At 71.2% G+C, this 57,671-nt stretch carries 39 protein-coding genes and 2 tRNA genes (2 of these 41 cut by a window edge); 26 read left to right on the forward strand and 15 right to left on the reverse strand.

Annotation, left to right across the window (positions count from 1 at the left end; all coding sequences use genetic code 11):
• Together FHT37_RS02040 and FHT37_RS02045 are read left to right on the forward strand one after the other, a co-directional pair.
• Positions 1 to 410, forward strand: the end of a protein-coding gene (locus FHT37_RS02040) for a histone deacetylase family protein (RefSeq protein ID WP_183478622.1). 544 nt of this gene lie to the left of the window's left edge; only the last 410 of its 954 coding nucleotides appear in the window; its start codon lies beyond the left edge, outside the window; its stop codon occupies positions 408 to 410.
• A gap of 88 nt (positions 411 to 498) precedes the next feature.
• On the forward strand, positions 499 to 1,887 hold the full coding sequence (locus FHT37_RS02045) for a mechanosensitive ion channel family protein (RefSeq protein ID WP_255489469.1): 1,389 nt from the start codon (positions 499 to 501) through the stop codon (positions 1,885 to 1,887).
• A gap of 322 nt (positions 1,888 to 2,209) precedes the next feature.
• On the opposite strand, the gene FHT37_RS02050 is transcribed toward FHT37_RS02045, so the two are convergent.
• A complete protein-coding gene (locus FHT37_RS02050) occupies positions 2,210 to 3,751 on the reverse strand; it encodes a fumarate hydratase (protein WP_147241178.1) in 1,542 nt (513 codons plus the stop codon).
• 149 nt (positions 3,752 to 3,900) lie between these two features.
• On the reverse strand, positions 3,901 to 4,164 hold the full coding sequence (locus tag FHT37_RS02055; RefSeq protein ID WP_141225239.1) for a hypothetical protein: 264 nt from the start codon (positions 4,162 to 4,164) through the stop codon (positions 3,901 to 3,903).
• Positions 4,165 to 4,423: 259 nt separating this feature from the next.
• Between FHT37_RS02055 and nhaA the strand changes: the two genes are divergently transcribed.
• Positions 4,424 to 5,587 carry a Na+/H+ antiporter NhaA gene (gene nhaA / locus FHT37_RS02060; RefSeq protein ID WP_221210948.1) on the forward strand — a complete coding sequence of 388 codons (1,164 nt, stop codon included), beginning with the start codon at positions 4,424 to 4,426 and terminating at the stop codon, positions 5,585 to 5,587.
• 99 nt (positions 5,588 to 5,686) lie between these two features.
• On the opposite strand, the gene FHT37_RS02065 is transcribed toward nhaA, so the two are convergent.
• Positions 5,687 to 6,301 carry a TIGR00645 family protein gene (locus FHT37_RS02065; protein ID WP_091723376.1) on the reverse strand — a complete coding sequence of 205 codons (615 nt, stop codon included), beginning with the start codon at positions 6,299 to 6,301 and terminating at the stop codon, positions 5,687 to 5,689.
• Between the two features lie 182 nt (positions 6,302 to 6,483).
• Between FHT37_RS02065 and acs the strand changes: the two genes are divergently transcribed.
• Together acs and FHT37_RS02075 are read left to right on the forward strand one after the other, a co-directional pair.
• Positions 6,484 to 8,454 (forward strand): acetate--CoA ligase, encoded by a 1,971-nt coding sequence (acs, locus tag FHT37_RS02070; RefSeq protein WP_183478624.1) that lies wholly within the window; start codon positions 6,484 to 6,486, stop codon positions 8,452 to 8,454.
• A 331-nt stretch (positions 8,455 to 8,785) separates the two neighbouring features.
• Positions 8,786 to 8,971 carry a hypothetical protein gene (locus tag FHT37_RS02075; RefSeq protein WP_091723381.1) on the forward strand — a complete coding sequence of 62 codons (186 nt, stop codon included), beginning with the start codon at positions 8,786 to 8,788 and terminating at the stop codon, positions 8,969 to 8,971.
• A gap of 64 nt (positions 8,972 to 9,035) precedes the next feature.
• Here FHT37_RS02075 and FHT37_RS02080 read toward each other — a convergent pair whose 3' ends face one another.
• Positions 9,036 to 9,347: a c-type cytochrome gene (locus tag FHT37_RS02080; RefSeq protein WP_147241032.1), complete on the reverse strand. Its 312-nt coding sequence runs from the start codon at positions 9,345 to 9,347 to the stop codon at positions 9,036 to 9,038.
• A gap of 177 nt (positions 9,348 to 9,524) precedes the next feature.
• Here FHT37_RS02080 and FHT37_RS02085 point away from each other — a divergent pair, with 177 nt between their 5' ends.
• Positions 9,525 to 9,773: a TIGR04438 family Trp-rich protein gene (locus tag FHT37_RS02085; RefSeq protein WP_091723387.1), complete on the forward strand. Its 249-nt coding sequence runs from the start codon at positions 9,525 to 9,527 to the stop codon at positions 9,771 to 9,773.
• 100 nt (positions 9,774 to 9,873) lie between these two features.
• On the opposite strand, the gene ilvD is transcribed toward FHT37_RS02085, so the two are convergent.
• Positions 9,874 to 11,583 (reverse strand): dihydroxy-acid dehydratase, encoded by a 1,710-nt coding sequence (gene ilvD / locus FHT37_RS02090; RefSeq protein ID WP_091723390.1) that lies wholly within the window; start codon positions 11,581 to 11,583, stop codon positions 9,874 to 9,876.
• A gap of 104 nt (positions 11,584 to 11,687) precedes the next feature.
• Between ilvD and FHT37_RS02095 the strand changes: the two genes are divergently transcribed.
• From FHT37_RS02095 to FHT37_RS02120, 6 genes are all read left to right on the forward strand, one after another.
• Positions 11,688 to 12,593 (forward strand): LysR substrate-binding domain-containing protein, encoded by a 906-nt coding sequence (locus tag FHT37_RS02095; protein ID WP_183478625.1) that lies wholly within the window; start codon positions 11,688 to 11,690, stop codon positions 12,591 to 12,593.
• Positions 12,594 to 12,727: 134 nt separating this feature from the next.
• Positions 12,728 to 13,780: a tetratricopeptide repeat protein gene (locus tag FHT37_RS25605; RefSeq protein ID WP_183478626.1), complete on the forward strand. Its 1,053-nt coding sequence runs from the start codon at positions 12,728 to 12,730 to the stop codon at positions 13,778 to 13,780.
• A 60-nt stretch (positions 13,781 to 13,840) separates the two neighbouring features.
• Positions 13,841 to 14,665 (forward strand): prolipoprotein diacylglyceryl transferase, encoded by an 825-nt coding sequence (gene lgt / locus FHT37_RS02105; RefSeq protein ID WP_091723397.1) that lies wholly within the window; start codon positions 13,841 to 13,843, stop codon positions 14,663 to 14,665.
• A 51-nt stretch (positions 14,666 to 14,716) separates the two neighbouring features.
• Complete coding sequence (gene dnaQ, locus FHT37_RS02110; RefSeq protein ID WP_183478627.1) at positions 14,717 to 15,436, forward strand: DNA polymerase III subunit epsilon; 720 nt, start codon at positions 14,717 to 14,719, stop codon at positions 15,434 to 15,436.
• A gap of 136 nt (positions 15,437 to 15,572) precedes the next feature.
• Positions 15,573 to 15,647 (forward strand) — tRNA-Val (locus FHT37_RS02115).
• Positions 15,648 to 15,701: 54 nt separating this feature from the next.
• Positions 15,702 to 15,776, forward strand: a tRNA-Val gene (locus FHT37_RS02120).
• 115 nt (positions 15,777 to 15,891) lie between these two features.
• Here the strand turns inward: FHT37_RS02120 and FHT37_RS02125 are convergent.
• Entirely contained in the window at positions 15,892 to 16,410 is a 519-nt protein-coding gene (locus FHT37_RS02125; protein WP_183478628.1) for a coiled-coil domain-containing protein, read from the reverse strand.
• A gap of 130 nt (positions 16,411 to 16,540) precedes the next feature.
• Here FHT37_RS02125 and FHT37_RS02130 point away from each other — a divergent pair, with 130 nt between their 5' ends.
• Positions 16,541 to 17,389 carry an NUDIX hydrolase family protein gene (locus FHT37_RS02130; RefSeq protein ID WP_183478629.1) on the forward strand — a complete coding sequence of 283 codons (849 nt, stop codon included), beginning with the start codon at positions 16,541 to 16,543 and terminating at the stop codon, positions 17,387 to 17,389.
• A gap of 76 nt (positions 17,390 to 17,465) precedes the next feature.
• Positions 17,466 to 18,566, forward strand: coding sequence for an NAD(P)/FAD-dependent oxidoreductase (locus tag FHT37_RS02135; protein WP_183478630.1), 1,101 nt, complete (start codon positions 17,466 to 17,468; stop codon positions 18,564 to 18,566).
• Between the two features lie 23 nt (positions 18,567 to 18,589).
• Here the strand turns inward: FHT37_RS02135 and FHT37_RS02140 are convergent, their stop codons facing one another.
• The gene (locus FHT37_RS02140) at positions 18,590 to 19,594 is read right to left on the reverse strand and encodes a tripartite tricarboxylate transporter substrate binding protein (RefSeq protein ID WP_183478631.1); all 1,005 of its coding nucleotides are present in this window, start codon (positions 19,592 to 19,594) and stop codon (positions 18,590 to 18,592) included.
• Positions 19,587 to 20,507: a LysR family transcriptional regulator gene (locus tag FHT37_RS02145; protein WP_091723411.1), complete on the reverse strand. Its 921-nt coding sequence runs from the start codon at positions 20,505 to 20,507 to the stop codon at positions 19,587 to 19,589. The genes FHT37_RS02140 and FHT37_RS02145 overlap by 8 nt, the downstream gene beginning before the upstream one ends.
• A gap of 249 nt (positions 20,508 to 20,756) precedes the next feature.
• Here FHT37_RS02145 and FHT37_RS02150 point away from each other — a divergent pair, with 249 nt between their 5' ends.
• The 3 genes from FHT37_RS02150 to FHT37_RS02160 all read left to right on the forward strand — a co-directional run bounded on the left by FHT37_RS02150 (position 20,757) and on the right by FHT37_RS02160 (position 26,642).
• Positions 20,757 to 21,872, forward strand: a complete 1,116-nt coding sequence (locus tag FHT37_RS02150) for a porin (protein ID WP_183478632.1) — start codon at positions 20,757 to 20,759, stop codon at positions 21,870 to 21,872.
• Positions 21,873 to 21,921: 49 nt separating this feature from the next.
• Complete coding sequence (locus FHT37_RS25765; RefSeq protein ID WP_183478633.1) at positions 21,922 to 24,525, forward strand: PEP-CTERM sorting domain-containing protein; 2,604 nt, start codon at positions 21,922 to 21,924, stop codon at positions 24,523 to 24,525.
• Positions 24,526 to 24,731: 206 nt separating this feature from the next.
• On the forward strand, positions 24,732 to 26,642 hold the full coding sequence (locus tag FHT37_RS02160; protein ID WP_217648430.1) for an amidohydrolase: 1,911 nt from the start codon (positions 24,732 to 24,734) through the stop codon (positions 26,640 to 26,642).
• A gap of 78 nt (positions 26,643 to 26,720) precedes the next feature.
• On the opposite strand, the gene FHT37_RS02165 is transcribed toward FHT37_RS02160, so the two are convergent.
• On the reverse strand, positions 26,721 to 27,623 hold the full coding sequence (locus tag FHT37_RS02165; RefSeq protein ID WP_183478634.1) for an amidohydrolase family protein: 903 nt from the start codon (positions 27,621 to 27,623) through the stop codon (positions 26,721 to 26,723).
• A gap of 52 nt (positions 27,624 to 27,675) precedes the next feature.
• A complete protein-coding gene (locus FHT37_RS02170; protein WP_183478635.1) occupies positions 27,676 to 28,317 on the reverse strand; it encodes a hypothetical protein in 642 nt (213 codons plus the stop codon).
• Positions 28,318 to 28,492: 175 nt separating this feature from the next.
• Between FHT37_RS02170 and FHT37_RS02175 the strand changes: the two genes are divergently transcribed.
• The gene (locus FHT37_RS02175; RefSeq protein ID WP_147242034.1) at positions 28,493 to 28,978 is read left to right on the forward strand and encodes a hypothetical protein; all 486 of its coding nucleotides are present in this window, start codon (positions 28,493 to 28,495) and stop codon (positions 28,976 to 28,978) included.
• Between the two features lie 47 nt (positions 28,979 to 29,025).
• Here FHT37_RS02175 and FHT37_RS02180 read toward each other — a convergent pair whose 3' ends face one another.
• Both FHT37_RS02180 and FHT37_RS02185 read right to left on the reverse strand, forming a co-directional pair.
• The gene (locus FHT37_RS02180) at positions 29,026 to 30,885 is read right to left on the reverse strand and encodes a glycoside hydrolase family 13 protein (RefSeq protein ID WP_183478636.1); all 1,860 of its coding nucleotides are present in this window, start codon (positions 30,883 to 30,885) and stop codon (positions 29,026 to 29,028) included.
• 105 nt (positions 30,886 to 30,990) lie between these two features.
• The gene (locus tag FHT37_RS02185; RefSeq protein ID WP_255489470.1) at positions 30,991 to 32,724 is read right to left on the reverse strand and encodes an alpha-amylase family glycosyl hydrolase; all 1,734 of its coding nucleotides are present in this window, start codon (positions 32,722 to 32,724) and stop codon (positions 30,991 to 30,993) included.
• Positions 32,725 to 33,085: 361 nt separating this feature from the next.
• Here FHT37_RS02185 and FHT37_RS02190 point away from each other — a divergent pair, with 361 nt between their 5' ends.
• The 8 genes from FHT37_RS02190 (at position 33,086) to FHT37_RS02225 (ending at position 55,182) form a co-directional block, all read left to right on the forward strand.
• Complete coding sequence (locus tag FHT37_RS02190) at positions 33,086 to 35,773, forward strand: alpha-1,6-glucosidase domain-containing protein (RefSeq protein ID WP_255489471.1); 2,688 nt, start codon at positions 33,086 to 33,088, stop codon at positions 35,771 to 35,773.
• Positions 35,774 to 35,886: 113 nt separating this feature from the next.
• Positions 35,887 to 37,233, forward strand: coding sequence for a tetratricopeptide repeat protein (locus tag FHT37_RS02195; RefSeq protein WP_255489472.1), 1,347 nt, complete (start codon positions 35,887 to 35,889; stop codon positions 37,231 to 37,233).
• A 169-nt stretch (positions 37,234 to 37,402) separates the two neighbouring features.
• Positions 37,403 to 38,173, forward strand: coding sequence for a response regulator transcription factor (locus FHT37_RS02200; protein WP_183478639.1), 771 nt, complete (start codon positions 37,403 to 37,405; stop codon positions 38,171 to 38,173).
• Positions 38,170 to 39,810, forward strand: coding sequence for a FecR domain-containing protein (locus FHT37_RS02205; protein WP_183478640.1), 1,641 nt, complete (start codon positions 38,170 to 38,172; stop codon positions 39,808 to 39,810). The genes FHT37_RS02200 and FHT37_RS02205 overlap by 4 nt, the downstream gene beginning before the upstream one ends.
• Positions 39,810 to 41,828, forward strand: coding sequence for a CHASE2 domain-containing protein (locus FHT37_RS02210; RefSeq protein ID WP_183478641.1), 2,019 nt, complete (start codon positions 39,810 to 39,812; stop codon positions 41,826 to 41,828). Before FHT37_RS02205 ends, FHT37_RS02210 begins: the two co-directional genes overlap by 1 nt.
• Positions 41,829 to 41,930: 102 nt before the next feature.
• Entirely contained in the window at positions 41,931 to 42,644 is a 714-nt protein-coding gene (aqpZ, locus tag FHT37_RS02215; protein ID WP_183478642.1) for an aquaporin Z, read from the forward strand.
• Between the two features lie 268 nt (positions 42,645 to 42,912).
• Positions 42,913 to 50,862 (forward strand): SdrD B-like domain-containing protein, encoded by a 7,950-nt coding sequence (locus FHT37_RS02220; RefSeq protein ID WP_183478643.1) that lies wholly within the window; start codon positions 42,913 to 42,915, stop codon positions 50,860 to 50,862.
• Between the two features lie 54 nt (positions 50,863 to 50,916).
• Positions 50,917 to 55,182 (forward strand): OmpA family protein, encoded by a 4,266-nt coding sequence (locus FHT37_RS02225; protein WP_183478644.1) that lies wholly within the window; start codon positions 50,917 to 50,919, stop codon positions 55,180 to 55,182.
• Here FHT37_RS02225 and FHT37_RS02230 read toward each other — a convergent pair.
• The 3 genes in view from FHT37_RS02230 to FHT37_RS02240 are tightly spaced (at most 54 nt apart) and all read right to left on the reverse strand, a layout consistent with a single transcriptional unit that may run on beyond the window.
• A complete protein-coding gene (locus tag FHT37_RS02230; protein WP_183478645.1) occupies positions 55,179 to 55,520 on the reverse strand; it encodes a YkgJ family cysteine cluster protein in 342 nt (113 codons plus the stop codon). The two genes, FHT37_RS02225 and FHT37_RS02230, sit on opposite strands and share 4 nt — an antisense overlap.
• Before the next feature lie 54 nt (positions 55,521 to 55,574).
• Complete coding sequence (locus FHT37_RS02235; protein WP_091725102.1) at positions 55,575 to 57,113, reverse strand: bifunctional serine/threonine-protein kinase/universal stress protein; 1,539 nt, start codon at positions 57,111 to 57,113, stop codon at positions 55,575 to 55,577.
• A 4-nt stretch (positions 57,114 to 57,117) separates the two neighbouring features.
• Positions 57,118 to 57,671, reverse strand: the 3' portion of a protein-coding gene (locus FHT37_RS02240; protein WP_091723454.1) for a metallophosphoesterase. Its footprint extends 205 nt past the window's final position; only the last 554 of its 759 coding nucleotides appear in the window; its start codon lies beyond the right edge, outside the window — the gene reads right to left on this strand; its stop codon occupies positions 57,118 to 57,120.

Raw genomic sequence — 57,671 nt, forward strand, 5'->3', positions numbered from 1 at the left:
ACATCCTCGCCGGCGACGAGCGGGTGCTGATGGTCAGCATCTTCCAGGACCCGCTCTACCCGTATTCGGGCAGCGAGCCCAAGGGCGCCAACATGCTCAACGTGCCGGTGCCGCCGTACACCCGCGGCGCCGAGGTGCGCGAGATGATCGAGTCGCTCTGGATGCCGGCGCTGGAGCGCTTCCGGCCGCAGATGGTGTTCGTCTCGGCCGGCTTCGACGCGCACCGCGACGACGACCTGGCGCAGCTCGGCCTGGTCGAGGCCGACTACGAATGGATCACGCTGCGCATCATGGACGTGGCCCGGCGCCACGCGAAGGGCCGCATCGTGTCCTGCCTGGAAGGCGGCTACGACCTGGGCGCGCTGGCGCGCAGCGTCGGCGTCCACCTGAGAACGCTGGCCGGGATCTGAGCGGGATCCCGCGCGCCCGCTGTCCCGATTTCCATTTCCCATTGACCGATAGACCCGGCCCCGGCCGGTTGCCGAATTGATCTCCTCCTTGAGCTCCACCCTGGGTACGACCGCACCCCTGAACCACACCCTGAGCCTGCGTGAGCTGGAATCACTGCTCACCATGCTGTCGCGACCGCGCGCGCTGATCGAGGTCGGCCTGGTGCTGGCCTGCCTGGCGATGTCCTGGCTGATCGTCTACCGCATCAGCAAGCATGTGACGGCGGCGCCGGGTCACCAGTCGGTGCTGCTGGGCCACCGCGTGTACGACGGCGTGCTGTTCCCGGTCATCGCGCTGCTGCTGGCGCTGGGCGCGCGGCGGCTGATGCCGCTGCTGGGCGAGCCGGTCGCGCTGTTCCGCGTCGTCATCCCGGTGCTGCTGTCGCTGGTGGTGATCCGGCTGGTGGCGCGCGTGCTGCGGGCGACGATGCCCGATTCGATCGGCATCAAGCTGCTGGAGCGCAGCGTCTCCTGGGTCGCCTGGCTGGGATCGATCCTGTGGATCGTGGGCCTGCTGCCCATCCTCATCGACGAACTCGACGAGTACAAGCTGGGTTTCCTGCCGAAGAACGCCAGAGGCGAGTCGACGACGGTCTATGACCTCCTGGTCGGGGTGCTGCAGGTCGGCGCCATCATGCTGGTGGTGCTGTGGCTGTCCTCGGCGATCGAGTCGCGGCTGCTGCGCGGCAAGTCGGTGATGGACCTGTCGATGCGCAAGATCGCGGTCAACCTGACGCGCACGGCGCTGCTGGTGGTCGGCGCGATGGTGGCGCTGAACATGGTGGGCCTGAACCTGAGCGCCTTGTCCTGGCTGGGTGGCGCGGTCGGCGTGGGCCTGGGCTTCGGCCTGCAGAAGATCGCGGCGAACTATGTGTCGGGATTCATGATCCTGGCCGAGCGCTCGCTGCGCATCGGCGACATGGTCAAGGTCGACAACTTCGAGGGCCGCATCAGCGACATCAAGACCCGCTACACGGTGATCCGCGCGCTCAACGGGCGCGAGGCGATCGTGCCGAACGAATCGCTGATCACGACGCGGGTCGAGAACCTTTCCCTCGCCGATCCGCAGGTCAACGTGACGACCGTCGTCCAGGTGGCCTATGGCACCGATGTCGACGCCTTGTTCCCGCAGCTGATCGAGGAGATCCGGCGCGTGCCGCGGGTGCTGTCCGAGCCGTCGCCGTCGGTGTCGCTGAGCAACTTCGCCGCCGATGGGCTGGAGCTGACGATCGGCTTCTGGATCTCGGATCCGCACAACGGGCAGGGCGGGGTGCGCTCCGACGTGAACCTGGCGGTGCTGCGCCTGCTCAACCGGCTGGGCATCGACATTCCGTTCCCGCAGCGCGTGGTGCGGACGGTGGCGGAAGCGCCTGTGGCGGAAGGCCCGGTCGTGGAAGCGCCGGTCGCGGGAGCGTCCGTCGCGCCCGCGGAGAAGTGAACCGCTCGGCGGCCCGCGCTTCGGCGGGCCGATGCCTGGTCGTCGGTCGTCGGCGGCCTAGGACGCTCGTAGCGGACATGCCGACGGTCGGCCAGCGTCAGCACGACGTGGTTGCCCGGTGCGTCGAAACGGAGCCATCACCAGCGCCAGGGCGGCACCGGTGAAGGATCGGCGGGGAGGTGGGTCGGGCCCATCGGGGGAGGGGGTCGTTCATGCCGCGGTGATACGCGGGAAGCCAGCGCGACGTGAAGTGCTGGAAGGCACCGCCAGAAATGAAAAAGACCACCCGAGGGTGGTCTTGTCATGGGCGCGAGGAGCGTGCTCAGCCGGCGGCGACCGGGATCTTGATTGCCTTGCCGGAGGCGATGCGCTGCTGCCATTCGGCCGGGCCGGTGATGTGCGCGCTGGTGCCGCCGGCGTCCACCGCCACCGTCACCGGCATGTCGACCACGTCGAACTCGTAGATCGCTTCCATGCCAAGGTCCTCGAAGCCGACGACCTTGGCGTGCTTGATCGCCTTGGACACCAGGTAGGCGGACCCGCCCACCGCCATCAGATAGGCGGACTTGTGGTTCTTGATCGACTCGATCGCGACCGGGCCGCGCTCGGCCTTGCCGATCATCGCGATCAGGCCGGTCTTCTCCAGCATCATGTCGGTGAACTTGTCCATCCGCGTCGCGGTGGTGGGGCCCGCCGGGCCGACCACCTCGTCACGCACCGGGTCCACCGGGCCGACGTAATAGATCACGCGGTTGGTGAAGTCCACCGGCAGCGATTCGCCCTTGGCCAGCATGTCCTGGATGCGCTTGTGCGCGGCGTCGCGGCCGGTCAGCATCTTGCCGTTGAGCAGCAGCGTGTCGCCCGGCTTCCAGCTCGCGACCTCGTCCTTGGTCAACGTGTTCAGGTCGACGCGTTTGCTCTTGTTGTAGTCCGGCGCCCACTTCACGTCGGGCCACAGGTCCAGGCTGGGCGGCTCCAGATAGCTCGGGCCGGAGCCATCCAGCACGAAGTGCGCGTGACGCGTGGCGGCGCAGTTCGGGATCATCGCGATCGGCTTGGAGGCCGCATGTGTCGGGTAGGTCTTGATCTTGACGTCCAGCACCGTGGTCAGGCCGCCCAGGCCCTGCGCGCCGATGCCCAGCGCGTTGACCTTCTCGTACAGCTCGATGCGCAGTTCCTCCAGCTTGTTCTGGGGGCCGCGCTCCAGCAGCTCGTACATGTCGATGTCGTCCATCAGGGCTTCCTTCGCCAGCAGCGCCGCCTTCTCGGCCGTGCCGCCGACGCCGATGCCCAGCATCCCCGGCGGACACCAGCCCGCGCCCATGGTCGGCACGGTCTTGAGCACCCAGTCGACGATGTTCTCGCTTGGGTTGAGCATGTAGACCTTGCTCTTGTTCTCCGAGCCGCCGCCCTTGGCCGCGACGATCACGTCGACGGTGTTGCCGGGCACGACCTCCATGAAGATCACCGCCGGCGTGTTGTCCTTGGTGTTCTTGCGCTCGAAGATCGGATCGCTGAGCACCGAGGCGCGCAGCTTGTTGTCCGGGTGGTTGTAGGCGCGGCGCACGCCCTCGTTGACGGCGTCCTGGATGGAGCCGGGGAAATCGGCCCAGCGCACGTCCATGCCGATCTTCAGGAAGACGTTGACGATGCCGGTGTCCTGGCAGATCGGCCGGCGGCCTTCGGCGCACATCTTCGAGTTGGTCAGGATCTGCGCGATGGCGTCCTTGGCGGCCGGGCTCTGTTCGCGCTCATAGGCGCGGGCCAGGTGCTGGATGTAGTCGGCCGGGTGGTAGTAGCTGATGTACTGCAGCGCGGCGGCGACGCTTTCGACGAGGTCGGCGTAACGGATCGTGGTGGTCATGGTGGGGCTCGGGGATCCAGGGACGCGGCGGATTATCCTCCACCGCCCCATTGCCCCGCCGCCGGCAGCGGCTTCCGAGCGGCATGCGCACGGTGCGGTCCGCACGCCGGGCCGTCGACCGCCGGTCCGGCGCCCCGAGCCGGGGAGCCTCAGCTGCCCGGTGCCGTCGTCCCGCGCGGCTTGACCATGTTGCCGACCTCGCTGGACAGGCGGCGCTTCTCGTCCTCGCTGAGCGCCGGCGCGCATTCGCGCTTGCCCAGCATCGAGCCGGTGCGCTGTTCGCGCTCGCAGACCATCTTCTGGCCGGTCTCGCCTTGCGCCGAGGCGGTCGGCGTGCCGGTGGCGGTGACGCCGTCGCTGGCGCAGGCGGCGAGCGCCAGCAGCGGCGCGGCGACGAACAACAATCGGATCATGTCGTGCTTCCCTCGAGAGTCCGGGATCCGTGTCCCGGGGGGCTGATGAAGCGCGGGATGCTAGCAACGCGCGCCCGGCCGCATCCTCGGGAGAACGCGACACTCCCTCTTCAGAGGGACGGGCCGCGCACCGGCGATGATGCGGTCTTCACGCGCGCGTTAACTCTTTCACTGGGATGGGTCATCGACGCGTCCCCCTCGCTCTGATTTACTGCCTGGGGCCGCCGATCCGGTGGCTCGTTTTTCGGGAGGAACTTTCTTGACACCGGGACTCAAACGCTTCTTCGCCAGCGAATCGGCCGGCGGCATCGTGCTCGCGATCGCGGCGGTGGCCGCGCTGATCCTGTCCAACTCGCCCTGGCGGGAGCTCTATGCCGCCTTCACCCGCATCGAGGGCGAGGTCCGCATCGGCGGCGACTGGCTGGTGCTCGCCAAGCCGCTGCTGGTCTGGGTGAACGACCTGTGGATGGCGGTGTTCTTCTTCCTCGTCGGCCTGGAGATCAAGCGCGAGTTCGTCAGCGGCGAGCTGGCCGAGCGCTCCCAGGCGGTGCTGCCGATGGTGGCCGCGCTGGGCGGCATGGTCGTGCCGGCGCTGATCTATGCCGTCATCAACCGCGGCGATCCGGTCGCGCTGCACGGCTGGGCGATCCCCGCCGCCACCGACATCGCCTTCGCGATCGGCATCGTCATGCTGCTGGGCAGCCGGGTGCCGGCCTCGCTGAAGGTCTTCCTGACGGCGGTCGCGATCATTGACGACCTCGGCGCCATCGTCGTCATCGCGCTCTTCTACACGAGCCAGCTGTCGCTGGTCATGCTGGGGGCCGCCGCGGCCTGCCTGGCGATCCTCTTCGCGCTCAACCGGGCCCGGGTGACGCGCGCGGACCTCTACATCGTCGTCGGCCTGGTGCTGTGGACCTGCGTGCTCAAGTCAGGCGTGCATGCGACGCTCGCGGGCGTCGCGACCGCGCTGTTCATCCCGTCGGACGACGGCCGCGGCCGCTCGCCGGCCGAGGACCTCGAGCACGGCCTGCATCCGTGGGTCGCCTTCCTGATCCTGCCGATGTTCGCGTTCTCCAACGCGGGCGTGTCGCTGCTGGGCCTGCATGCGGGCGACCTGCTGCATCCGGTGTCGCTGGGCATTGCGCTGGGGCTGCTGCTCGGCAAGGCGGTGGGCGTGTTCGGCAGTTCCTGGCTGATGATCCGCTTCGGCCTGGCGCAGCGGCCGGGCGGCGCCGACTGGGTCCAGTTCTTCGGCGTCTGCGTGCTCTGCGGCATCGGCTTCACGATGAGCCTGTTCATCGGCGGCCTGGCCTTCGAAGGCCACGGGCCCGACTATGAGACGCGGGTGAAGCTCGGCGTGCTGGGCGGCTCGATCCTGTCCGGCGTGGTGGGCACGCTGATCCTGCTGCGCAGACGCGCCTGAGCGGGCGCCCCGCCCAAAAAAGAAGGGAGCCCGCGGGCTCCCTCGTCGCTGATGCCGATCCAGTGCCGATCCGGCGCCGACCCGGCGCCGCGGTGGCGCTCAGTGCTTGTCGCCCGGCGGATGGGTGAGCAGCCGGTCGGTCATCGCGATGGCCAGCGCCGAGAGCAGGAAGGCCAGGTGGATGGCCGTCTGCCAGATCAGCGTCTGCTCGGTCAGGTTCTGCACATTGATGAAGGTCTTGAGCAGGTGGATCGAGGAGATGCCGATGATGGCCGTCGCCAGCTTGACCTTCAGCACCGACGCATTGACGTGGTCCAGCCATTCGGGCTGGTCCGGATGGCCCTCCAGATGCAGCCGCGACACGAAGGTCTCGTAGCCGCCCACGATCACCATGATCAGCAGGTTGGAGATCATCACCACGTCGATCAGTGCCAGCACGGCCAGCATGATGATGGTCTCGTTGAGCTTGGTGGGCGCGGTGCCGGCCTTGTAGCCCACGCTGTCCACCAGCAGTCTGAGGGCTTCCTGGTTGCCGAAGGCCGCCTCCACGAGATGGATCAGCTCGGTCCAGAACTGGTAGACGTAGACCGCCTGCGCCAGGATCAGCCCCAGGTACAGCGGCAACTGCAGCCAGCGGCTCCCGAACATCAGGTGGGCGAGCGGGTGCATGCGCTTGGGCGCGGTGTCGGCCGGGGCCTTCGGTCGATCGGTCATCGGGGCAATCCTTCAGGTCGTAACGGGCGGGAACCGCCAAACCGGGCGATTTTAGTGAGAGCATGCCGCTGGTTTCGCGGCCGCGCGCCCGCCGCTCTTCTACAAGAGTAAGCAGATCGTCAGTGTGAAAGCGGAGAGTTCGGCCGAGTTCGAAGATCCCTGCCTGTACGGAGACATAGGCCATGAGCGACAAGATCAGCGACAAGATCTACAACCCCCCCCAAGCCGCCGTCCAGGGCGCGCACGTGTCCGGCATGGCCGCCTACGAGGCGCTGTGCCAGGAAGCCGAGACCGACTACGCCGGCTACTGGGCGCGCCAGGCGCGCGAGCTGCTCAGCTGGAAGCAGCCCTTCACCAAGGTGCTGAACGAGTCGGACGCCCCCTTCTTCAAGTGGTTCGAGGACGGCCGGCTCAACGTGTCCTACAACTGCCTGGACCGCCACGTCGAGGCCGGCCGGGGCGAGCGCGTCGCGATCATCTTCGAGGCCGACGACGGCAGCGTCACCCGCGTCACCTATGCCGAGCTGCTGGCCCGGACGGCGCAGCTGGCCAACGCGCTCAAGGCGCGCGGCGTGAAGAAGGGCGATCGCGTCGTCATCTACATGCCGATGTCGGTCGAGGGCGTGGTGGCGATGCAGGCCTGCGCGCGCATCGGCGCGACGCACTCGGTGGTGTTCGGCGGCTTCTCGGCGCAGTCGCTGCGCGACCGGGTGCAGGACGCCGGCGCGGTGATGGTGCTGACCGCCGACGAGCAGGCCCGTGGCGGCAAGTCGCTGCCGCTCAAGGCCATCGTCGATGACGCGCTGGCCGACAACAGCTGCCCGACCATCCAGTCGGTCCTCGTCTACAAGCGCACCGGCGGCCAGATCGCCTGGGTCGACGGCCGCGACGAATGGCTGCATGACGCGGTGGCCGGCCAGGCCTCGAGCTGCGAACCCGAATGGGTCGAGGCCGAGCATCCGCTGTTCCTGCTCTACACCTCGGGCTCGACCGGCAAGCCCAAGGGCGTGCAGCACAGCACCGGCGGCTACCTGCTGCATGCGGCGCTGACCACCAAGTGGACCTTCGACCTGAAGGACTCCGACATCTTCTGGTGTACCGCCGACATCGGCTGGGTGACCGGCCACACCTACATCACCTACGGGCCGCTGGCGCTGGGCGGCACCGAGATCGTCTTCGAAGGGATCCCGACCTTCCCGGACGCGGGCCGCTTCTGGCAGATGATCCAGAAGCACAAGGTCACGATCTTCTACACGGCGCCGACGGCGATCCGCTCGCTGATCAAGGCGGCCGAGACCAACGAGGCGGTCCATCCGAAGAACTACGACCTGAGCTCGCTGCGGCTGCTGGGCTCGGTGGGCGAGCCGATCAACCCGGCCGCCTGGGAGTGGTACCACCAGCATGTGGGCGGCGGCCGCTGCCCGATCGTGGACACCTTCTGGCAGACGGAAACCGGCGGCCACATGATCACGCCGCTGCCGGGCGCCACGCCGCTGGTGCCGGGCTCCTGCACGCTGCCGTTCCCCGGCATCACCGCGGCCATCGTCGACGAGACCGGCAACGACGTGCCCAACGGGCAGGGCGGCATCCTGGTCGTCAAGAAGCCGTGGCCCTCGATGATCCGCACGATCTGGGGCGATCCGGAACGCTTCAAGAAGAGCTACTACCCGCCCGAGCTCAAGGGCTACTACCTCGCCGGCGACGGCGCCATCCGCGACGCGGACACCGGCTACTTCACCATCACCGGCCGCATCGACGACGTGCTGAACGTTTCGGGCCACCGCATGGGGACGATGGAGATCGAGTCCGCGCTGGTCAGCTGCACCGAGCTGGTGGCGGAGGCGGCGGTCGTGGGCCGGCCCGACGACACGACCGGCGAGGCGATCTGCGCCTTCGTCGTGCTCAAGCGCCCGCGTCCGAGCGGCGACGAGGCCAAGGCCATCGCCAAGCAGTTGCGCGACTGGGTCGCCAAGGAGATCGGCCCGATCGCCAAGCCCAAGGACATCCGCTTCGGCGACAACCTGCCCAAGACGCGCAGCGGCAAGATCATGCGCCGGCTGCTGCGCTCGGTCGCCAAGGGGGAGAGCGTCACGCAGGACACCTCGACGCTGGAGAATCCGGCGATCCTGGAGCAACTGGGCCAGGCCTACTGAGATCGCTCCGCAGCAGCTCGTGAAGCCCCGCCTCGGCGGGGTTTTTTCATGGGCTCGCGCAGACACCTGCATCCCGGCACCCGCATGAACGCCCGCCGCGCGGCCCGCGTGCGCGGGGCGGTGCGGCAGCGGGGCGCTGGTCTCCGGCAGCGCTTGGCCTTCATGTGGCAGCCAAGGCCGCAGCCACACTGGCTCGGGTCGTGGTGTCCGCGCGGTTCATGGACCAAGAATCGTCGCACCGCCCCATCGGGGCGGGCCGCGATCCGGCCCGCGATCAGGGCGGCGCTCGCGCGGCATCCCCCGGATGCCGATCTCACAGAAGGAGTCGCTTGTGGAGTCTTCGTTCCCGCAGAGGTCCCCGAAACCAATCCGGCGCTGTGCCGCCGCGCTGGCGCAGTTGCTGCTGCTGGCCATCGGCGGCCGGGAGATCCTGATCTCCGTCGGCCTGCGCGGCCGGGTGCGGCTGAACTTCCTGAGAAGACTTCCCGAGAAGAGGGCGGCTGACGGCAGGCGCTGAATGAGACAAGGCCCCGGAAGGGGCCTTGTTCATGGCGAGCCGGCCAGGCTCGGCGCGTCGACCTTCACTTCGTCGACATCACCCACTTGGCGAGCTGCTCGGCCTCCGCCGGGCTGACCTGCGCATTGGCCGGCATCGGGACCGGGCCCCAGACGCCGGAGCCGCCCTTGATGATCTTCTCGGACAGCTTCTTCACCGCGTCCTTGTCCTTGGCGTACTTGGCCGCGACGTCCTTGTAGGCGGGGCCGACCAGCTTCTTGTCGACGGCATGGCAGGCCATGCAGTTCTTCTTCTGGGCCAGTTCCTGGCTGGCGAAGGCGCTGGGGGCGGACAGGGCGGCGATCAGGGCCGCGGAGACGAACAAGGCGTTTTTCATGGCATCCTTTCAGATCCTGCCGGGAAGATGCGGAACACCCTCAAGAGAACCCTGCGAGAAGCTCGCGACGTGGGGACCGCTTCCCGGGGGAGCGGCGAATGGCTGGGGGTGTCCGGGCTCGGGCGATTGTAGTGTTGGGAGCCGTGCCGACCTGGCGCGTGTACGAGGAGAAATGCGATGTGGTTGATCGTGATCGGCGTCTTGTTGATCGCCTTGAAGCTGGCCGAGTTCGGGCCGATCGGTGCCTTGAGCTGGTGGTGGGTGCTGTCGCCCTTCGTGCTGGCGGTGCTGTGGTGGGAGTTCGCCGACAAGTCGGGCTACACCAAGCGCAAGGAGATGGACAAGCTCGATGAGCGCCGGGAGGCGCGCCGCCAGCGCTCGCTTGAGGCGCTCGGCCAGGCGGACAAGCAGCGCAAGCGGCGTTGATCCGGACCGCGACCGACCGCCGCGACCGGCAACGACAGCGGGGCCCTCGGGCCCCGCTGTCGCATTCATCGCGCCGACCGATGGGCCGGCGCCGGATCGTTCACTCGAACTTGTCGAGCACCGCGCCCGAGCTGGCGCTCGAGGCGCTCTTGGCGAACTTGGCCAGCACGCCGCGCGTGTAGCGCGGTGCCGGTTTCGTCCATGCAGCCTTGCGGCGCGCCAGTTCGGCATCGTCCACATGCAGCTGCAGCAGCAGCTGGTGCGCGTCGATGGTGATCGAATCGCCTTCGTGAACGAGGGCGATCGTCCCGCCTTCATAGGCTTCCGGCGCGACGTGGCCGACCACCATGCCCCAGGTGCCGCCGGAGAAGCGCCCATCGGTGATCAGGCCGACGCTCTCGCCCAGGCCCTGGCCGATCAGCGCGCCGGTGGGCGCCAGCATCTCCGGCATGCCGGGGCCGCCCTTGGGGCCGAGGTAGCGCAGCACCATCACGTCGCCGGCCTTGATCTGGCCGGCCATGATCGCGGCCAGCGCCGACTGCTCGTCGTCGAACACGCGCGCCGGGCCAGTGATGACCGGGTTCTTCAGGCCGGTGATCTTGGCGACGCAGCCCTCGGGCGACAGGTTGCCCTTGAGGATCGCCAGGTGGCCTTCGGCGTAGATCGGGTCCGAGACGGCGCGGATCACCTCCTGCTCCGGCGAGAGATCCGGCACGTCGGCCAGGTTCTCGGCGACGGTCTTGCCGGTGATGGTGATGCAGTCGCCGTGCAGCAGGCCGGCCTTGAGCAGCTGCTTCATGACCGCGGGGATGCCGCCGGCCTTGTGCAGGTCCACCGCCAGGAAGCGGCCGCTGGGCTTGAGGTCGCACAGCACCGGGATCTTCTTGCGCATGCGCTCGAAGTCGTCGATGGTCCAGTCCACCTCGGCGGCATGCGCGATGGCCAGGAAGTGCAGCACCGCGTTGGTCGAGCCGCCGGTGGCCATGATCACCGCCACCGCGTTCTCGATCGCCTTTTTCGTGACGATGTCGCGCGGCTTGAGGTTGGCCTTCACCGCCCGGACCAGGTAGTCGGCGGCGCGCTTGGTGTTCTCGACGACCTCGTCCTCGACGTTGGACATGCTCGACGAGTAGGGCAGCGACATGCCCAGCGCCTCGAAGGCCGAGCTCATCGTGTTGGCCGTGTACATGCCGCCGCAGGAGCCGCTGCCGGGGATGGCGCGCTTCTCGATCTGGCAGAAGTCTTCCTCGCTCATCTTGCCGGCGCTGAACTGGCCGACCGCCTCGAAGACGCTGACGATGTTGAGGTCCTGGCCCTTGTAGTGGCCGGGCTTGATGGTGCCGCCGTAGATGTAGATCGCCGGCACGTTGGCGCGCAGCATGCCCATCATCCCGCCGGGCATGTTCTTGTCGCAGCCGCCGATCACCATCACGCCATCCAGCCACTGGCCGCCGACGCAGGTCTCGACGCAGTCGGAGATGACCTCGCGCGACACCAGCGAATACTTCATGCCCTCGGTGCCCATGGCCATGCCGTCGGAGATCGTCGGCGTGCCGAAGAGCTGGGCGTTGGCGCCGGCGGCCTTCAGGCCGACGACGGCGGCGTCGGCCAGCTTCTGCAGGCCGGAGTTGCAGGGCGTGATCGTCGAGTGGCCGTTGGCCACGCCGATCATCGGCTTGCCGAAGTCGCTCTCCTGGTAGCCCATGCCGTAATACATCGAGCGGTTGGGCGCGCGCGCGACGCCTTCGGTGATGTTCCGGGAGCGACGATTCGGGGCGTCGTCGGGCGTGGCGTTCTTGGCGTCGGTCATGGCGGACATCCTGGCGGGCAGTGCTTGGAGCGCGCCAGTATGCGCCGCCGGCCTATGCGGGTCCAATATATAGTGGACGCCGAATTGATTTGCCGGACATATCGATGATCGAACTCCGTCCGATCCGCCAGTTCCTCGTGCTCGCGGAGGAACTGCACTTCGGTCGCGCCGCCGAGCGGCTGCACATGACCCAGCCGCCGCTGAGCCTGGCGGTGCAGAAGCTGGAGGCGCAGCTGGGCGTGCAGCTGCTCGAGCGCGGGCGGCGGACCGTCGCGCTGACGGCGGCCGGGCAGGCGCTGGTCGAGGCGGGGACGCGGCTGGTGGAGCAGGCCGACCAGGTGCCGGTGCGGGTTCGGGCGGCGGCCAGCGGCGAGGCCGGACGGCTGAGCCTGGGTTTCGTGTCGACCGTCGGGTACGGCGACATGCCGCGCTGGCTGCGGCTGTTCCGCGAGGCGCTGCCCCAGGTGCAGCTCGCGCTGCGCGAGGCGACGCTGGATGTCCAGCTGCGGGGCTTCGAGTCCGGTGAACTCGATGCCGGCTTCGTGATCCACGCGCCGGGGGCCGAGCCGGCCGGGTTCGAGCGCCTGATCGTGTCGACGGAGCCGCTGGTCCTGGCCCATGCGCAGGACTGGGGGCTGGCCGGCCGGCGCAAGGCGCCCCCCGCGCTGGAGGAGGTCCTGCGCGAGCCGCTGGTGGTGTTCCCGCGCGAGATCGCGCCCTCGCTGTTCGATGCGCTGCTGGGCTTCTACCGCGCCCACGGCGCCACGCCGCAGATCGCCCAGGAGGCCATCCAGATGCAGACCATCGTCAACCTGGTGTCCGCCGGCATGGGCGTGGCCTGGGTGCCGCGATCGGTGTGCGCGCTGCAGCGGCCGGGCGTGCGCTACCGGCCGTGGCCGTCGGCCCGCGTGCCGGCCTGCGACACCAGCCTCATCTGGCGGCCGGACGCCTCGCCGGTGGTGCGGCGCTTCGTCGACCATGTCCGGCGTCAGGTGAAAGTCAAGGCATGACCCTGCCTGCGGCCGCCAGCCAGAAGCAGGTACGGCCTGGCGGGGCCGGCGGCGAAGGCGAAGCGGCCGTTCGGCACGGGGCATGCACGTCCGGCCGAGTTCTGCGACCATGCGCCGATGAAAGGATCTCCCCCGTGAAAGCTCCCCGCAAGAATGACGATGGCGACCGCCGCGGCCTGCTGCGCCGGGTGGTCGGTGCGATCTGCCTCATCACCGGCTTCTCGATGCTGATGAGCGTGGCCTTCGCGACGCCGGCCCAGGCGGCCGTCTTCAAGGACCATGAACTGCAGACGCTGCTCGACGCCGGGCGGGCGGACGACCTGGAGAAACTCGCCGCGCAGCGGGGGAAGGCCGATCCGGACGATCCGCAGGCGGTGGCCGCTCTGGCGCTCGCGCAACTGGACCTGGTCGACGGCAGCGTGCTGAAGCAGAACATCCAGCGGCTGGAGCAATGCGTGCAGCGCACCCCCAACGAGGGCGCCTGCCATTACGCACTGGCACTCGCGCTGGTGATGCAGGCGCGCGGCGGCAGCAAGTTCAAGGCGCTGGGCTCGCTGGGACGCGTCAGCGAGCTGGCGCAGCGCGCGATGGCCTTGATGCCGGACGCGCCCGAGCCGCGCAGCGCGCTGCAGCAGTACTACCTGGCGCTGCCCGGCTTCATCGGCGGCGGCGAGTCCAAGGCGCGCGCGCTGGAGCAGGACGTGAAGGACCCGGCGCAGCTGAACCTGATGCGAGCGCGGGTGGCGGCGTCGAAGAAGGACTGGCCGGCGATGGAGAAGGCGCTGCGCGCGGTGCGCACGCAGCGACCCGAGCTGCTGCTCGAGCTGCGCGTGCTGTGGAGCGACTACGGCCGCAACCTGATGTTCAGCGAGCAGAAGGACAGGGCGGTGCCCTGGTTCGAGGAGCTGCTCAAGAACCAGCCCAACCAGGCGATGGGCGCCTACGGCCTGGGCCGGGCCTATGACGCGCTGGGGCAGTACGACAAGGCGGTGGCCGCGTTCGAACGCGCCCGCGGCCTGCAGGGCGCCGAGCAACTGGGGCTGGATCGCCGGCTGGGGGCGACGCTGGCGGCCAAGGGCGACAAGGCGGCCGCGCGCACGGCCTTGCAGCGCTGCGTCGACAACCGCCGCGGCAGCAATGGCGACATCGAGGACTGCCGCAAGCAGCTCGCCGCGCTGGGCGGCTGAGCGGGCCGTCGCTGCCCGGCCCTTATGATTCGCGCCTTTGCGGCGCAGTAGAGCTCTTTCATGTTGGTGCATCCCCAGTTCGACGCGGTGGCCTTCCATCTCTGGAAGTGGCCCATCCACTGGTACGGCCTGATGTACCTGGCGGCGTTCGGCCTGTTCCTGTGGCTGGGCAACCGCGTGGTCGCCCGCCCCTGGAACGCCGCTCGCGGCTGGACCCGCCGCGACGTCGACGACCTGCTGTTCTACGGCGTGCTGGGCGTGGTGCTGGGCGGCCGGCTGGGCTACGTGTTCTTCTACAAGCCCGCCTACTACCTGAGCCATCCGGGCGAGATCCTGGCGGTGTGGCAGGGCGGCATGTCCTTCCACGGTGGACTGCTGGGCGTGCTGATCGCGCTGGCGCTCTTCGCGTGGCGGCGCGGGTTCCATTTCCTCGAGGTCGGGGACGTCGTCGCGCCCTGCGTGCCGACGGGGCTGGCCGCGGGACGGCTGGGCAACTTCATCAACGGCGAGCTGTGGGGCCGCGCGGCCGATCCCGGCCTGCCCTGGGCAATGGTCTTCCCGCAGGCCAACGACGGTGGCATTCCACGCCACCCGTCGCAGATCTACCAGTTCCTGGGCGAGGGCGTGCTGCTGTTCATCGTGCTGTGGCTGTTCGCGCGCAAGCCGCGGCCGATGGCGGCGGTGTCCGGCCTGTTCCTGCTCGGTTATGGCATCGCGCGCTTCACGGCCGAGTACTTCCGCGAACCGGATGCCTTCCTGGGCCTGCGCGCCTTCGGCTGGAGCCAGGGCCAGTGGCTGAGCGTGCCGATGATCGTCGGCGGTGCGCTGATGATGGTCTGGGCCTACCGCCGGCAGGCGCGGCGGGGCGCGGCCCCGGCGCACTGAGCGCCGCGCGGACCCAGTGCCGCCGGCGATCCGCACACGAGACTTCGAGACATGCGTCAGATCTTCTTCGATACCGAAACCACCGGCCTGAATCCCGAATCGGGCGACCGCGTCGTCGACATCGGCCTGGTGGAGATGGTGAACCGTCAGCTGACGGGACGTCATCTGCACTTCTACCTGAACCCCGAGCGCGACATGCCCGAGGAGGCGTTCCGCGTCCACGGGCTGAGCAGCGAATTCCTCGCCGACAAGCCCAAGTTCGCGCAGATCGTCGATGAATTCCTCGCGTTCATCGAGGGCGCGGAGCTGGTCGCCCACAACGCGGCCTTCGACGTGGGCTTCATCAACGCCGAACTCAAGCGCTGCGGCCGGGCGCCGCTGCACGAGTGCGTCGACAACGTGCTGGACACGCTGCTGATGGCGCGGGACATGTTCCCGGGCAAGGCCAACTCGCTGGATGCCTTGTGCCGGCGGCTGGAGGTCGATAACAGCAACCGCGGCCTGCACGGCGCGGTGAAGGACGCGGAGCTGCTGGCGGAGGTCTACATCCGGCTGACGCGCGGCCAGGATTCGCTGGTCATCGACGACAGCGCCTCGTCGTCGCCGGGCCAGGGCGGCGAGCTGGTGGTCGCGGCGATCGACTTCAGCGCGTTCGATCTGCCCGTCATCGTGCCGACGCCGGAAGAACTGGCGCTGCACGACAAGGTGCTGGTCGATCTGGACAAGGCCAGCGGCGGCAAGCGCATCTGGCAGGTGCCGGCAACGGCCTGACCGCGACTGCGGCTCGTGCCGCCTGGCAGAATTTCCTGGCGAGTTCTTGAATCGGGTCAAAAACTCATGGCATAATCTTCGACTTTCCCGGACATCCCCGGCAGCGGCGCAAGCAGCGGTCGAGGACGGCAAGACCGGGCGGTTAGCTCAGCGGTAGAGCACTGCCTTCACACGGCAGGGGTCGCAGGTTCGAACCCTGCACCGCCCACCACGTCTTGATGTCCAGCGAAATCCGGCACCCAGCCGGCAACCCGGTCCGAATACCGGGCGGTTAGCTCAGCGGTAGAGCACTGCCTTCACACGGCAGGGGTCGCAGGTTCGAACCCTGCACCGCCCACCAGAACAACCCCGTCAGCGTCAACTGGCGGGGTTTTTTTCTTGGCCGACGATCGACGTCATCGGGCGTCATCGCGTGCGCTGGCGCTCCACCCCGCGCCACCGGACGCCATTGAGCGTCACCGCATCAAGTAGCGCATCACGCCGAAGATCAGCGAGCCCAGCACCGTCACCGTGGTCAGCTGGCCCGCGACCATCCACCGGATCAACTCGGTCCTGGTGCTGGCCAGCTCGTGCTTGACCTCGCCTCGCAGCTGCGACATGTCGCCCCGCACCGCGGCGATCTCCTGCCGCATCTCCGCACGCACGGCGGTGATCTCCTGCTTCATTTCGGCGCGCAGGACGGACACCTCTCCGCGTACCGTGGCGATCTCCTGCTTCATCTCCCCGCGCAGAACGGCCACTTCGCCGCGGACCGCGGCGATGTCCTGCTTCATCTCCCCGCGCAAGACGGAGAACTGCGATTTCAGGTCGGCCATGTCGACCTTCACCGTCTGCAGGTCGGTGAGCTTGGCGTATGGGGTCTGCTGATCGGTCATGCGTTTCTCCAGAGCGCCGGCGATGGCTTCGGCGGCGTGGGTGGCGGCGTGGTCGGTGGCACCGACCTGGCGGAAAGCTTTATGCAAGGCGAGCTTCATCGAGCGGCTCCTGGGTGTCGTGGACTGCGGGTTCATCGCTGAACAAGGCCGCGATGATCCTGCGTCCGCGAGGGCGTGTCTCTTGCACATTCCAGTGATTCTTGGGGGAGAGAGCCCGGACAATCGCGCGATGCCTGCGCTGCTGCCCCCCTCGCTCGTTGCCGTCCTACCGCGCTGCCTGCAACTCGCGCGGCAGCCGCTGCCTGCCGGACTGTTGCCGCTGCGGATGAACGGCCTGACCCTGGGTCATGTGCATCCGATGAGACGAGCGCTGCTGGGCGAGGTCTGGCCCGAACTGCGCGTCCGCGACGACGGGCTCGACTGGGACGCTAATGCCCTCGACGTCGAGGCTCGCTCCGCGCGCATCGAGGCCGTCGCGCTCGCGCTGCGGGCCCGCGGCGCGATCACCGGCTGGCGCGGCGAGCGCTACGCCTGCGAGCATCCGGTCGACGATCCCTGCACCGCGCGCGGCGAGCCGCTGTTCCGCCTGGAGCGCGCCGCCTTCCGCTTCTTCGGCCTGATGAGCCGCGCGGTGCATGTCAACGGCTTCCTGCCGGGCGCGCGGCTCGTGTGCGGGCGCCGCGCGATGACGAAGGCGACGGACCCCGGCCGGCTCGACAACCTCGCGGCCGGCGGCCTGACCGCCGACGAGGACCTGGTCGCCTGTGCCCGACGCGAGCTGATGGAGGAGGCCGGCGTGCCGGCGGCGTTTGGCGCCGGGGTGCAGCCGCGCGGTGCGCTGCGCAGCACCCGCATGGAAGCCGAAGGCCTGCATGACGAGGTGCTGCACGTGTTCAGCCTTGCGCTGCCGGCCGGCTTCACGCCGCGCAACCGCGATGGCGAAGTCAGCGAGTTCCTGACCCTGGACCTGGAGACGCTCGCCCAGCGCCTGGCCGGCGGCGAGTTCAGCCATGACGCCGCCGCCGTGTGCGCCTTCGGCCTGCAGCACGCGCAGGCGCTGGCCGACCTGCGCGCCTGATCGCTGATCGTTGATCGCCCGCGCGCTGCGGATTCCCCGTACCGGCCGGCGAGGACCGCTCGGCACAATCGCCGCCATGGATCAAGTCGATGCGGTGGTGATCGGGGCCGGCGTGGTCGGCCTCGCGGTGGGGCGGGCGCTGGCGATGCGCGGCCTGGAGACGCTGGTGCTCGAGCGCGAGCTCGCCATCGGCACCGGCGTCAGCTCGCGCAGCAGCGAGGTCATCCACGCGGGCCTCTACTACCCCGCCGGCTCGCTGAAGGCCAGGCTGTGCGTGCGCGGCAAGCAGCTGCTGTATGCGCACTGCGCCTCGCACGGCGTCGCGCATCGGCGCTGCGGCAAGCTGGTGGTCGCGACCGCGCCGGAGCAGTTGCCCGGACTGCGCGCGCTGCGGGCCAAGGCCGCGGTCAACGGCGTCGACGACCTACGGTGGTTGACGCGGGAGGAGGCCCAGGCGCTCGAGCCGCAGCTGCGCTGCGAGGCCGCGTTGCTGTCGCCCTCGACCGGCATCGTCGACAGCCACGGGCTGATGCTGTCGCTGCAGGGGGACCTCGAACGGCACGGCGGTGCCGTCGCGTTCGGCGCCGCGGTGACCGCGGTGGATCGCGGCGGGCCGGGACATGTCGTGCGCACGAGCGAGCTGTCACTGGGCGCGCGCCTCGTCGTCAATGCGGCGGGCCTGCACGCGCCGCTGCTCGCCTGGGCCATCGAGGGACTTCCGCCGCCGCCCGTCGCCCGCTTCAGCAAGGGCTGCTACTTCGCGCTGCAGGGCCGCGCGCCGTTCTCGCGGCTGGTCTATCCGCTGCCGCAGGACGCCTGGCTCGGCGTGCACCTGACGCTGGACCTGGGCGGCCAGGCGCGCTTCGGACCGGATGCGCAGTGGCTCGATGCCGATCGCCCCGAGGACATCGACTACGCCGTCGATCCGGCGCGCGCCGAGGTCTTCTACGAGGACGTGCGGCGCTACTGGCCGGCGCTGCCCGACGGAGCACTGCAGCCGGCCTACAGCGGCGTGCGGCCCAAGATCCATGCGCCGCACGAACCCGCGCCGGACTTCCGCATCGACGGCCCCGCGCAGCACGGCGTGCCGGGCTTGGTGAACCTGATGGGCATCGAGTCGCCGGGACTCACCAGTGCGCTCGCGATCGCGGAGGAGGTCCTCGCGCGGCTGGACTGAACGCCGCGGCGCGCCGCGCTCAATCAATCGGGCGGCACGCGCAGCGCCCGCTCGCGTTCCTTGGCGATGCGCGCGGCGAAGTCGGCGGCGCTGCCGCCGGTGGGCAGGTTGCTGACCTCCAGCATCCGCGCGCGCAGCTCGGGCTGGCGCAGGGCGTCGTTGACCAGCGCGTTGAGGCGGCGTAGCCGCTCCTCGGGCACGCCGCGCGGCGCGAACAGGCCGAAGGTCGAGACCAGGTTGGCGTCCGGGAAGCCGAGTTCCGCCAGCGTCGGCACCTCGGGCAGCACCGGCAGCCGCACCGGCGAGCCGATGGCCAGCGCCTTCAACCGGCCCTGGCGCACCAGCTGCAGTTGCTGCGCGGCGACGTTGGAGGACAGCAGCTCGAACTGGCCGCCGATCGCATCGGTCAGCTGCTGGCCGCCGCCTTTGTAGGGCACGTGGATGATGTCGACGCCGGCCGCGGCGCGCACCTGCGCGAGCACCATGTGGCCCACCGTCGCGTGACCCGAAGTGGCCCAGCGCAGTCGCCCCGGCGCGGCCCGCGCGGCGGCGAGCATCGCGGGGAAATCCCGGGGCTTGAACGACGGATGCGCGAGCACCAGCACCGGCGTGTCCATGAGGCTGACGACCGGCACGACGTCCCGCGGCGGGGCGTCGCCGCGGCCGGTGGCGGCGGAGGCCGGGTCCGGCGGCCCGAAGACCAGTGGCGAGATCGCGCAGTAGGCCAGCGTGTGGCCGTCGGGCGCGGCGCGGGCCAGTGACTCCAGCGCAGTCAGGCCGCCGGCGCCGGCGCGGTTCTCGACGATCACCGGCACCTTCAGGCGTGCGCCCATGAACTGGGCGAGCGCGCGCGCGGTCTCGTCGCTGATGCCGCCGGGTGGGTAAGCCACGATCAGGTGCAGGGCGCGCGACGGCCACGGCTCGGCGGCGGTCGAGGTTTGCGCGCGTACGCCCGCGATGAATGCAGGCAGTCCGGCCGCACCCGCGAGCGCCGCGCCGTGCCCGATCACCCACGCGCGCCTACGCATCGCGGTGCTCCATCGCGATGCGCCGCGCCAGCGCGAGGAAGGTCGCCATCGGGCCGTCCTGGTCGTGGGTCCGGTAGGCCAGCGTCAGCGGGGCCTCGAGCCGCGCCTGCTTCTCCATCGGCCGGTACACGATGGAATGCGCATGCACGCCCCGCATCGAGGCCGGCACCACCGTGATCCCGGCGCCTGCGGCGACCAGGTTGAGGTTCATCATCATCCGGTCGACCTCGACGAAGCTGCGCGGCCGCACGCCGTCGCGCTCGCACAGCGCCAGCAGATTGGCGTACAGGCCGGGCGCGCCGGGGCGCCGCACCAGGATCAGGTCCTCGTCCTCCAACTCGGCCAGCGGCACCGGCGTCGTGGCCGCGCGCGGCACCGCCGCGAGCCGGTGGTCCAGCGGCACGGCCAGCAACGCGGGCTCGGTCAGCAGCGTCTCGAAGCTGACGCCCTCCGGCCGCGCCACCGGCACACGCAGGAAGCCGCCATGCAGCCGCGTCTTCACGATCGCGTCGATCAGGCCGGCGGCATTGTTCTCGGTCATCGACAGCGCGATGCCGGGATGCTCGCCCCGGCAGGCGCGCAGCACCGCCGGGGTGTAGGCATGCGCCGCGGCCGAGCTGGTGAAGCCGATCGCCAGCAGCCCGTGCTGGCCGCTGGCCAGGCGCTCCATGCGGTCGCGCATGTCGTGGTAGTCGCGCAGCAGTCGCCGGGCCTCGTCGAGGAACTGCCGGCCGCCATCGGTCAGGCTCACGCCCTTGGGATGGCGATGGAGCAGGGCGATGCCCAGTTCCTGCTCCAGCGTCTTGATCTGCTGGCTCAGCGGCGGCTGCTGCATCCCGAGCAGCGCCGCGGCGCGCGTCATGTGGCCGGTCTCGGCGACCGTCACGAAATAGCGCAGGTGTCGGAGGTCCATGGCTGCATGTCTCCGGGGCTGCGGGCGCTACGTAGGCTTCATATTAAAAACGTCTCGGATCTCGCGAATCAGTGTATTTGACGCTATGGAGCACCGTCACTAAGGTCCGCCCCGGATACCGACGCAGCGACAGCGAGACAGCGATCCAAGCACCGTCCGAGGACGGTCCGGCGGTCAGTACGACGAACGGTCCCGACGAGGACACGACCACAACAACACGAGACGGAGACAACGTTGAAGGCAACGACCATGCATTCGAGGGGCGCGCGCGCCCGGTCCCTCGCCACCACCGCCACCACCACCATCGCCCAGGCCGCCGCGATCGGCCTGGGCCTGCTGGCCGCCGCCGGCGCGCAGGCGCAGGCCGGCTCCAGCGTGCAGCTGTTCGGCTTGATGGACATCGGCGTGCAGGCGCTGAAGGCCAGCGGGACCGACACGCGCCATCTGGTCAACAGCGACGGCAACACCTCCAGCCGCTTCGGCGTGCGCGGCACCGAGGACCTGGGCGGCGGGCTCAAGGTGGGCTTCTGGCTGGAGTCGGCGGTGTCCGTCGACGACGGCACCAGCGGCGCCACCAGCACCAACAACAAGGACTCGGTCAGCGGCGGCCTGACCTGGGGGCGACGCGCCACGGTGCAGGTCTCGGGCCCGTGGGGCGAGCTGCGGCTGGGCCGCGACTACGTGCCGTCGTTCGGCAACCTGACCACCTCGATGCATCCGTTCGGCACGAACGGCGTGGGCAGCTCGGGGATCCTGTTCTATCCGGTGCCCGCCAACGGCACGACGGCCCGCACCAATGTGCGCGCCTCCAATTCGATCGGCTACTTCACGCCCTCGGGCATCAACGGCTTCTACGGCCACGCGATGCTGGCGCTGGGCGAGCAGGGCGCCGGGCCCACGCGCAAGGATGGCCAGTTGACCGGCATCCGCATCGGCTGGCGCAACGAGACCTTCAACACCTCGGCGGCGATCTCCAAGACCCGCTACGCCACCGGCGACTACACGCAGAGCAACGTCGGCCTGTCCTACCAGTGGGGGCCGGCCAGGCTGATGGCGCTGTGGGGCCGCAACGAGGTCGGCATCTCCCGCACCACGGCGACGATGCTGGGCACGCAGTGGCAGCTGTGGCCGCAGGGCGAGCTCCGCTTCGCCTACACCTGGCTCAAGGCGAGGAATGTCGCGAGCGACGCCACGCACATCGCCATCGGCTACGTGCACGACCTGTCCAAGCGCACCGCGCTGTACACCAACCTGGCGAAGGTCGACAACAAGGGCCGCGGCACGCGCTTCAACGTCGGCCTGGCGACGACCCAGCCCGGCGGCGACAGCGGCGGCTTCGAGGCCGGCGTCCGCCACAACTTCTGACACGCGCTTCAATCCCCAGCAACGAAGGAGCACGACCATGCCGTCCACCATGACGAAGTTTTCCTGGCGCCTGGCCGGCGCGGTCGCGCTCGCGGCCGCCACGCTGGCGCCGTCCGGCGCACGCGCCGAGGCCACGAAGATCCTTTTCGTTGGCAACAGCTACACCTTCGGGCGCGTCGACCCGGTGATGAGCTACAACGCCGCCCAGGTGCACGACCTCACCGCGTCGATGTACGCGACCAACCCGAGCGGCGCCAACAGCTTCGAGCCCCATCCCTGGGGCGGCGTGGCCGGCATCTTCAAGCAGTTCACGGTGCAGGTCGGGCTGGACTACGACGTGTCGATCTCGGCGCGAAACGCGGCCTCGCTGCGCGGGCAGTTCCTCAACACCAACAGCGCCGGCTGGGACCTGCGGGGCAACATCGGCTCGCAGGCCTGGGACAAGGTCGTGCTGCAGGAGCAGAGCGACGAGCCGCTGACGAAGCAGCCGGGACTGGCGTCCAACCCGGCCTACTTCAACACCTACGCCAACCTGATCGAGAACTGGGTCCACCAGGGCAATGCGCTGAGCTACCGCGAGCGCGACCTCATCGGCGGCACCAACGCGAAGTGCGCCGAGATCACCGGCGCGTCGACCGGGACCTGCTCGCTGCTGCGCACGGTCGGCGCGAACGCGCACGCGAACGCGGACGCCGATGTCTACCTGTACCAGACCTGGGCACGGCCCAACCTGGTCAACGCGCCCAGCACCACGGTGACCGACGAGATCACCGGCGCGGTGACGCCGACCGGGCAGCCGGCGTCGTCGTTCTATCCGTCGCTGCAGGCGATGACCGAGGATCTGCGACAGGCCTACGCCGCGGCGGCGCTGATGGCGGGCGCCGATGGCTCGGGCGGCATCGCCGGCGTCGCGCCGGTGGGCGAGGCCTTCATGCGCGCGATCGCCGCCGGCATCGCGACGCCCGACATGTATGCCTCGACCGCGGCGAGCGACGGCCTGCTCGACCTGTGGTTCGACGACGGCACCCATGCGAGCAAGTACGGCTCCTACCTGAGCGCGCTGACGCTGTTCGGCACGATCACCGGTGTCGATCCGTCGGTGCTGGGCCTGGGCGAGATCGCGGCCCGCGACCTGGGCATCAGCGCGCGCGACGCGGTGCTGCTGCAGCGCGTGGCGAGCGAGCAGCTCGGCTTCGTCGCCGCGGTGCCGGAGCCCGGCTCCTTCGCGCTGGCCGCGCTGGGCGTGGCGCTGGTGGGGATGTTGCGGTGGCGCCGGCGCTGGTCGAGCGCGCCGATGATGACGGCGGTCGTGCTCGGCCTGGCGGCCGCGGCGCCGGTGGCCGTAGCGAAGGACGCCAGGGAGGCGCAGGATGCGCAAGACCCGGCCTTCGACATGGCGGCCGAGTCCGCGCCGGCGCCGGCGACCTGTCCGTCGGGCGTGGGCGAGGGCGCGCGTTGCCTGGCGGGCCAGGACAGCGCGGGCGCGTTCTACATGATCGTGATGCCCAAGGCCTGGAACGGCGACCTGGTGGTGCACGCGCACGGTGGGCCCTTCCTCGGCGCGCCGACGGCCAGGCGCGTGGTCGAGGACATCGAGCGCTGGTCGATCATGCCGAGGCTGGGCTACGCGCTCGCGGCGTCGAGCTACCGGCAGGGCGGCGTCGCGGTGACGGCCGCGGCGCAGGACAACGAACGGCTGCGACGCCTGTTCATCAACAAGGTGGCCAAGCCGAAACACGTCTACCTGCATGGCCAGTCCTGGGGCGCCAGCGTCGCGGCCAAGGGCGCAGAGCGCTTCGTCGACGGCAAGCCCTACGACGCGGTGCTGCTGAGCTCGGGCGTGCTGGGTGGCGGCACCCGCAGCTACGATTTCCGGCTCGACCTGCGTGTCGTCTACCAATACCTCTGCCGCAACCATCCGCTGCCGAGCGAGCCGCAGTACCCGCTGAACATCGGGCTGCCGCTCGCCTCGACGATGAAGCAGGCCGACCTCGCCAGTCGCGTGAACGACTGCCTGGGCCTGAACAAGCCCGCGGCGGAGCGCTCGCCCGAGCAGGCCGCGAAGATCAAGACCCTCGTGGACGTGGTCCACATCCCGGAGCGCAGCATCCTGTCGCACCTGAACTGGGCCACCTGGCACTTCCAGGACATCACGTTCAAGCGCACCGGCGGTGCCAGTCCCTTCGGCAACGTGGGCGCGGTGTACGCCGGATCGAGCGACGACGCGGCGCTCAACGCGGGCGTGCAGCGCTACGCGGCGAATCCGAAGGCCGTGGCGATGCTGGCGGCGGACGCGGACCTCGACGGGAAGATCCCGGTGCCGGTTCTGACGGTGCATGCGATCCACGACCCGACCGCGATGGTCGAGCTGCAGGAGAGTTTCGGCCGCACGATGGCGGCGGCGGGGCGCGGCGATGCGCTGGTGCAGACCTTCACCGGCGACAAGGACCACAGCTACCTGAGCGACGCGACCTATGCGGCGCTGATGGAGGCGCTGTCGAGCTGGGCGACGCAAGGCCGAAAGCCGACGCCCGCATCGATCGCCGCCGGTTGCGAGAAGGCACGCGTGACGCTGGGATCGACCTGCCGCTTCGAGCCGGACTACCAGGTCCGGCCGCTGGAGACGCGGGTGGTGGGGCGCGACCGGCCCTGATACCCGGACGGCAGCGACGACACCGGCCACAGTCCGGTGTCCCCACTTTGGGAGAAGCCGGATCCGGCATTCGGGCGAAGAATCGGCGGGTTCATTCGACAGGAGCCGCCATGTTCACCGACCTGATCCGCACCGGCCGCGAGGACGCGCCGCAGGGCAATCGCCGCGACTTCATGGAGGCCGCCGCCGCGCTGGGCCTGAGCGTGATGGCCGGGCCGGTGCTCGCGCAATCCGCCGCGGGCGGAGCGCCGGAGCTGATCCTGCGCAACGGTCGCATCACGACGATGGACCCGGCGCGGCCCGAGGCGAGCGCGATCGCGCTGCGCGACGGCGTGGTGATGGCGGTGGGCGGCGACGCGGAGATCGCCAAGCTCGCCGGCCCCAGGACCCGGGTGGTCGACGTGGAGAAGCGCCGCGTGATCCCGGGGCTGACCGACTCGCACATGCACATCATCCGCGGCGGCCTCAACTTCAACATGGAGCTGCGCTGGGACGGCGTGCGCTCGCTGGGCGCGGCGCTGCAGATGCTCAAGGACCAGGCGGCGCGCACGCCCGCGCCGCAGTGGGTGCGGGTGGTCGGCGGCTGGAACGAATTCCAGTTCGACGAGAAGCGCATGCCGACGCTGGCGGAGCTCAATGCCGCGGCGCCGGACACGCCGGTGTTCGTGCTCAACCTCTACAACATGGCCCTCCTGAACCGCGCGGCGCTGCGCGCGGTCGGCTACACCAAGGACACGCCGCAGCCCGCGGGCGCGATCATCGAGCGCGACGCGCGCGGCGAGCCCACCGGGCTGCTGCTGGCCGAGCCCAACGCCTTCATCCTCTACAACACGCTGAACCTCGGGCCCAAGCTCGATCCGGAGCAGCAGCTCAACTCGACGCTGCACTTCATGCGCGAGGAGAACCGGCTGGGCGTGACCTCGGTGGGCGACGCTGGCGGCGGCTTCCAGAACTATCCCGATGACTACGGGATCATCGACCGGCTCGCCAAAGAGGGCCGGCTGACGGTGCGCATCGCCTACAACCTGTTCCCGCAGAAGGCGAAGCAGGAGCTGGCCGACTTCCAGCGCTGGGCGAAGACCGGCCGGCCCGGCGACGGCAGCGACTTCTACAAGCTCAATGGCGCGGGCGAGATGCTGGCCTTCAGCGCGGCGGATTTCGAGGACTTCCTCGTGCCGCGGCCCGAGATGCCGGCGGCGATGGAAAGCGACCTCGAGGGCGTGGTGCGTTTCCTGGCGGGAAATGGCTGGCCCTGGCGCATGCATGCGACCTACGACGAGACGGTGTCGCGCGCGCTGGATGTCTTCGAGAAGGTCCATCGCGATCATCCGATCGACCAGCTCGGCTGGTTCTTCGACCACTGCGAGACGGTGACGCCGCGCAACCTGGAGCGGATCCGCAAGCTGGGCGGCGGAATCGCGGTGCAGAACCGGATGTCCATGCAGGGCGAGTACTTCATCCGCCGTTACGGGCTGAAGGCGACGGCGGAGACGCCGCCGGTCAAGCGCATGCTGGAGATGGGCCTGCCGGTGTCGCTGGGCACCGATGCGACGCGGGTGAACAGCTACAACCCCTGGCAGGCGCTGTACTGGCTGGTGTCGGGCCGCACCATCGGCGGCACGGTGCTCTATCCGGAGGAACGGCGGCTGGAGCGCATCGCCGCGCTGCGGTTGATGACGGCGGACGGGGCGTGGTTCTCGCGCGAGACGGGGAAGAAGGGCGTGCTGAAGGCGGGCGCCTTCGGCGACCTGGCGGTGCTGGACCGCGATTTCCTCACCGTGCCGGAGGACCAGATCCAGGACATCACCTCGGTGCTGACGGTGGTGGCGGGCAAGCCGGTGCATGGCAGCGGCGCTTACGCGTCGCTCGCGCCGCCCTTGCCGCCGGCGATGCCGGACTGGTCCCCGGTGCGTCGCTACGGCGGCTACCAGGCGCGCAAGTCGTCGACGTCCGCGATGAGCGATGCCGAGCGCCGCTACCAGTACGCCGCGATGTGCGGCTGCGCCAGCCAGTGCGGCGTGCATGGCCACGACCACACGGCGGTCGCGAGCGCGGCGAGCGATGCCTCGGCGGCGCAGGCGTTCTGGGGCGCGCTGGGCTGCAGCTGCTACGTGTGACGGAGCGGCAAGGGAGGCGAGGGCGGTGAGGGCGCGCTGAAGCGACGATGACGCGGCGCCGGGGCGCTGGAGCGCCGCTCAGGGCGGCAACCCGAACAGCCTGGCCGCGTTGCCCCAGGCGATGCGCCGGGCGATGTCGGTGGGCAGCTCGCCGAGCCAGGCGCGGTAGCCCTGCATGGTGGCGTCGTAGTGCTGCCAGCGCTGGTTGACCCAGGTGTCGGAGCCGACCAGGAAGCGATCGGGATGGCGCTCGATCAGCGCGCGCCAGTCGGGGCAGAGCTTGCCGTCGTCGCAGGTGAGGCCGGGGCGGTAGGACAGCTCGCCCATCAGCCGCGGGTACTTCGCGAGCAGGGCCTGGACGCGCTCGATCGGGGTGCCGTTGATGCCGGTGTGGGCCCAGATCAGGCGGAGCTCGCGTCCCTGGCTCGGCGTGGCGGCCATCAGCAGGTCGATTGCCTCGTCGTCCACATGGGCGAGCACCACGAGCGACTTCTCTTCGGCCAGCGCCATCAACTGGCGCGCGACGGGACCGCGCGCGTTGGCGCTGTCGTAAAGGTGGAACTCGCCGAGGCCGCGATACGGCCCGGCCGCGGTGCCGCGCGCGAGTTCCTCCTGGACCATGCGGTAGATGCTGGGATCGCGGAACCAGTTGTCGTAGTCAGCGCGCGTGCGATAGAGCCGGATGAAGGGCACGACGGTCACGCCGGCGGCGCGGGTCTCCGGCAACCCGGCGAGGGCGCGCGTGCCGTCGTTCGGACGCGAGTTGGAGAGGATGGCCTTCACGCCGTTGCGCTGCATCCGCGCGAGCACGTCGGCCGGCGGATGCGGACCGTCGCGGCCGTTCCAGGCTTCCTCGTTGTAGTGGAGGTGCGCGTCGAAGAGCGGGCCGGTGTAGTCGGCCGCGAGGGCGCCGCCGGACCACGCCGGCGACAGCGCCAGCACGACGAGCAAGGACAGCAGGGCAGGCAGCACACGGCGCATGGGCAGGCTCCAGGGCGATGAGGTCGCGGTGGATTCTGCGCCTGCGAGGCGCCTATCGACGATCGGGGAAGGTCCCGGGCAGCGGCGCCAGCGAAGAGGCGCCGGGTCCGATGGGCGCGAGCGGGAGGCAGCGATCCGGTGACGGATCGCAGAAGCTGACATCGATGAGGTCGGTGGATGGGCGCCGTGGGCGCAGGATCAACTGCGGCACGCGCGGCCAGCGTGCCAGGAGCACGCGCTCGATGACGGCGCGAGGCACGGTGGGCAGCCGGACGGACAGCCACTCGACGTCCTTGAAGCGGGTCATCTCCAGGCCTTCCCAGTCGATGAACGCGGGCGGATCCTGAAGGATCAGCGTCGCCTGCGGGTGAAGGCCGGTCGACCGCGCCGTGAGCGCGAGGTGGGCGCAGGCCGCCTCGCAGAGGCCATGCACCTCCACGCGCCTGAACACGAATGCCGCATGCAGGGCGAGCCGGGTCCTGATGGGCCGGCCGCCGCGCAGGTCCTTCAGATGGATCGCGTCGACACCGGGGCGGCGCAAGGCGTTGTCGATCCGCTCGACGGCCGCGTCGTCAAGCACGCCGTCACGTATCCAGAGGTCGGAGCCATCCCGGTCAATGCTGATCGCCAGCGCATCCGACGCGGCACCGATCGCCGCGGCGAATCCCAGCCGCCTTATGAGGTTCATCCACATGGGCGCGTCGGTCACGCTCGCGGCCGCATCGGTTCGAAGACGTCCCGCAGCGCCCGTTCGGGCGCGCGCCGGATGCAATTCTGACCACCCGGCATGCCGCCAGGGCCGCTCGGCGCGGGAGCCCCCCTTGCCCGCCCAGGGCCACACCCGTCCCTGCCGCTTGCCGGAGAGCCTCATGCACCATTTCTCGCCTCGCAGCCTTCGCACCACCGATCTCATCCGCGAATCGCTGATCGCCGGACTCGCTTCCGGCTTGCTCTCCGCCGCGGCCGTGGCCTGGGGCAGCCGCGCCGGCGGCCATCGCGCGGTGGCGGGCCTCAACGCGCCCAGCCATTGGCTCTGGGGCGACGAGGCGCTCGAGTCCGACGCCTGCAACCTGCGCCATACCGGCGTTGGCGTCGCGACGCACGTGGCCTCGGCCTTGTTCTGGGGCGGGATCTACGCGCTGATGCGCGGCTGGCATCGGCGGCCGACACCGCTCAATGCGGCGACCGATGCGGTCATCCTGACCGGCGCCGCGGTGGTCACCGACTACCTGCTCGTGCCCCGGCGCCTGACGCCGGGCTTCGAGGCCCGGCTCACGCCGCGCCGGCTGGGCATCGTCTACCTGGCGCTTGCCGGTGGACTGGTGCTCGGCGCGCTGTGCAGCGAGCGGGACTGAACCCGCGCTGGCGATGATCGGGCGCGGCGTGCCGCGCCCGGCCCCGGTCACTCGATCGACAGCAGCGTCACCGACCGCGCCGGCAGGCTGAGCGACGCGCCCAGCGTCGCCTTCTGCCCGGTCATGACGTCGGTGGCGGTCTCGCCGCCGCGCAGCATCTCGGTGAAGCGCGTCAGGTCCAGCTCCCGCGCCTCGCGCGCCTTGTTCAGCACCAGCATCAGCCGCTTGCCGCCCAGGCCCTTCGCCGCGTCGTAGCGGAACAGCACATAGGCCTCGTTCAGCGGCGCGTACTGCATCAGCGCGCCCTCGTGGACCAGCCGCTCCGACTTGCGCCAGTTCAGCAGCCGCTTCAGCCAGGCCTGCGCGCCGGCCTGGCGCTCGCTCAGGCCCGCGCCGGTGAAGGCGTTGACCGCGTCGCCGGCCCAGCCGCCGGGGAAATCCGCCCGGGCCGCGCCGTCGTCGCGGTGGCGCGGGCTGGTCATCAGGATCTCGGTGCCGTAATAGAACTGCGGAATGCGGCGCACCACGCTCAGGAAGGCCCAGGCCATCTTCGTCAGGTCCAGGTCCTCGTGCAGCATGCTGTACAGGCGCGGCGTGTCGTGGTTGCCCTCGAAGAGCACCAGGTTGGCCGGGTCCGGATAGACGAAGTCGTGCGCCAGGCCCTCGTACAGCCGCGTGAAGCCGCCATCGTGCGAGTCGGCCTGGTTCAGGCCGGCCAGGATGGCCTCCTGCATCGGGAAGTCCATCAGGCTCGGCAGCGACGACACGTAGCCATCGTGGTTGCGCTTGCCCGCCTGCCAGTACGACACCACCGCGGGATGCGGGCTCCATTCCTCGCCGACGATGTTGAGCTTCGGATACTCGTCCTTCAGGCGGCGCGACCAGGCGGCCAGGAAGTCCTTGTCCGAATAGCTGTAGGTGTCGGTGCGCACGCCCGCCAGCCCCGCGCTCTCGATCCACCACAGGCTCATCTGCGTGAGGTAGGTCGCCACCAGCGGCTGGCGCTGGTTGAGGTCGGGCATGTCCGGCGTGAACCAGCCGTCGCTGAAGCGCTTGCGGTCGCTCGGCGCCGCGTAGGGATCCTGCAGCGACATGCGCGCGTGATGCGTCTCGGTGTAGCGGGGCCAGACGTTGACCCAGTCCGCCGTCGGCAGGTCGGCCATCCACCAGTGGTGCACGCCGATGTGGTTCAGCACGATGTCCTGGATCAGCCCCAGGCCGTGGCGCTTCGCTTCCGTCGCCAGGCGCATGAAGTCGGCATTGGTGCCGAAGCGCGGATCCACCTTGTAGAAGTCGGTCGCCGCATAACCGTGGTAGCTCCACTTCGGGCTGTTGTTCTCGGACAGCGGCGTCGGCCACAGCATCGTGAAGCCCATGCCCGCGATGTAGTCGAGGTGCGCGGTCAGCCCGGCGAGGTCCCCGCCGTGGCGGCCGCCCGGATCGTCGCGCCGCAGGCCTTCGGCCATGCCGGGCACCTCGTCGTTGCGCGGGTCGCCGTTGGCGAAGCGGTCCGGCACCACCAGGTAGATCGCGTCCTTCGGGCCGAAGCTCTCGCGCTGCGCCGAACCGGGCGCGCGGGCGCGCAGCGGGTAGCGGTGCTCCAGGACGGTCCGACCCTCCTGCTGGAGCTGCAGCGTCAGCGTGCCCGGCTGCGCGGTGGGCGCGATGCGCAGGTCGACGAACAGGTAGTTGGGGCTGTCGCCCCGCCGCGTGCCGACCAGCGTCACGCCGGGCGCCGGCACGAGCGCGACCTGCAGCGCGCCGATGCCGGCGCCGTGCAGCATCACCTGCAGCTCGGGGGACTTCATGCCGACCCACCAGTTCGGCGGCTCGACGCGGTCGAGCGTGACGGTGGCGGGGAGGGAGACGGAAGCGGCCGTCGCGGCGGCGGCGGGAGTGTGCGTCATGGCAAGCAGGCTCAAGGCGAGGGGGAGGAGGGGGGCGAGGAATGAAGCGAGGGACGTGGCAAGCGGCGCCGCGGGACGGGTCGGAGCGATCATCGTGCCCGTCCTTCAGCGCAGGCGGAAGACCTGCACCGACAGCGGTGCCGCGGTCAGGGTCAAGCGGCCGGTGGCGTCGACGCGGGGCGCCGGCATCGGCGGCCGCTCCGGCGTGGAGGCGGTCGGATGGAGTCGGCGCAGCGGGCGTTTCGCGCTCAGGCCGGCGAGCGCGACCTGTGCTGCCTCCTGGCCGTAGTTGATGACCACGAGCACGCGCTCGCCCCGGTACGCACGCTGGAAGCTCAGCACGCGGCCCTGCGCCAGCGGCGCTTCGTAGCTGCCGCGTGCCAGCGCCGGTTGCGTGTTGCGCAGCGCCAGCATCGCCTTGTAGAAATTCAGCAGCGAGCCCGGATCGGCCGCCTGCGCCTGCGCGTTGTGCGTGGCGATGTTGGGCGCCGCCGGCCGGAAGGGCGCGCCGGAGCTGAAGCCGCGCACGTCGCCGGTCCAGCTCATCGGCGCGCGCAGCGGCGCGTCGCCCGGCAGGCCCGCGACACCGGCCTGGCCGATCTCCTCGCCGTAGTAGAGGAAGGGCGTGCCGGGCAGCAGCAGGTAGGTGGCGGCGGCGAGCTTGTAGCGCGCCTCGTCGCCCTGGAACTGGTCCCAGGGGCGACGGCCCGCGAAGATGTCGTGGTTGCTCAGCATCGTCGCCATCGACAGCGGTGACTCGGTGAAGAAACGCGCGATCCGGGCGACCGCCTCGTCGGCGCCATCGCCGCCCTTGGCCGCATCGATCACCGCGCGCTCCAGCCCGAAGGCGAAGGCGCTACCGCAGATCTCGGGCCGGGTGTAGACCTTGGGCTCGGCCGTCGCCTCGCAGACGACGAAGCGATGCGGATAGCGCTTGATCAGCCGCGCGAAGTCGCCGGTGAGCGCGCGGCTCTCCGGCTGGTCGTTCCAGTCCCTGGCGTTGTTCTCGATCAGGTGCGGCACCGCGTCGAGGCGGTAGCCGTCCAGGCCGCGGTTGAGCCAGAAGCGCAGGCTGTCCGCGTGGTACTTCACCACCGCCGGATTGCGCATGTTGAAGTCGGGCATGTCGGGACCGAAGGTCGCGAAGTAGCGCGGCGAGCCGGCCGGCGCCAGGGGCGTCGAGGTCGGCTTGGGGGGCTTGGCCGTCTTTGGGGCGCTGGCGCCTTCGGGCGGGTCGGGCAGCTCGGGCACCTGCTCGCCGGGCAGGTACCACGGCGTGTGGCCCCAGATGTCCCAGTCCGCCAGCTCCGCCAGCGGCTGGGGGCTCCACACGAACCAGTCGCGCCACGGACTGGCCGGATCGGCGGCCGCGGCCTGGAACAGCGGATGCTCCCGCGCGCCGTGGTTGATCACGTAGTCCATGACCACGCCGATGCCGCGCCGGTGGGCCTCGCGGATCAGCTCGTCGAAGTCGGCCAGCGTGCCGTACTGCGGCTCGATCGCGCGGTAGTCCGTCGTGGCGTAGCCGTGGTCGTGGTCGGCGCTGGCGGTGATCGGCATCAGCCACAGGCCCTTGACCCCCAGGTCCTTCAGGTAGTCCAAGCGCTGCGTCACGCCGCGCAGGTCACCGATGCCATCGCCGTCGCTGTCCTGGAAGCCCCGCACGAAGATCTCGATGAACGGCCCGTGCTGCCAGCCCTCCGGCAACGCGCTGCGGCCCAGCCGCTCCGGCACCGGCGACAGGTCCACCGGCGCGGCGGGCGCGGCGCCGGCGCCTGTCGCCGTGAGCAAGGCCAGCGTCGCCAGGGCGGCGGCGAAGGCGAGGGGGCGAGGCGTCATCTCGCGGTCTCCTGATCTTTGGGTTTGTAGCAAAAGTACAAATCTCGATGAGGCGGTTGTGAGTTCTTTGAATACCGCCGCGGCGCAGCATAGAAGGATTGAGTAGTGATGGGAAGTCCTGATCCTCCTGATATGTAGTTTTGCTACCATCCAAAACCGAACCCGCTGCCAGCCCTCGGGATGGCCTCGGATCAAAAAACAACAGTTCGATGGAGATCCGATGGGCGTTCGTCCGACCCCGTGCCTGTCCTGGCGCCGTCCCTGGTTCCGTCTCCGGCCCGGTTTTCGGTCCGGTCTCCGGTCGCGTGCGGCGGCGGTGATGCTGAGCGGCCTGGCGACGCTTCCTGCTTGGGCGTCTTCGATGGGATCTCCCGACGCGGCGCCGGGTTCGGCGCTCGCCGCCTGCGATGCCGGGCCGGTGACCCTGCTGCGCGCGCAAGCGCCCGCGCTCAAGGCGACGACGGACGCGCCGCAGCCGGTCTGGCTCGATGACCGCCGGCTGCGTTGGCCGGGGCTCGCGCTGGGCGCGGGGCAGGTCGTGCGCTTTCATCATTCGGCCGCAGGCGCGCTCGATGTGGTCGATGGGAGCCTCGCTGGCAGCGATCTCAGCGGCGCCCTCGAACTGGCGAAGGACGCGCCAGGCGCCGAGATCGCCGCGCAGGGCGCCTACCTGGGCGCGGGCCTGGACTTCACCATCGATCCCGCCGTCGACCGGCGCGCGCTGCATCGCGGCCAGACGCTGATCACCGTGGAGGACGACCAGGGCCGCGTGCTGCGCTGGAGCCCGGCGCAGACGGCCCGGGCGCTCGACGTGCTCCATGCCGCCGCGGAGGAGGAGCGCGCGCTCGGTGTCTCGCTGACGCCGGCCGGCGCCAGCTTCAAGCTGTGGGCGCCGACCGCCGATCGCGTCGAGCTGTGCCTCCACGACGGCCCCGACAGCGCCGCCCGCGCCCGCCTGCCGATGACGCGCGACGAGCTGACCGGCATCTGGTCCGCCGCCCGGACCGGCGTGCGCAGCGGCGCGTACTACCGCTACCTCGTCGAGGTCTTCGTGCCCGGCGTCGGCCGGGTCCGCAACCTGGTGACCGATCCCTATGCGGTCAGCCTCTCGGCCGACTCGGCGCGCGCCTATGTCGCCGACCTGTCCGAGCCCCGGCTGCAGCCGCGTGGCTGGGCGGCCAGCCGCATCCCCGACCGGGTGAAAGCGACGACCGACATGGTCGTCTACGAGCTGCATGTGCGCGACTTCTCTCGCGACGACCCGACCGTCCCCGCGGCGCAGCGCGGCAAGTACCTCGCGTTCACGCGGAGCGACTCGGCCGGCATGCGCCATCTGCGCGCGCTGAGCCGCGCCGGCCTGACCGACGTGCACCTGCTGCCGGTCTTCGACCTGGCCACCGTGCCCGAGCGCGGCTGCGTGGTCCCGCGCGTGCCGGCGGCCGCGCCCGACAGCGATGCGCAGCAGGCCGCCGTCATGGCGGTCGCCGATGCCGACTGCTTCAACTGGGGCTACGACCCCTACCACTACAGCGCGCCGGAGGGCAGCTTCGCCAGCGACGCGAACGACGGCGAGGTCCGCGTGCGCGAGCTGCGCGCGATGGTGATGGGCCTGCATACGGCCGGCCTGCGGGTGGGCATGGACGTCGTCTACAACCACACGACGGCCGCGGGGCAGCAGCCGCATTCGGTGCTGGACCGCATCGTCCCCGGCTACTACCAGCGGCTGGACGCGCGGGGGCGCGTCGAGCGCTCGACCTGCTGCGACAACACCGCCACCGAGCACCGGATGATGGGCAAGCTGCTCATCGACTCGGTGCTGCTGTGGGCGCGGGAGTACAAGATCGCGTCCTTCCGCTTCGACCTGATGGGCCATCAGCCGCGCGCCGTGATGGAGCGCCTGCAGGCGCGGCTCAAGCGCGAGCTCGGCCGGGAGGTGCAGCTGATCGGCGAGGGCTGGAACTTCGGCGAGGTCGCCAACGGCGCGCGCTTCGTGCAGGCCTCGCAGTTGTCGCTGAACGGCACCGGCATCGGCACCTTCAGCGACCGCGGCCGCGACGCGGTGCGCGGCGGCGCGGCGGGCGACGACGCGGCGACCTCGATGCGCCGGCCTGGCTTCGTCGTGCCCGCGTCCGCCGACGACGCCGCACGCCGCGAGGAACTGCTGCGCCAGGGCGACCTGCTGAAGCTGGCGATGGCGGGCACGCTGCGCGGCTTCCCGCTGGCGACCGCCGACGGCCGGCAGGTGACCGGCGAGCGCCTGCCCTACGGCGACCAGCCGGCCGGTTATGCGTCGGTGCCGGCCGAGGTCGTCAACTACGTCGAGAACCACGACAACCAGACGCTGTTCGACGCCCTGGTGCTGAAGCTGCCGCGCGCCACCAGCGCCGACGATCGCGCCCGCACCCAGGCCGTCGCCCTGGGCATCAACGCGCTGAGCCAGGGGATCGCGTATTTCCATGCCGGCGGGGAGTTGCTGCGGTCCAAGTCGATGGACCGCAACAGCTACGACTCGGGGGACTGGTTCAACCGGCTCGACTGGACCGGCCGGGACAACGGCTTCGGCGCCGGCCTGCCGCCCACGCGGGACAACGGCGCGGACTTCGCGCTGCTGCGTCCGCTGCTGGCCGATCCCGCGATCAAGCCGGGGCCGGCGGTGATCGACTGGACGCGCCGCGTGTTCCTCGACCAGTTGCGCCTGCGCGCCAGCACCCCGCTGTTCCGGCTGAACGAGCCGAGCGAGATCGCGCGGCGGCTGGTCTTCCACAACACCGGGCCGGCGCAGCAGCCGGGCGTGATCGTCGGGCGACTGGACGGCGCGGGGCGCGCGGACGCGGTCTTCGACCGGGTGCTGTACGTGGTCAATGCCACCGCGGCGCCGGCGGCGCTGACGATCGCTGCCGAGTCGGGGTTCCCATGGCGGCTGCATCCGGTGCAGCGCGCCGCCGGCGCCGCCGACGCGCGGATCCGCCGCGAGGCCTCGGCCGATGCGCGCGGCGCCTTCCGCGTGCCGGCGCGCAGCGTGACGGTCTTCGTGGTCGAGCGCCGCTGAGGGCCTCGTTCACGCCGCATATCCCCGTCTTCGTCGCACGGAGGTGCGCGCGCGGCGCGGCAGGACTAGCATGGTCGCCAGCGGCCCTGTCAGAGGCCGCGTCGGAGACGGTCATGGGAACGAGCCACGCGATCCACGAGGTCCACCCCGCAGCATCCGGGATCTCCCGGGGAGCGGCGCATCCAGCGCATCCGGTGCATCCGACGCGCGCGCCGGGGTGGCGGGCGACGCTGCTGGGCGCGCCGCGGCGCGCCGGCCTGGCGCTGATGGCGGCCCTGGCGCTGACCTCGACCTTGACCGGCTGCGCGTCGGTGGGCGACGAATCGACGGCGGCCCGGGTCGACACCGCGCCGCTGATCCATGACGAGCTGTTCCCGCCATCGCGCGACGTGATCGATCCGGCGCAGGTGATGGCGATGTCGCCCAAGATGCGCGAGTTCCTGCGCGCCCGGTTGCCCAACGCCGGCAGCGGCACGCTGATGACGGAGACCCGCGACATGCGCCACATGTTGCTGGATGCGCTCTACACCCGCGGCGAGCTGCAGCTCGAGTACGACGCCGAGACGACGCGCACCGCCGCCGAGGCCTTCGACGCCAAGGCCGGCAACTGCCTGTCGCTGGCGATGATGACGGCGGTCTTCGCCCGCGAGGCCGGCATGCCCATCATGTTCCGGCAGATCTACGACGAGGAGCAGTGGAGCCGCGTCGGCGACCTGCAGGTCGTCTCGGGCCACGTCAACATCGCGCTGGGCCGGCGCAAGTCGGACTTCCGCGTGATCGGCAACGACGAGCCCTCGCTGGTGGTGGACTTCCTGCCCGGCGCGCAGATCGCGCGCCAGCGCGCCATGCCGCTGGAGGAGCGCACCATCGTCGCGATGTACTTCAACAACCGCGCCGCGGAGCTGATGGCGCAGGCCCAGCTCGACCGCGCCTACTGGTACGCGCGGGCCGCCTGGCTGCACGAGCCGCGGCTGCTGGCGGCGCTGAACACGCTGGGCGTGATCTACCGCCGCCATGGCGACACGGCGCTGGCCGAGCGCGCCTTCCGCGCGGTGCTGGCCCGCGAGCCGGCCAACGTGCAGGCGATGGCCAACCTGGCGCAGGCGCTGCGCCTGCAAGGCCAGCTCGCCGAGGCGGAGCAGCTCGAGACCCGGCTCGCGCAGATCCAGCCCTATCCGCCGTTCAAGTTCTTCGACCTCGGCGTCGCCGCGATGAAGGCCGGCGAGTACGCCCAGGCCCGCGACCTCTTCGCCAAGGAGATCGCGCGCTCCGCCTACTACCACGAGTTCCATTTCTGGATGGCGCTGGCCAACGTCGGCCTGGGCAAGTGGGACGTGGTGCGCGAGGAACTCGCCAAGGCCGAGGAGTACAGCGTCACCCAGCCGCAGCGCCGCCTGTACGCGGCCAAGCTCGAGAGCCTGAAGGCGCGGATGGAGCGGACGTCGACGAAGCTTCGTTAGGTCGCGCCACCTGTCGCGCTGCCCGAAGCGCTGCCCGCCGCGCGAGAGACATCCGGTCCCTCGCCAGGCGTATTCCTGTGGCCGACGGTCGCAGATCGCCCGGCCGTGAAGAGAAATTCGTGATTCTGTGCACAATCCGCCGCCGTTTGACCAGCCTTGGGGAGGGCTCATGCAAATCGCGGTGGTGGACGACGACATTCATCTGCTAGAGCTGTTGTCGAGGACCGTGGCATCGATGGGGCATGTGCCCCACCGTTTCGCCGACGGCGCGAGCCTGCTGCAGGCGATGCGGCGCCAGACCTTCGACCTGCTGCTGGTGGACTGGGAGCTGCCCGGCCTGTCCGGCGTGGAGGTCGTGCAGACGGTGCGCGCAGAGGGCGCCGGCATGCCCATCGTGATGGTCACCCACCGCGATGCGGAGCGGGACATCGTTCAGGGACTGACCAAGGGCGCCGACGACTATGTCGTCAAGCCGGTGCGCGGCGCCGAACTCAAGGCGCGCCTGCTGGCCCTGCTGCGTCGCGCCTATCCCGAGCAGGGCGGCGTGCAGCGCCATGGCGCCTTTGAATGGCGCGCGGCCACGCGCGACTGGCTCAAGGACGGCGTGCCGGTCGAGCTCAAGCCGCGCGAATTCGACCTGGCCGCCTGCCTGTTCCGGCAGATCGGGCGGGTGCTGTCCCGCAGCTACCTGATGAACGCCGTCTGGGGACGGGACGACGAGGTGCCGACGCGGACCCTGGACACGCACATCTCGTCGATCCGGCTGAAGCTGGGCCTCCGGCCCGAGCAGGGCTATCGACTGGGCGCCGTGTACGGCCATGGCTACCGGCTGGAAGCGCTGGAGCACGCCGAGGCGCCCGCCATGCCGCCGGTCGCGCCGTCCCCCGGCGCCGAGACCGGCGCGACGCGGGACCTGCCGGTCCGCGAGTCCAGCGAATGAGCCGCGCACCCTCGAGCGTGCTGTTCGCGGCCTTGCTGACCGCCGGCGTCCTGTCGACCGCCCGGGCGCAGGGCGCGGACACCGTCGCCCATGTCGTGCAGCGCGGCGAATCGCTCTATCGCATCGCCCAGGAGCAGCTGGAAGAGCCCTCGCGCTGGCCGGAGCTGGCGCGGCTCAACCGCATCGCGCGTCCCTCGCGGCTGCAGCCCGGACAGCGCCTGCTGCTGCCGCTCGCGCTGATGAAGGGCCAGGCGAGCCCGGCCACGGTGGCCTACGTCCGCGGCGGCGTGCTGGCGGATGGCGTCGCCTTGCGCATCGGCGACCGCATCGCGGAGGCCGCGACGCTGACCGTGCCGGCGCAGGGCTTCATCAGCGTGACGCTGGCCGATGGCTCGCTGCTGCAGCTGCAGTCGGGCTCCGTCGCGCGCCTGGTCCGCCTGCGCGAGTTGCCGCGCGAGACGCGCAACACCTTGATCGAACTCGATCGCGGCCGGATTGACCTGCGGGTGTCGCCGCAGACGCCCGGGTCGCGCTTTCGCGTCCGCACGCCGCTGGCAACCGCGGGCGTGCGCGGGACCCGTTTCGGCGTGACGATGCCGGCGCAGGGCGGCTTGACGGCCGCCGACGTGATCGAAGGCCGGGTGGCGGTGGAGGCCGCGCGGGGGGGCGCGACGGAGACGTCGGTCTCGATCGGCGAGGGCGCCGTGGTGCGCGCGGGGCGTTCGCCCGAGCTGCGGACCCTGCCGCCCGCGCCGCCGTGGGCGGACGAGCTGCGGCTGGAGAGCCTGCCCGGCGAGCTGCCCATCGGTGAACTGAGCGCCGACCAGCAGGTGCGCGTGGAGATCGCCGATGACGACGCGTTCACGCGGGTCGTCGCCACCCTGCAGGGCCGGCCGCCGCTGTCGGTGCCGGTGCTGCCCGACGGCCGCTACCGGATCCGCGGCCGGCTGCTGGACGCGGACGGCCTGTTCGGCCGCGAAAGCACGGCGCGGCTGCGCATCAAGACCCTGCCGCATGCGCCGATCGCGCGCGAACCGGCCCAGGGGCAGGTCCTGCCGCCCGCGCCCGTGACGCTGCGATGCACCGAGGTGCCGGGCGCGCAGGGCTACCTCTTCCAGGTCTCGACCGATGCGCGCTTCGAGCGCCCGCTGCTGGAGCGGCAGGTCTCCGGCGCCGCCTGCGCCTTCGAGTGGGCCTCGGCGCTGATCGGCGTGCTCCACTGGCGCGTCGCCTCGCTGGCGCCCGAGCCGGACGGCACGCTGGAGCGCGGCCCATTCGGCGACCCGAGCCGGCTGGAGATCCGTCCGCTGCCGGTGGCGCCCGCGGGCGCCGAGCTGTCGCTGCAGGGCGACCGCCTGCACTGGGCCGGCGCGGCGGGGGCCCGCTACCGCGTGCAGGTGGCGCAGGACACCGGCTTCGAGCGGATCCTGTCCGACGTCGAGGTCGACGCGCCCGAGGCGCGCCTGACCCTGCCCACCGGCTGCCGCTCGCTGGCGGTGCGCCTGCAGGTCATTGATGCGCTCGGACGCCGCTCCGCCTTCGGCGCGGCGCGGCTGATCAGCGGCGAGGGCGGCCTGTGCACCGAGGACGGGGCAGCCGTCGGCGCTACCGCCGGCGCGGTGCGCATCGGACGCTGATGCGCAGCGCCTGGCTCGCCGATGCCCGCTTCCGACGCCGGCTCCACGCGCTGGGGTGGGCCTGCTTCATCGGGGCCGTGGCCGGTGCTGGCGCGCTGGGGACCTCGGGCGTGGGGCGGCTGGACGCGCTCATCACGGACGCCTTCCTCCACTGGTCGCCGCGCGCCCTCCCGGACGACGTGGTCATCGTGGCCGTGGACGACGCCAGCCTGGCGGCGCTCGGGCGATGGCCCTGGCCGCGCGACGTCCATGCCCGCCTGCTGGACCGGCTGACGGCCGCGGGCAGCCGCGCGGTCGGCCTGGACCTGATCCTCTCCGAGCCCGACCCGGCGCACGACGCGGCGCTCGCCGCGGCACTGCGTCGTCATGGACACGTGGTGCTGCCGCTGCACTTCACGCCGGGCCAGATGCTGGGCCAGCCGCCGGGCGGCATGGTGTCCCTGCCGGTGCCGGCGCTGGCCGGCGCGGCGGCCGGCCTGGGCCAGCTGCATGTCGACCGGGATGCCGACGGCCTGGTGCGGGCCCTGTTCCTGAGGGAAGGCTTCGGCAGCGTGAGCTGGGACCATTTCGCCGTGGCGCTGCTGCGGCAGGCGCGCCCCGGCATCGACCTTCCCGAGCCGGCGCCCGACCCGGCGGATGGGACGGGAGCGGCGGGAACGGCGGGAACGGCCGGACGGGCAGGACGGGCGGAGGCCGGTCGCTGGAACCGGTCGGCGCGTTTCCTCATCCCGTTCGCCGGACCGCCCGGCAGCGTCCGGCGCGTGTCCTACGTCGACGTGCTGCGCGGCCGGGTGGACGCCGCCACTTTCAAGGAGGCGACCGTGCTGGTCGGGGCCACCGCGCCGGGTCTGACCGATGCCTATCCCACCCCGGTGTCGCGCACCGAGGCGCTCATGCCGGGCGTGGAGATCACCGCGCAGGCCCTGGTCGCGCTGCGCGAGGGAAGGACTCTGCGCCCGCCGACGTGGTGGCAGGGCGCCTTGCTGGCGGTGACGCCGCTGCTGCTCGCGCTCGCGGTGCTGCGCCGGACGCGGCCGCGCGTCGGGCTCGGCGTGGCGCTTGGCCTGATGCCGGCGATCGTGGTGCTCGCCTGGGCGCTGCACCATCTGGCCGGCGTGGTGTGGGCGCCGTCGGCGGCGCTGGCGGGCCTGGCGCTCGTGATCCCGCTCTGGAGCTGGCAGCGCCTCGAGACCGCGCTCGCCTACTTCGAGCGCGAGTTCCACCGCGTGCGGGAGCGGCTGCCGCCACGCGACGGCCTGGCCGTCTCCGCGTCCGGGGGCGATCCGCTGGACCGCCGCATGGCCGCGCTGACCGCGGCGGCGAGCCGGTTGCGCCAGCTCGAGGGCCAGCGCCGGCAGGCGATGGATTTCCTCTCCCACGACCTGCGCGCGCCCTTGTCCGCGACGCTGGCCCTGATCGAGCTGGCCGACGCCGGCGCCGGCGCCGACGCCAACGGACCGACCCTGGCGGCGATCGAGGTCCAGACCCGGCGCGCGCTGGCGCTGGCCGAAGGTTTCGTCGAACTGGCCCGGGCGGAAGCGCCCGAGGCGCTGCGGACGGCGCCGCTGGACCTGCGCGACGTGATCGTCGAAGCGGTGGACGGCGCCTGGTCCGAGGCGCGCCAGCGCGGCGTCGCGATCGAGACGCGCGCGCCGGTCGAGGAGGCCGTCTGCGACGGCGACGTGGCGCTGCTGGTGCGCGCCGTGGGCAACCTCGTCGACAACGCGCTGAAGTACGGCCGCGCCGGCGGCGTCGTGCGCTGCGAGCTGTCCCGGACCGCGACGGGCTGGCGCATCGACGTGGCCAGCCAGGGCGAGCCGCTGGCGCCGGCCGAAGCCGCGCCACTGTTCGACCGCTTCGCCCGCGCCGCGGGGGGCGCCGCGCGCGCCACCGCCGGTGCCGGCCTCGGGCTGGCCATCGTCCGCTCGGTGGCCCGGCGGCATGGCGGCGACGCCGGCTGGCGCCCGGCCGACGACGGCAACCTGTTCTTCATCGAGCTGCCCCGCGCCGCCGGCTGACGGACCAAACGTCAACAATCGTCAGCGACGCTGGTCCCTCCCGCAGGCCCTTCCTACAGTCCGCCCGCCGCTGTTCCTGCGGCACGAACTGGGAGAAGGATCTTGAAAGCGCTCATCGCCGAATTCGTCGGCACGTTCTGGCTGGTCCTGGGCGGCTGCGGCAGCGCCGTGCTGTCGGCCGCCTTTCCGGAATCGGGCATCGGACTGCTCGGTGTCTCGCTGGCCTTCGGCCTGTCGGTGCTGACGATGGCGCATGCGGTGGGGCCGCTGTCGGGCGGCCACTTCAATCCGGCGGTGACGGTCGGGCTGTGCGTGGCGGGGCGCTTCCAGGCGCGCGGCGTGCTGCCCTACCTCGTCGTGCAGGTGCTGGGGGCGGTGGCCGCGGCCGCGGTGCTCGCCGTGATCGCCAGCGGCAAGCCGGGCGTCGACCTGGCCGCCGGCGGCTTCGCCGCCAACGGTTACGGCGCGCACTCGCCGGGCGGCTACTCGCTGGCGGCGGCCGCGCTGACGGAAGTCGTGCTCACCGCCTGCTTCCTGCTCGTCATCCTGGGCGCGACCTCGCGCCAGGCGGCGCCCGGCTTCGCGCCGCTGGCGATCGGACTGGCGCTCACGCTCATCCACCTGATCAGCATCCCGGTCACCAACACCTCGGTGAATCCCGCGCGCAGTGCCGGCGTGGCGCTGTTCGCCGGCGACTGGGCGCTGGGACAGCTCTGGCTGTTCTGGCTCGCGCCCATCGCTGGCGGCGTCATTGGCGCCGCGGTCGGGCGGGTCCTGTTCGACGCGCCGTCGGCGCCGGCCGGGGCGCCGCGATGAAGCGCCTGTCGCGCCGACACATCATGAAGCGGCAGAAATACCAGCCCGGCGTGGCTTGCATCGCGCCCGTGATGAACGAGTGAAGACTTGTCGCGGCCGAGCCGCGACCGTACGCCCCGCGCGTCGCGCCATGCGCTTGTTGCCGTCCGCGACAAGCCGGGATCGATGGCCCCTGGCGGCCTCGTCCCCCCCCGTGCAGCGCCGTGCACCCCTTTCTTCGATTTCCCTGTCTCAGCACGGGCGGCTTGCCGCTGCCCGGAGAACCACGATGACGTTTGACCGCGTGTTGGATTCCCTTGCCCGCAGCCGGGCCCTTCTTTGTCGGACCGCCACCGCCGTCGGCCTGGCCCTGGGCCTGGCCGGCGCCGCGCAGGCGCAACTGGTGGTGACGGGCATGCCGGACACGCCGGACCCGGTCGCGGCGGGCGGCGTCGTCACCTACAACGTCGGCATCGGCGACGCCCTGGGCGTGGCGCGCTCCGGCGTGACGGTCAACTTCGACGTGCCCGCCACCGGCCGCTACGCCGGCACCGGCGCGCTGCCGGCGGGCGTGAGCTGCGGCGGCATGGCGGTCGGACAGGCCGGACCCGGCACGGTGAGCTGCACCGGCGTCAGCGTGCCCACGCAGGACGTGGTGCACCTGCCGATGCGGGTGCGCTCGATCGCGGCCGGCACGATGACGGTCACGGCCAGCGTCGTCGGTGGCAGCTCGCAGACCGAGACCACCACGGTGAACGCGGGCGCCGACCTGGCGCTGTCGATCAACGCGCCGGCGACGGCGGCGGCCGGCAGCACGCAGGTCGTGCAGCTGACCGTGACGAACGCGGGGCCGGACGCCTCGCCCGCGTCGGTGCTGAGCTACAGCGTGCCGCCGGGCTTCGCGCTGAGCGGCACGCCGGGCGGCTGCTCGCTGTCGGGCGCCACGCTGAGCTGCAACCTCGGCGCCATCGCCAGCGGTGGCAGCGCCGGCGTCACGGTGAGCGGCGTGATCGGCGCGGGCGGCGGGTCCACGCTGACGCACTCGGCGGATGTCGCGAGCGGCGGCGGGGTCGCGGACGGCGACACCACCAACAACGTCGCCAGCGCCACGACCGCGGTCACCGCCGGCAGCAGCCTGTCGGTGACGAAGAGCAAGTCCGTCGCCGATCCGGTCCAGACCGGCCAGGCCTTCAACTTCCAGTTCAACGTGCGCTACAGCGGGGACTTCCCCTCGGGCGCGCAACTGACCGACAACCTGCCCGCCAACTTCTGCGCCGTCGCGCCGGCCAGCTTCAGCAGCGGCGGCTGGACCTGCACCGCGTCCAGCACCTGCCCGTCCGCGGGCGGCACGCTGAGCTGCACGCGCAGCGGCAGCGGCAGTGCCGGCAGCAACGTCTCGCTGGGCACCATCAGCGCGCCGGTCCAGGCCCTGACCAGCGGCGTGGGCATCGTCAACACCGCCACGGCCAGCGCCACGGGCGTCAGCCCGGTCAACGGCGCGGTGAACACGACGGTGATCGACCCCTCCGCCGACCTGCGCGCCAACAAGACCAAGAGCTGGCCGCAGGCCGCGGTGCCGGTGAACCAGGCGTTCAACTACACGATCTCGGCGACCAACCTCGGCCCCAGCGCGATCCCCGCCAGCGGCACCCTCACGCTCACCGACACGGTGCCAGCCAACCTGCGGGTCAACAGCATCTCGGCGCCGTCGGGCTTCAGCTGCGTGTCCTCGGGCGGCGGCACCTTCCCGCAGGCCGGTCCGGTGACCATCACCTGCACCAGCACCAACGTGGCCCTGGGGGTCAACGCCACCACCGCCAGCGTCACCATCAATGCGCAGGCCACGGCCGCGGGCGGCACGCTGACCAACCAGGTGTGCGTGAACGCCGCCAACGCGCCGGCCGACAACGTGCCCGCCAACGACTGCACCGGCGTGGGCGTGAACCCGCAGGCCAACGCCGCGCAGGCCGACGTGTCGGTGCTCAAGCGCGTGCTGGGCCTGGGCGACGGCGCGGGCAACCGCCAGGAGGCCGGCTCGCCGATCGTCTGGGAGATCGAGGTGGTCAACGCCGGCCCGCAGGCCGCGACCAACGTCGCCATCACCGACACCCTCAACAACGTCTTCAACGCCAACGCGGGCCAGTACTCGCTGAACACGGTGGCCGGCAGTGCCACGCTGGGCAGCTGCAGCCTCGCGCCGTCCGGATCGGCGGTGTCGCTGAGCAACTGCACGATCACCAGCCTGCCGGTCTGCACCGCGGGCGTCGACTGCCCGAGGTTCCAGGTGACGGTGCGCCACTTCGGCGACGGCACGTCCTCGGACCACCAGTTCACGGTCAACAACACTGCCTTCGCGCTGGCCCAGAACGAGGCCGATCCCGACCTCCTCAACAACAACGCCAACAACAACACGCCGGCCACGGCCTACTTCATCGCCCGCACCGATGTGGCGGTGACCAAGACCGACAACCCGGATCCGGTGTCCGCCGGCCAGCTGCTCACCTACACGATCACGGCCAGCAATCCGGCCGCGACCAGCGCGAGCCGTGCCTTCAACGTGAGCATCGACGACACGCTGCCGGCGGGCCTGGTGTTCCTGTCGGCGACCGCCAACGGCGGTGGCAGTTGCACCACCGCGCCGGTCGCCGGCAGCACCACCGGTCCGGGCAATGACACGCTGATCTGCGGCTGGAGCTCGATCGCCCGCGGCGCGCAGCAGACCGTCGTCGTGCGCGTGCGCGCCAGCGCCGCGCTGGCCACGGCGCTGGGCGGCAGCGGCAGCATCTCCAACACGGTGACGATCGCCACCACCACGCCCGAAATCGCCGGCGGCGCCGCCAACAACACCGCGACGCAGGCCACCGCCGTCATCTCGCCGGCCTACGACCTGATCGTCAACAAGGCCGACGACGTGGACCCGGTCAACGTCGGCGACAACGTCACCTACACGCTCACGGTCACCAACAACGGCGCCTCGACGGCCGAGAACGTCGTCCTCACCGACACCCTGCCGTCGACGGCGGGCGCACCGACCTTCGTGGGCCTGGTGACGCCGCTGCCCGCGGGCGTGAGCTGCAACACCGCCGGCGTCACCGTCGGCGTGGCCGGCGGCAGCATCAGCTGCACCATCGCCAGCCTGGGCGGCACCGGCGGCGGCGCGACCGGGGAGGGCAGCTCCGTCCAGGTGCGCGTGCGGCTGCAGGGCGCCGAGAAGGGCACCTACACCAACGCGGCCTCGGTGCGCTTCGCCAACCCGGCGCAGGACGCCTTCGATCCGCAGGCCAACAACAGCGCGTCGGAGCCGACCACCTTCCGCTACAAGGCCGACGTGCAGGCCGTGGACAAGGCGGCCGTCATCAGCGGCACCACCACGCCGCTGGCCACCGTCGCGCAGGGCCAGGCCTTCGACTGGCTGGTCCACGTGCGCAACAACGGCCCGCAGGCGGCCGAAATCACGCAGGTCGCCGACACGCTGCCCGCGGGGCTGCAGCTCGCCGGCACGCCGGTTCTCACCGTGACCGCCGGCAGCTTCACCCCCGCGGCGCCGACCTGCACCGGCAGCGCCGGCGGCACCAGCACGAGCTGCGCGATCGCGAGCATGCCCTCCGGCGGCGCGGCGACGCTGCGCATCCCGGTGCAGGTGATCGGCACGCCGGCCAACGGCACGGTGCTGAGCAACACCGCCACCATCGTGACGACAGGCTCGGGCGATACCGACGGCGGCGCCGTGCCCAACGCGGGCAACAACTTCGCCACTGGCACGATCACCGTGCAGACCGCGACCCTGTCGGGCCGCGTCTATGACGACCTGAACGGCAACGGCCAGGCCGACGCGGGCGAGCCCGGCATCGCCGGTGTCACGCTGACGCTCGGCGGCACCGATGGCACCGGCACGCCGGTCAGCCGCACGGTCACGACCGACGCGACGGGCGCCTGGAGCTTCTCCGTTCCGGCGGGCACCTACACCGTCACCGAGACGCAGCCCGCGTCCCACCTGCCGGGCATCACGCGGGCCGGCGGCGCCAGTGGCGCGGGCAGCAGTGCCGGCAGCGTCCCGGCCAGCGGCGCCGGTGTCACCAGCGGCCCCAGCGGCTCCAACGCCAACGTGATCCAGAACGTCGTGCTCGGCGCGGGCGGCAGCTCCACCGGCAACCTGTTCGGCGAAGTGCGCGCCGCCTCGGTGGCGGGCCGTGTCTATCAGGACCGCGACTACAACGGCGCCCTCGGCGCGAGCGAACCCGGCATCGCCGGCGTGACGCTGCAGCTCAGCGGCACCGACCTGTTCGGCAATGCCGTGAACACGAGCACCACCACCGCGGCCGATGGCAGCTACAGCTTCGCCACGCTGATGCCCGGCAGCTACACGGTGACCGAGCCCACGCAGCCCGACGGCTTCGCCGACGGCAGCGAGACCGCGGGCACGGCCGGCGGCAGCACCGCCGTCAATGACCGCATCTCCGGCATCACGCTGGGCAGCGGCACCGCCGCCACCGGCTATCACTTCGGCGAGCGTCTGCCGCGCGTGACGGTCCGCGTCTTCGAGGACGCCGACAACGACGGCCTGCCCGCCGCGGGCGATGCCGGCATCACCGGCGTGACGCTGCACCTGACGGGCACGTCCAGCACCGGCGCGGCGGTCGACATCGTCGCCACGCCGATCGCCGGCCAGCCGGGACGCTACGAGTTCCTCAACGTGCCGCCGTCGGCGGCGGGGGGCTACACGGTCACAGAGACGCAGCCCGCGACCTACGCGCCGGGCCAGGCCAATCCGAACGGTCATGCCGGCACGGCGCAGCCGGGCGGCAATGTGATCCAGGGCGTGGTCATCCCGCTGACCGGCACGCCGGCGAGCGTGGGCGACTACCTGTTCGGCGAGCTCACCAGCAGCCAGCTGCGCGGCCGCAGCTTCTACGACCGCGACGGCGATGGCAGCCAGGGCGCCACGTCGAGCGAACCCGGTCTCCCCGGCGTGACCATCACGCTGACCGGCACCGATGCCAACGGCAACGCCGTGTCGGTCACCACCGTCACCGATGCCCATGGCGACTACGTCTTCGACAAGGTCGCGCCCGGCACCTACACGGTGACCGAGACGCGTCCGGCCGGCTACCTGCCGGGCCTGACCCGCGCGGGCACGGTCACCGGCGCCGGCTCGGCGCCGGGCAGCGTGCCCGCCAGCGGCACGGGCGTCGACGCGGGCCCGTCGGGTTCCAACGCGCCGCTGATCCAGCAGATCCGCCTGGGCGCGCCGGGTTCGAGCTCGAGCGGCAACAACTTCGCCTCGGTGCGCGCGGCCTCGCTGTCGGGCCACGTCTATGCCGACATCGCGCCCGCCAACGGCCAGCGCGACGCGGGCGAGCCGCCCATGCCCGGCGTGACGGTGACGCTGAGCGGCACCGACTTCCTCGGACGCAGCGTGACCAAGACGCTGACGACGGCGGCCGATGGCGGCTTCTCCGCCACCGGCCTGCTGCCGGGGCGTTATCAGCTCGACGAGACGCAGCCCGCGGGCACCGGCGACGGTCCCGAGCATCTGGGCCTGGTCGGCGCCGCGCCGCGCGGCACCGCCAACCCGGGCGGCGTGAACGACCGGTTCGGCGACATCGCGCTGGCCTCGGAAGAGGCCGGCACGGACTACGACTTCGGCGAGCGCGGCGGCCAGATCTCCGGCCACGTCTACGTCGACAGCAATGGCAACGGCCGCCGCGACGCGGGCGAGCTGCCGATCGCGGGCGTGACGCTGACCCTCAGCGGCACCAGCGCCGGCGGGCTGCCCGTGACCATCACCGCGGTCACCGGCGCCGATGGGCAATACCTCCTCGACGGCGTGCTGCCGTCCGACGCGACGGGCTATGTGATCACCGAAACGCAGCCGGCGACCTACGCCGATGGCGCCGAGACCGTGGGCCGCCTCAACGGTACGGCGGCGGGCGCGCTCGCGGGCAACGACCGCATCGGCGGCCTGGTCTACACCGGCGGCTCGGGCGATGGCTACGACTTCGGCGAGCAGGGCGCCTCGATCGCGGGCAACGTGTTCAACGACGTCAACGGGAACGGCAAGCGTGAGCCGGGCGACCTGCCGCTGGCCGGCGTGACGCTGACGCTGACCGGCACCGACGCCTCGGGCCAGCCGGTCACGCGCAGCACCGTCACGGCGCGCGATGGCGGCTACCGCTTCGTCGACCTGCCGCTGGACAACGGCGCGGGCTACACGATCGTGCAATCGCCGGTGCCGGGTTCCACCCATGCCGGCGAGACCCCGGGCTCGCTGGGCGGCAGCGTGCCGGCCCCGGGCCGTCTCAACGTCAAGCTGCCCGCCGTGGCGGCGAACGGCACCGGCTACGACTTCTTCGAGAAGTCGACTTCGCCGGCGGCGGTGAGCGGCCGCGTCTGGCGCGACACCGACCACGACCGCCTGGCCGGCAACGGCGAACCCGCCGTCGCGGGCTGGACGGTGGAGTTGGTGGCCTGCCTCGACGGCGGCACCACCTGCGCCAACACCGGCGCGCAGGTGCTCGACACCCGCGTCACCGCAGCCGATGGCAGCTATCGCTTCGACAACGTCGTGCCGGGCTCGTACCAGGTGCGCTTCCGCGATCCGCAGGGGCGCCTGGTGGGCGGCGTCTGGCCGACCGACCCGACGCTGAACGGCCCCGGCGGCGCGTTCCCGACCGTTGCAGGCATGGCGCCCCGCGGTTGGATTCCGCTGAGCGTGGCCGCGGGCGCGGCCGTGGTCCGCCAGGACCTGCCGCTCGACCCGGGCGGCGTGGTGTACGACAGCCTGAGCGCCGAGCCGGTCCCCGGCGCGGTGGTCGCGCTGAATGGTCCGGCGGGCTTCGATCCGGCCCTCCACCTGCTCGGCGGCAACGCGTCGGTCACCACCGGTCCCGACGGCTCGTACCAGTTCTTCCTGCTGCCGGGCGCCCCGATGGGCAGCTACACCGTCACGGTCGCACCGCCGGCGGGATACCTGCCGTCGGCGACCTACCCGGCTGCCGCGGGTCCGCTCGACGCCGTCAACTGCAGCGCGCCCAGCACCGCGGGCGCCCGCGACGCCGCCGGCCGCGGCGTCCGCCTGAGCGGCAGCGACGCCTGCGTCGTCAGCGCCGCGGCCGCTCCGGTGGCCGGCCCCGCGACGCCTTATTTCCTGAACTGGCAATCGGGCGGCGCGGCGCACCAGGTGGTCAACAACCACCTGCCGCTGGACCGCGAGGGGGATGGCACGGCCATCGAGCTGCGCAAGTCGACCTCCAAGCTGACGGTGAAGAAGGGCGAGCCGGTGCCTTACGTGATCACCGCGCGCAATGCGAGCAGCGGCCCGATCGGCAACGTCGCGCTGCTGGACACGCTGCCCCCGGGCTTCAAGTACCTGGACGGCTCGCTGACGGTGCAGACGCTGCCCAATGGCCCGGTCGTGGCCGTGAAGCCCACGATCGTGGGCCGGCAGCTGACGCTGGCCGACCAGTCCTTCCTCACCGGCGAGACCAAGCGCGTCTCGATGGTGCTGGCGGTGGGCATCGGCGTGGGCGAGGGCCAGTACGTCAACAGCGTGGTCGCCACGCAGGGCCCCGGCGGCCGCGCGCTGTCCAACACGGCCACCGCGTCGGTGCGGGTCGTGCCGGATGCGCTGTTCGACTGCACCGACGTCATCGGCAAGGTCTACGACGACCGCAATGCCAACGGCGTGCAGGACGAGGGCGAGCCCGGCATCCCCAACGTGCGCATCGCCACCGTCAACGGCCTGCTGGTGAGCAGCGATGCCGAGGGTCGTTATCACATCGCCTGCGCGGCGGTGCCCAAGGAGGGCACGGGCAGCAACCTGGTGCTCAAGGTCGATGAACGCACGCTGCCCTCGGGCTACCGCGTGACGACCGAGAACCCGGCGTCCGAACGCGCGACGCGCGGCAAGGCGATCAAGGTGAACTTCGGCGCCACCGTGCACCGTGTCGTGCGCCTGGACCTGAAGGCGGCCGCCTTCGCCGACGGGCAGCTCGCGCTGCTGCCGGCGCACGAGGCGCGCCTGGACCAGGCCGTGGCCGCGCTGACCGAGCGGCCCTCGATCCTGCGCCTGGCCTACCAGCCGGCGGCGGACGAGCCGCGCGCGCTCGGCGACGAGCGCATCGCGGCGCTCAAGGCCGGACTGCTGGCGCGCTGGAAGGCGCTCGGCCAGTCCCAGGGCCGCAGCCTGTTCAACCTGGACATCGAGGTCGAGCGCGTGCCGGTCTCGCTGAACCGCTGACCGGGGGCGCGCATGAACCGCTCCCCGTCTTCTTCCTCTTTCCGTGCCATTCGCATGACCCGATCCACCTTCCCCCGCGCGGCGCTGGCCAGCGCCGCGGCCGCCGCCTGCCTGGCCATCGGGCTGCCGGCCACGGCGCAAGAGGCAGCCTCCGGCGCCGCCTCCGGTGCCGCCCGCGATGCGGCGCAGGACGCGACCCGCGAGGGCGGCGCCTGCCGCGCCGACGCACGCGGCCGCTTCAGCGATCGCTGCGCGGCCGACGTGCGCGCCGTCGAGATCGATGGCCGCGATCATCTGCCGGCTTCGAGCGAGCGCGAACTGCCCAAGCTCACCGTGATCCTCGGCGACCCGCGCGCGCTGCAGCAGCGGCGCGAAGAGACGACGCGCACCGTGCCCGGCACCGAGCAGCCGCGCGAGGAGTCGCACACGCCGCACTTCGACTCGGGCGAGGACCTGCTCAAGCCCGAGGACAAGGCGCGGCTGGACGCGATCGTCGCGCAGGTGCGCGGCCGTGAGGGCCTGCATTTCGAGATCGTCGGCCACACCGACGTGCAGCGCATCAAGCCGGAACTGCGTCCGCGCTTTCCCGACAACCATGCGCTCGGCCTGGCGCGCGCCCAGCAGGTGGGCCGCTATCTGACGCAGCAGCTGGGACTGCCGGCAAACGCCTACGTGGCGGATTCGCGCGGCCCCGACGAGCCGCTGGCGTCGCCGCGGGAGGACCGGGCGAACTGGTCCGCCAACCGGCGCGTCGAGGTGCGCGTCTACTGGAAGGACACGGTGCCCGCGACCGTGGAGACCGTGTCCAGCGTGACGCTGGTCGACCCGAGCGCCTGCGGCATGCTGACGCCGTATGCGCCCGACGACGCGGCGCTGCGCCTGACGATCGACGGCCAGCCGGTGGTGGGCGCGGACAGCTCCAGCGCCGACCGCCAGCGCTGCATCGATGTGCGCCTCGAGCGCGACCGTCTGCGCCTGCAGTACGACAACCTCGTGCAGCTGCGCCGCTTGAACGGCACCGCCTGGCCCGCCACCGCGGTGCCTGGCGACACGGTGCGCTTCAGCGGCTACAGCAACTACCGGCTGTTCCTGACGCGCGGCGAGCTGCGCGTGTTCAGCGCCGATGGCGACATGCGGCCGCAGCTGCTGGCCACGGTGCCGCTGGGCAGCGAGCTGCGCGCGGCCTGGACCGTGCCCGCCGAGTGGGCGCAGGGGCCGATGGCGCGCCGCAAGCTGTACTGGCGCGTGCGGGTCTATGACCGCGATGGCCGCTTCGACGAGACCGACGACATCCCGCTGGCGCTGGCCGATCGGCATGCGCCGGGCTTCGAGCAGGAGCCGACCGAGGCGCAGCGTCTGCTGGCGGGTTATGGCGAGAGCCGGCTGTCCATCGCCAACATCCCGATCAGCGGTGGCACGGTGACGGCCAGCGGCGAAGGCATCGCGGCCGGCGAGCAGGTGAGGGCGCTCGGACTGGCGGTGCCGGTCGATGCGCAGGGCCGTTTCGTGATGCAGCAGCTGGTGCCGCGCCGCGTGCAGACCGGCGAGATCGTCGTGCGCGGCGCCGAGGGCCAGGAGCGGATCTATCGCCGCGACTTCGAACTGCCGCCGCGGGACTTCTTCTTCGTCGGTCAGGCGGATCTCACCATCGGCCATGACCGCACGACCGGCCCTGCCGCGCTGGTGACGCAGGAGCGCAACCGCTACAACAACGACACCTGGACCGAAGGGCGCCTGGCCTTCTACGGCAAGGGCATGCTCGATGAGCGCTGGACCTTGACGGCGAGCGTCGACACCGAGGAACGCCCGCTCAATGAGCTCCTGCGCAACCTCGACCGCAAGGACCCGACCTCGCTGTTCCGCCGCATGGATCCGGTGGACAGCTGGGGCACCTTCGGCGACGACTCGACCAGCGTCGAGGACGCGCCCACGCAGGGACGCATGTACCTGCGCGTGGACGACGGCCGCTCGCATGCGATGTGGGGCAACTTCAAGATCAACCTCGGCGCCGACAACACACTGGCGCAGATCAACCGCGGCTTGTATGGCCTGAAGGGGCACCTCGTCGGCGAGGAGGCGACCAGCTTCGGCGACGCCCGCTTCACTGCCGACCTGTACGCGGCCGAACCGGGCACGCTGGCCGCGCGCGAGGAGTTCCGCGGCACGGGCGGCTCGCTGTACTACCTGCGTCATCAGGACGTGAGCCGCGGCGCCGAGAAGGTGTGGCTGGAAATCCGCGATCGCGATTCGGGCTTCGTGCTGCAGCGTCGCGCGCTGATCCCGGGCAGCGACTACGACGTCGATTACCTGCAAGGGCGGGTGCTGCTGACCTCGCCGCTGCCCAGCCTGGCCGACAACGGCCAGCTGGTGCGGGCGGGCGGTCTCAGCGGCCAGCCGGCCTTCCTGGTCGTGGACTACGAGTACACGCCGCTGTCGGGCGATCTGGACACGCTGGCGGTGGGCGGACGGACGACCTGGTGGGTGACGGACGCGGTGCGCGTCGGCATCACCGCCGCGAAGCAGCAGCAGACCGGCGGCGATCAGCGCCTGGGCGGCGTGGACCTGCTGCTGCGCAAGAGCGAGAACACCACGCTGAAGATCGAGGCCGCGCGCAGCGATGGCCCCGGCATCGGCACGACCAGCTCGCTGGATGGCGGCTTCGGGTTCTCGCAGAACACGCTGGCCAGCGACACCCGCGGCGCGAATGCGTGGCGCGTCGAAGGGCAGGCGGACCTGACCGATCTCGGCGTCGCCAAGAGCGGGCATGTCGGCGCCTATGCGCAGCTGCGCGAGGCGGGTTTCTCGACGCCTGGACAGGTCGCGTCCAACGAGACGAGGCAGGCCGGCGTCAGCCTCACCGCGCCGGTGGGCGAGCAGGTCGAACTGCGGCTCAAGGGCGATCACAAGGACGAGCTCAACGGCTACAACACCGATGCCGGCGAGGCGCAGGTAGCCTGGCGCGTCGATGAGCGCTGGACGGTCAGTGGCGGACTGCGGGCCGACCGCAAGTCCACCGATGCGGTGAACACCTCGCCGCTGCTGCCCAGCTCGGGCGTGGTCAGCGGCGAGCGCACCGACGCGGCCGTGCAGCTCGACTACGAGAGCGGGGAGGGCTGGGGCGTGTACGGCTTCGGCCAGAAGACGGTGGACCGCACCGGCACGCGGCAGGACAACGACCGGCTCGGCGCGGGCGTGCGTTATCGCGTCAACGACAAGCTGTCGCTGCGCGGCGAGGCCTCGGGCGGCAATGGCGGCTCGGCGGGCAAAGCGGGCGTGGACTACCAGTACAACGACCGCTCCAACGTCTATGTCACCTACGCGCTGGACACCGGCCGCACCGACGAGACCTTGAACGCGCGCGGCGGCACGCTGGTCGGCGGCATCAAGTCGCGGCTGGCCGACGGCTTGAGCGCGTACACCGAGCACAAGCAGACGACCGGCGTGCTGAGCGGCCTGACGCATGCCTACGGCGTGCAGTACGCGCCGGATGATCGCTGGACGCTGGCGGTGAGCGTGGAGAACGGGCGGCTGGAATCGGAGAACGCCGGGGAGACCGATCGGGAGGCGCTCGGCTTCTCGGTGGGCTTCAGCGACGCGAGTCTGAAGTACGCCGGCGGCGTGGAGTACCGGCGCGATCGCACGGGGCTGGACGCGCGGCGCAGCTGGCTGCTGAAGAACTCGGTCAGCGTGCAGGACGGCCCGAACGCGCGCTGGCTGGGCAAGCTGAACTGGGCGGACAGCGACAGCGCGGCGAGCGCGCTGGCCGCGGCCAAGTACACCGAGGCGGTGCTGGGCTACGCGTTCCGGCCGGTGAGCAACGACAAGCTCAACGTGCTGCTGAAGTACACCTACCTGTACGACCTGTCGTCGCCGGGGCAGGTGGTGGCGACCGACGTGACGCAGACGACGGTCAGCACGACCGGCATCGACTACCAGCAGCGCAGCCAGGTGGCGGCGGTGGATGCGACCTACGACCTCAGCGCGCGCTGGACCATCGGCGGCAAGCTGGCGTGGCGCGTCGGCGAGCTGCGGCCCAGCCGCGACGACAGCGCGCCGTGGTTCAAGAGCAGTGCGCAGCTGGCGATCGCGCGCGTGGACTGGAAGGTTGTGCGGCGCTACGACTGGCTGCTGGAGCTGCGCATGCTGCGGGCCGGCGAGCTGAGCGAGCGCAAGACCGGTCTGCTGACGGCGGGGTACTACCACGTCAACGAGAACTTCAAGGTGGGGCTGGGCTACAACTTCACCGACTTCTCGGACGACCTGACGGACCTGAGCTACCGCAGCCGCGGGGTCTTCCTCAACATGCTGGGGAAGTTCTAGCCGTCCAGCGGCGGCAGGCCGTGGCGCGCGCGGGCCCGCGCGCAGGCCTCGTCGCCCAGGCCCAGCGGCGCGCGCATGCCGAATTCCCGGCACGGCGACGGGCGCCATTCGTAGATGCCGCAGCCGGCGCGCTCGCCGACCTGGCCCTGCAGCGCCGCGCAGCGCGGGCGCGCGTGGTCGGTGCCACGCATCCGGCAGGTCGATTCGGTGACCTCCACCGCCAGGCCGTCCGGCACGCTGCCGCCCTCGCTCTGCAGCTCATGGCGCGAGAAGTCGACGCGAAAGCTCGCGCAGCAGGCGCCGCAGCGGGTGCAGGGGTTGTCGGAAAAGTCGGACATGGCGGACTTGGCGGACGTGAAGGACATGGCGGGCGGACGCCCCCAGGCCGAAGCTCAGTTCGACGCCGACGGGCTGATCAAGGGGCTGTCGGGCGGCGGCGGATCGTCGGGCAGCGCGGGTTCGCGCACGACGGTGACGGTGCAGGCGCACTGGGTGACGACCTGCGCCGAGACGCTCCCCAGGTAGCGCCGCATCATCGAGCTGGCGCGCGCGCCCATCACGACGTGGTCGACGCCGGTCCGGGCGGCGAATTCGATCAGCGCGTCGGCGGCGTCGGGCGCCTCCAGCACGTGGAAGGTGAGGCGCCCGTCCTCGAGCGCGAGCTCGCGCGTCATCGGATGCGCCCAGTTCTTCAGCGCGATCAGCTGCTGCACATGGTGGCTGCGGCCATGCGCGTCGGTGAGCTCGTCCATGCCGATGCGGTTGGTCTTCATCACGCCGACGCAGGCCAGGCGCGCGCCGGGCTCGGTCTGCATCAGGCGGCGCACGACCTCGCGCAGTTCCTCCAGCAGGGCCGGGGTGGCGCCCTGGACGTCGACGGCGGCCATGATCACCGGGCTGCGCGCCACCTGCGCGCCGACCGAGGCCGGTGCGCGCGGCTCCTCGCCCATCGCCAGGAACCAGCGCTTGAAGCGCCGCACCAGCCCGCTGCGCTGCAGCTTGTGCGCACGCGCCGTCAGCGGCACCGCGTCGGGCCGCTGCAGGTCCAGCGCGAGCTGCGCGGCGCTCTGGTAGCGGCGCTCGGCGCGCACCTCCAGGCAGTGCAGCACGATCTCCTGGAACCACGGCGGCAGTTCGGGCCGGATCGCGCGCGGCGGGATCGGGTCGACATAGAGCCGGCGCCGCAGCTGGCGCACCGAGTTCGGTTGACCGAAGGGTCGCTCGCCGGTGGACAGGTGGTAGAGCATCACGCCCAGCGCGAACAGGTCGCTGCGCGGGTCGTTGCGCACGAACTGCACCTGCTCCGGCGACATGTAGGGCCCGGTGCCCATCGGCAGCGAGAACTCCTCCTCCAGCAGGTCGGGCAGGAAGTCGTGCCTCGACAGGCCGAAGTCGACCAGCACCACGGTGCCGTCGGGCCGCAGCAGGATGTTGCTGGGCTTGATGTCCAGGTGCACCAGGTGCTGGCGGTGCAGGTCGGTCAGCGCATGCGCGACCTGGATGCCGATCTCCACGACCTCCACCAGCGGCAGCGGTGCCTGGTCCAGGCGCGGGCGCAGGCTCTCGGCCTCGATGCGCTCCATGACGATGTAGGCCTGCCGGCGCCAGTCTCCGCGCGCGACGAAACGCGGCACGTGCGGCCCCTTGAGCGCCGGCATGATCATCTGCTCGACCTCGAAGCCGACGATGCTGGCCGGGTCCTCGCCGCCCTTGATGCGGGGGACCTTCATGATCAGCGGGAAGTCCTCGCCGGGAGGCGCGTCCGCCGGGGACTGCCGCCGCACCTGCCAGAGGTTGGCCATGCCGCCCTGGTGCAACCGGGCCTCGAGCACGAAGCCGTCCAGCACCTGGCCGGGCTGCAGCGGCGCGGTGATCGGTGAAACCGGGGAGGGGGCAGGCGACGGGGCGGGCGGCAAGGTGGCGTCGTTCATCGATTCAGCGGCCGGCGACGAGGCGCTGGGCGAGGCGGTCCGCGAGGCCGGCGGGCAGGCCGGGCGCGGCGCGCAACGCGGCCGCGGCGGCCTCGACATCGTAGGGGACGCGCTGGAAGCTGAGCTCCTCGCTGTCGTGGTCGAACAGCGCATAGGCCGCGGCCGGGTTGCCGTCGCGGGGCTGGCCGCAGGCGCCCGGGATGACCAGCCACTGCCGGTTGGGCAGCAGCGGGATCGGCACGCCCGGCTGGGGTCGGAAGTCGCCCGCCTTGCCGGTGCCCGACAGGTGGTAGAGCATCGGCTCGTGCATGTGGCCGCAGAAGGTGTAGCGGCACTCGGTCGCGTGCAGGCTGCGCATCGCCTCCAGCCGCCCTTGCACATAGGCGAAGCCGGCCGGGTCGAAGGCGTTGGCGTGCACGTAGAGGCAGTCGTCCTCTTCCTCGGCCATCGGCAGGCTGGCGAGGAAGGCCAACTGGTCCTCGGCCAGCCGCGCGCGCGTCCAGGCGATGGCGGCGCGCGCGTCCTCGTTCATCGTCGGACGCGGCCCCTGGGTGACGC

It is taken from the genome of Mitsuaria sp. BK037 (genome assembly GCF_014193045.1).
In the GTDB taxonomy this organism is placed as follows: Bacteria; Pseudomonadota; Gammaproteobacteria; order Burkholderiales; family Burkholderiaceae_C; genus Roseateles.

What these genes read in the sequence shown, in the direction of transcription:
- FHT37_RS02050 (WP_147241178.1), bottom strand. Translation starts at nt 3,751, where the DNA reads ATGACCACCACGATCCGTTACGCCGACCTCGTCGAAAGCGTCGCCGCC.
- FHT37_RS02055 (WP_141225239.1), bottom strand. Translation starts at nt 4,164, where the DNA reads ATGATCCGATTGTTGTTCGTCGCCGCGCCGCTGCTGGCGCTCGCCGCC.
- FHT37_RS02065 (WP_091723376.1), bottom strand. Translation starts at nt 6,301, where the DNA reads ATGACCGATCGACCGAAGGCCCCGGCCGACACCGCGCCCAAGCGCATG.
- acs (WP_183478624.1), top strand. Translation starts at nt 6,484, where the DNA reads ATGAGCGACAAGATCAGCGACAAGATCTACAACCCCCCCCAAGCCGCC.
- FHT37_RS02080 (WP_147241032.1), bottom strand. Translation starts at nt 9,347, where the DNA reads ATGAAAAACGCCTTGTTCGTCTCCGCGGCCCTGATCGCCGCCCTGTCC.
- FHT37_RS02085 (WP_091723387.1), top strand. Translation starts at nt 9,525, where the DNA reads ATGTGGTTGATCGTGATCGGCGTCTTGTTGATCGCCTTGAAGCTGGCC.
- ilvD (WP_091723390.1), bottom strand. Translation starts at nt 11,583, where the DNA reads ATGACCGACGCCAAGAACGCCACGCCCGACGACGCCCCGAATCGTCGC.
- FHT37_RS02095 (WP_183478625.1), top strand. Translation starts at nt 11,688, where the DNA reads ATGATCGAACTCCGTCCGATCCGCCAGTTCCTCGTGCTCGCGGAGGAA.
- lgt (WP_091723397.1), top strand. Translation starts at nt 13,841, where the DNA reads ATGTTGGTGCATCCCCAGTTCGACGCGGTGGCCTTCCATCTCTGGAAG.
- dnaQ (WP_183478627.1), top strand. Translation starts at nt 14,717, where the DNA reads ATGCGTCAGATCTTCTTCGATACCGAAACCACCGGCCTGAATCCCGAA.
- FHT37_RS02125 (WP_183478628.1), bottom strand. Translation starts at nt 16,410, where the DNA reads ATGAAGCTCGCCTTGCATAAAGCTTTCCGCCAGGTCGGTGCCACCGAC.
- FHT37_RS02130 (WP_183478629.1), top strand. Translation starts at nt 16,541, where the DNA reads ATGCCTGCGCTGCTGCCCCCCTCGCTCGTTGCCGTCCTACCGCGCTGC.
- FHT37_RS02135 (WP_183478630.1), top strand. Translation starts at nt 17,466, where the DNA reads ATGGATCAAGTCGATGCGGTGGTGATCGGGGCCGGCGTGGTCGGCCTC.
- FHT37_RS02140 (WP_183478631.1), bottom strand. Translation starts at nt 19,594, where the DNA reads ATGCGTAGGCGCGCGTGGGTGATCGGGCACGGCGCGGCGCTCGCGGGT.
- FHT37_RS02145 (WP_091723411.1), bottom strand. Translation starts at nt 20,507, where the DNA reads ATGGACCTCCGACACCTGCGCTATTTCGTGACGGTCGCCGAGACCGGC.
- FHT37_RS02150 (WP_183478632.1), top strand. Translation starts at nt 20,757, where the DNA reads ATGCATTCGAGGGGCGCGCGCGCCCGGTCCCTCGCCACCACCGCCACC.
- FHT37_RS25765 (WP_183478633.1), top strand. Translation starts at nt 21,922, where the DNA reads ATGACGAAGTTTTCCTGGCGCCTGGCCGGCGCGGTCGCGCTCGCGGCC.
- FHT37_RS02160 (WP_217648430.1), top strand. Translation starts at nt 24,732, where the DNA reads ATGGCCGGGCCGGTGCTCGCGCAATCCGCCGCGGGCGGAGCGCCGGAG.
- FHT37_RS02165 (WP_183478634.1), bottom strand. Translation starts at nt 27,623, where the DNA reads ATGCGCCGTGTGCTGCCTGCCCTGCTGTCCTTGCTCGTCGTGCTGGCG.
- FHT37_RS02170 (WP_183478635.1), bottom strand. Translation starts at nt 28,317, where the DNA reads ATGTGGATGAACCTCATAAGGCGGCTGGGATTCGCCGCGGCGATCGGT.
- FHT37_RS02175 (WP_147242034.1), top strand. Translation starts at nt 28,493, where the DNA reads ATGCACCATTTCTCGCCTCGCAGCCTTCGCACCACCGATCTCATCCGC.
- FHT37_RS02180 (WP_183478636.1), bottom strand. Translation starts at nt 30,885, where the DNA reads ATGACGCACACTCCCGCCGCCGCCGCGACGGCCGCTTCCGTCTCCCTC.
- FHT37_RS02185 (WP_255489470.1), bottom strand. Translation starts at nt 32,724, where the DNA reads ATGACGCCTCGCCCCCTCGCCTTCGCCGCCGCCCTGGCGACGCTGGCC.
- FHT37_RS02190 (WP_255489471.1), top strand. Translation starts at nt 33,086, where the DNA reads ATGGGATCTCCCGACGCGGCGCCGGGTTCGGCGCTCGCCGCCTGCGAT.
- FHT37_RS02195 (WP_255489472.1), top strand. Translation starts at nt 35,887, where the DNA reads ATGGGAACGAGCCACGCGATCCACGAGGTCCACCCCGCAGCATCCGGG.
- FHT37_RS02200 (WP_183478639.1), top strand. Translation starts at nt 37,403, where the DNA reads ATGCAAATCGCGGTGGTGGACGACGACATTCATCTGCTAGAGCTGTTG.
- FHT37_RS02205 (WP_183478640.1), top strand. Translation starts at nt 38,170, where the DNA reads ATGAGCCGCGCACCCTCGAGCGTGCTGTTCGCGGCCTTGCTGACCGCC.
- FHT37_RS02210 (WP_183478641.1), top strand. Translation starts at nt 39,810, where the DNA reads ATGCGCAGCGCCTGGCTCGCCGATGCCCGCTTCCGACGCCGGCTCCAC.
- FHT37_RS02220 (WP_183478643.1), top strand. Translation starts at nt 42,913, where the DNA reads ATGACGTTTGACCGCGTGTTGGATTCCCTTGCCCGCAGCCGGGCCCTT.
- FHT37_RS02225 (WP_183478644.1), top strand. Translation starts at nt 50,917, where the DNA reads ATGACCCGATCCACCTTCCCCCGCGCGGCGCTGGCCAGCGCCGCGGCC.
- FHT37_RS02230 (WP_183478645.1), bottom strand. Translation starts at nt 55,520, where the DNA reads ATGTCCGACTTTTCCGACAACCCCTGCACCCGCTGCGGCGCCTGCTGC.
- FHT37_RS02235 (WP_091725102.1), bottom strand. Translation starts at nt 57,113, where the DNA reads ATGAACGACGCCACCTTGCCGCCCGCCCCGTCGCCTGCCCCCTCCCCG.